Below are 55,485 nucleotides of genomic sequence, written 5' to 3' on the forward strand. Positions count from 1 at the left end.
CCCGGGGGGGGGCGGCCCCCTTCCGTGTGGTCGGCAGCTCAGGGCTTGAGCACCAGGGTGTCGCTGGTGCTGTCGTCGACTGCCTTCTTCGAGAAGGACCAGTCGAGCAGTTCACCGTTGGCCCACTTGCTCGTCTGGTCGGTGTAGTGAGCGCTGAAGGCGTGTCCCGAGGCTCCGGTGAGGTTGATCCACTTCGACTTGTCGAGGTCGTCGAGGTTGACGACCATCCGCATCGACGGCACCCATACGACGCCGTAGCCGCCTGCCGCGTTCCAGCCGGTCGCGTTGACCGTCGCCTCGCCACCACCGAGCTTCCACGGGCCGCGGTTGAGGATGTACTGGAGGAAACCGGGACCGCTGGTGCCCAGGGTCTGGTTCTTCAGGAACAGGCGGTGCAGCCGGCCCCAGCTCCAGGTGTCGATGTCCTTGCCGAGCTTGGCGGTGAGCTCCCAGCGCGCGTCGATCATGGCGCGCTCGAACAGCTTGTCGCGGTTGTGGTCGGCGCCGGGGCGGGTGCCCGATTCGGGCGTCGTCCACCAGTCGCTGCCCGTCTTCGTCATGAGGTTGCGCACCACCTCGAACCAGCGGTCGCCGCCGTCCGGCTGCGCCTGGTCGGCGTCGCGCTGGCCGCACTCGCGGACCTTCTCGATGTCGTCGACCGGGCCGGTGGTGTTGACCGGGTCGACCCACAGGCACTGGTCCTCGACGCGCAGCTCCTTGGGCAGCTTGTTGCCGAAGGCCAGCTTGAGGATGTTGCGCCAGACCGCGTTGAAGTAGGCGGCCGCGGCCGAGTCGGCGTCCTGGGTGAAGTCCCAGTTCTCCAGCAGTTTCTGCGCCTCGCGGACGTCCGGGTCGTCGAAGTTGAGCTTCTTCAGCACGGGCACGAGCAGCTTCGCGATCTCGCTGTCGTCGTCCAGCTGCATCTGACGCATGTCGTCGGTGGAGATCTTGCCGCCGCCCTTGATCTTGCCCTTGATCAGGTCGGTGATCCGCTGGCTGCGCGCGCCGTAGCCCCAGTCCGTGGTGAGCGTGTAGGGGTACTTGTCCTTGTCGACCACGGCCTGGTTGGCGGTGACGATGTAGCCGCGGGCGGGGTCGTACTCGTAGGGCAGCTCATCGAAGTCGATGTAGCCCTTCCACTTGTACTTGGAGTCCCAGCCCGGTGCAGGGATCGAGCCGTCGACGCCCTTCGCGCGCGTGGGGATCTTTCCGGGCAGCTGGTAGCCGATGTGATTCGAGGTGTCGGCGTAGACGAGGTTCTGCGAGGGCACGTCGAAAGACTCGGCCGCCTTGCGGAAGCTGTCCCAGTCCTTCGCCTTGTCTATGTCGAAGACGGCGTCCATGGAGGTGCCCGCTTCCAGCGCGGTCCACCTCAGGGCGACGCCGTAACCGTCACCGCGGTCCGGCGCCGCGGCGTCGACCGTGTCGACGGTGGCCTTCTTGCCGACGTCGATGAGTTCGTCGTCACGGTCGGACAGCAGGGGCATCCCGTCCTCGGTCTGCCGGACGACGATCTTCTTGGACTCGCCGCCGGCGACCTTGATGGTCTCCTCGCGCGTGACGAACGGCTTCACCTTGCCGTCGTACTGGTAGCCGTCGTCCCCGGAGAGCTTCTCCAGGTAGAGGTCGGTGACGTCGACGCCGGAGTTGGTCATGCCCCAGGAGATGGTCTGGTTGTGGCCGATTATCACACCGGGCATGCCCGCGAAGGTGTAGCCGGAGACGTCGTACTGGCATTTGCTGGAGAGGGCCCGGCAGTGCAGGCCCATCTGGTACCAGACGGACGGCAGCGAGGCCGACAGGTGCGGGTCGTTGGCCAGCAGCGGCTTCCCGGTGATCGTGTTGTCGCCGCCGACGACCCAGGAGTTCGAGCCGATGCCGTTGCCGTTAACGCCGACGGCCGTGGGCAGGTCGTCCAGGACGTTGTAGAGGCCCGAGAGCTGGCTCTGGAGGGCCGAGCCGTCCGTACTGCTCGAGGACGAGTCCGAGGACGTGCCCGTGCCGTCGCCCGTGGAGCTGCCGTCGGAGTCGCTCTGGCCGTCACCCTGCTCGAACGTCTTGGTCAGCTCGTCGTACTGACCGTCCTGGACGATCGCCTGGTTACGGTCGTACGGGTACTGCGGGTACAGCTCGGCGATCTGGGCCGGGCCGAGGCGGCTGGTCATCAGGGCGCGGTCGATCTCGTCCTGCATGTTGCCGCGCAGGTCCCAGGCCATCGCCTTCAGCCAGGAGACCGAGTCGACCGGGGTCCACTCGGTGGGCTTGTAGTCGTTGGTGAACCCCAGAGCCGCGTACTCCAGGGAGATGTCGGCGCCGTCCTTGCCCTTGAGGTAGGCGTTGACCCCCTTGGCGTAGGCCTGGAGGTACTTCTTCGTGTCGGCCGACAGCTTGCTGTCGTACTCCTCCTTGGCGACGCGGTCCCAGCCCAGGGTGCGCAGGAACTCGTCGTTGTCGACCTGGCTCTTGCCGAACATCTCCGACAGCCGCCCGGAGGTCATGTGCCGGCGCACGTCCATCTCGTAGAACCGGTCCTGGGCCTGGACGTAGCCCTGCGCCATGAACAGGTCCTCGTCGGAGTCCGCGTAGATCTGCGGAATGCCGTAGCCGTCCCGCTTCACGTCGACGGCCCCGGTCAGGCCCTCGAGCGTGATCGAACCCTTGGTCTGCGGGAAGGACGCGCGGACGGTACTGATGGACCAGTAGGCGCCGTAAGCGATGCCTCCGATAATGGCCAGCACCAGCACAAGCACGATCAAACGGGCTTTGCGCCCCTTTTTCCTGCCGGACTTGCCGGGCTTGTCACCCGATGTGGCGGTGGTGTTGGGGGGCATCGCTGTCCTTGCTGTCCTAACGCGAGCGGCAGGCGGTCCTGGAGTGCTGGAGCAACCATAGGCGCAGGGCCTTGAGCCACTTGACGCGGAGTCGGGTACCGGTACGGAGGGATGTTCGATCTTCCCTCGTCGAGCGTCAAGAAATCGTCAAGAGTTAGGTAAGGTAACGAAGTAGTTGGACGCGAAGCTCACGGCTTCGTGTCCGATGTATCCGAAGCACATGTGCGCCCGCGCGCAAGCCGCGCGCGCCGGTGAAGGGAACCGCCGCTGACTGTCCACCACCTCAACCAGCTCCTGCTCGTCTGCTCGCTCGTCCTGCTCGTCGCCGTCGCAGCGGTCCGGATCTCCTCGCGCAGCGGGCTCCCAAGCCTGCTCGTCTACGTGGGCATCGGCGTCCTCATGGGCCAGGACGGCATCGGCAACATCCACTTCGACAACGCCGAGATGACCCAGGTCATCGGCTACGCAGCCCTGGTCGTGATCCTCGCCGAGGGCGGCCTGGGCACGAAGTGGAAGGAGATCGAACCGGCCCTGCCGTCCGCCACGGCACTGGCACTGGCCGGCGTCGCGGTCAGCGTCGGCGTCACCGCCACAGCCGCACACTTCGTGACCGGGCTGGAGTGGAGACAGGCTCTGATCATCGGCGCGGTGGTGTCCTCGACCGACGCGGCGGCGGTCTTCTCCGTCCTGCGCAAGATCCCCCTCCCCTCGCGCGTGACGGGCACGCTGGAGGCCGAGTCCGGCTTCAACGACGCCCCGGTGGTCATCCTGGTGGTCGCCTTCTCCACGGCGGGCCCCGTCGAGCACTGGTACGTGCTGCTGGGCGAGATAGCGCTGGAACTGGCCATCGGCGCCGCCATCGGCCTCGCGGTCGGCTGGCTGGGCTCCTGGGGCCTCAGGCACGTCGCGCTGCCCGCCTCCGGCCTCTACCCGATCGCCGTCATGGCGATCGCGGTCACCGCGTACGCGGCCGGCTCCCTGGCGCACGGCAGCGGCTTCCTGGGCGTCTATCTCGCCTCGATGGTCATGGGCAACGCGAAACTGCCGCACTGGCCCGCCACCCGCGGGTTCGCCGACGGCCTCGGCTGGATCGCCCAGATCGGCATGTTCGTGCTGCTCGGTCTCCTGGTGACCCCGCACGAGCTGGGCGACGACGTGCTGCCGGCGCTCGTCATCGGCCTGGTGCTGACCATGGTGGCCCGACCGCTCAGCATCGTGCTGTGCCTGACGCCCTTCCGGGTGCCCTGGCAGGAGCAGACGCTGATGTCCTGGGCCGGGCTGCGCGGCGCCGTCCCCATCATCCTGGCGACGATCCCCATGGTGAACGGCGTCGACGGCAGCCGTCGCATCTTCAACATCGTCTTCGTCCTGGTCGTCGTCTACACCCTGATCCAGGGGCCGACGCTGCCCTGGCTGGCGCGCAAGCTGCGCCTGGGCGGTGATCCCGAGGCCGCCGACCTCGGCGTCGAGTCGGCGCCCCTGGAGCGGCTGCGCGGGCACCTGCTGTCCGTCGCGATCCCCGAGGGGTCGAAGATGCACGGCGTCGAAGTCAATGAGCTAAGGCTGCCGGCCGGGGCCGCCGTCACCCTCGTCGTGCGCGAGGGGACATCGTTCGTGCCGCTGCCGACGACCGTGCTGCGACACGGCGACGAACTCCTCGTCGTCGCCACCGACCCGGTCCGCGACGCGGCGGAACGGCGACTGCGCGCCGTCGGGCACGGCGGCAAGCTCGCGGGATGGCTGGGCACGGGCGACCGTGCGCGTTAAGTGCATGTTTCGCACCGTTCACACCCCCTTCATTCGGAGGCGGCCGACCGTATGGTGCTCATTTTCACAGGGATGACGCGTCTTGATCCCTGTACGATGAAGGCACACCTTGATCGAACCAACTCTGCCTGACGCAGAGCTGGCGCGACCGTATGGCGGCCGGGACACCTCGTGCGGCGAGCACCGGCATCTACCGCAGCACGCGCAAGAGGACAGCTCTCGGCGCCCCCGCCCACCGGACGGGGTCGCGCTACCAGGCGGCAGAAAGGCACGGGCCGTGGCATCCACGGTCACCACCGAGCCGTCGAAGGATTCGTCGGCCTCCTCCCGCCCGGGATACGGGCAGCTGCTGCGCACCCGCGGCGCCTGGACGTTCCTGCTGCCCGGCTTCGCGGCCCGCCAGCCGTTCGCGATGCTCACCATCTCCATCGTGCTGCTCGTGCAGCACACCACCGGCTCGTACGGCGCGGCCGGTGCCGCCGCGGCCGTCACCGGTGTCTCCATGGCGCTGTGCGCGCCCTACAGCGGGCGGCTCGCCGACCGCTACGGGCAGCGCGCGGTGCTGATCCCCGGCGTGCTCCTGCACACGCTGTCGGGCGTCACCCTCACCGTGCTCGCCCTGAGCCACGCACCCCTGTGGACGGTGTTCGCGGCGGCCGTGCCCACGGGCGCCTCGGTACCGCAGGTCGGGCCCATGGTGCGGGCCCGCTGGGGCGCGCGGCTGAAGGGCTCACCCCTGATGCCCACCGCGGCGGCCTTCGAGTCCGTCACCGACGAGCTCACCTTCGTCTTCGGCCCACTGCTGGCGACTGCCCTGTGCACCGCCGTGAACCCGGCCGCCGGCCTGGTCACCGAGGCCGCGCTGACCCTGCTCGGCGGTCTGCTGTTCGCCGCGCGCAAGAGCACGCAACCCCAGGTCGCCGTCGCCGGGCACGCGCGCGTGGAGCACGCCTCGGCTCTGCGCGTCCCCGGTGTGCGCGTGCTGATCGTGGCCTTCCTGGGCATCGGCACCGTCTTCGGCGGCATGCAGGTCTCGCTGGCCGCGTTCACCGAGTCCATCGGCGAGCCCGGCCTGAACGGCGTCCTGTACGGCACCTTCGCCGCGGGCAACATGCTGTCCGGCCTGGTCTGCGGCGCCGTCGCCTGGAAGGTCGCCCCGCGGCGGCGCCTGGTCGTCGCCTACGCCGCGCTGGCGCTCGTCGCCTCCGGCCTGTGGGCGGCGCACTCGGTGCTCGTCCTGGCGGGCCTGGGCCTCCTGGTCGGGATGTGCATCGCGCCCGCGCTGATCACCGGCTACACGCTGGTCGAGGATCTGGTCGCGGCCGGCGCCCGCACCGAGGCGTTCACCTGGCTGACGGGCGCGGTCGCGCTCGGGCAGGCGGCCGCCGTCACGATCGCCGGACAGTTGGAGGACCACTTCTGGGGCGGCGCCGGTTTCCTGGTCCCCATGGGGGGCACTGTGCTGGCCCTGGTGACCCTGCTGGCGCTGCGTTCACGGCTGGAGACGCGCTCTCGCGCGCGTACCGTCGCACGTGGCGTCGGTCACCGCGTGCCGGTGACAGTGGACTGATCCTCCGGAATACGTCAAGATAGACCGTCGTTAGCACTCACTGAGTGAGAGTGCCAGGAGGAAGACAGTGCCGACCTACCAGTACCAGTGCACCGAGTGCGGCGAGGGCCTCGAGGCGGTGCAGAAGTTCACCGACGATGCCCTGACCGAGTGCCCCAACTGCGGTGGCCGCCTCAAGAAGGTGTTCTCCGCCGTCGGTATCGTCTTCAAGGGCGCCGGCTTCTACCGCAACGACAGCCGCGGCTCCTCGTCGAGCAGCTCGCCGGCGTCGTCCTCGAAGTCGTCGACGTCCGGATCCGACTCGAAGTCGTCGACGTCGTCGTCCTCGGCCTCGGACTCGAAGTCGTCGAGCACCGGCACCTCGACCGGCAGCAGCTCAGCCGCGTAAGGCTCGCTCAACAGGACCCTGTCGTCGTACGACGACGGGGTCTTCGGCGTTTCCCGGGCCGGTTAGGGTGCGGCGCATGGCGAACAAGGCGAACGCAGAGATCGGTGTGATCGGCGGATCCGGCTTCTACTCGTTCCTCGACCAGGTGACAGAGCTCCAGGTCGACACCCCCTACGGACCGCCCAGCGACTCCCTCTTCCTCGGCGAGATCGCCGGCCGGCGAGTCGCCTTCCTGCCCCGGCACGGACGCGGACACCATCTGCCGCCCCACCGGATCAACTACCGGGCCAACCTGTGGGCGCTGCGTTCGGTCGGGGTGCGCCAGGTCCTCGGTCCGTGCGCGGTGGGCGGCCTGCGCCCGGAGTACGGGCCCGGCACGCTGCTCGTGCCGGATCAGCTGGTCGACCGCACGAAGTCACGGATCGGAACGTACTTCGACGGGCTGCCCCTCCCCGACGACACGGTGCCCAACGTGGTTCACGTGTCCCTGGCGGACCCCTACTGTCCCGCTGGCCGCTCGGCGGCCCTGAAGGCGGCGCGCGGCCAGGAGTGGAAACCGGTGAACGGCGGGACGCTGGTCGTGATCGATGGGCCACGGTTCTCGACCCGTGCCGAATCGTTGTGGCACCAGGCGCAGGGCTGGTCGGTGGTGGGCATGACGGGCCATCCGGAGGCCGCTCTCGCCCGTGAACTCGAGCTCTGCTACACCTCGTTGAACCTGGTCACCGATCTGGACGCGGGCGCCGAAAGCGGTGGGGGCGTGTCGCACGGGGAGGTGCTGCGGGTGTTCGCGGCGAACGTGGACCGGCTGCGGGGCGTGCTGTTCGACGCGGTGGCCGCACTGCCCTCCGACGGGGAGCGGGACTGTCTGTGCGCCAACGCGCTGGGCGGCCTGGATCCGGGGTTCGAGCTGCCGTAGCGGGCGTAGGGGAAGAGGCCGAAGAGGGGCCTCGGGTGCGGAAGTCCTCCTTCGGGTGAGGAAGTTGTCCACAACCGGGCGGTGGTCCACCGGCTCGGGCGAGCGGCGGCGCGAAGGCTCATCGTGGCTTCGCAAACCCGTTCCTCCTCGCAGGTGGTGATCCCGTGTCCGACTCCCTCGCCCCTCCCCCTTCTCCCGCTTCTCCCCCTCCGCTCCCTCCGCCCGCTCCGTCCCCTCTTCCCTTCACGGCGCGCCCACCCGGCGCGGATGCTCCGGCCACCTGCGAGGTGCCGCCCTTCGCTCCCGTGCGGGTCCGCGGCGGGCGGTACCGGCTGGGGCGGTTCGTACGGAGCCGGCGGCGGGCCCTCGCCCTGGGCCTCGCCATCACCGCCGCCGCGCTCGTGGCGTCCGGCCCCCGGTACGAGGATCCGGCCCACGGACATCCCGGCGGAACTGCGCGCACGGACGCGCGCGGGAGCTCGCACCCCCGCGCTCATGTGCCGCTACGCGCCCCTGCGCACGGCCCTCGCGCCGGGGAGAAGGTGACGGTGCCGGTACGGATCTCCGACGCGGCCACGGTCCGGCTGCTGCGCCCTGGTGACCGTGTCGATGTCATCGCCGCCGAGCCGACGATGCTGGGCGGCGTGGACGGCGCGGGCCGCGACGCCCAAGTGGTCGCGCGCGGGGCACTGGTGACGAAGGTGCCGGAGCCGCTGGACACCGCTGCCGGCACGGCTGAGGAGGGGGCGCTGGTCGTCCTGTCGGTGTCCCGGTCCACCGCCGCGCGCCTGGCGGGGGCCAGTGCGACGGCTCGGCTGGCGGTGACCCTGTGGTGAGGTCAGGTCCCTCGTCCGAGGGGCCGAATTGGACACGCCCGCATGGCGTTGACGTAGGTTGCGGAGCTGATTGTTCCACAACCTGTACATGCGAGGAGTGTCCCCGAGGTGAGCGAAAAGAAGGCAAGCGTCCTGCAGGGCTTCAAGGCCTTCCTGATGCGTGGCAACGTCGTCGATCTGGCAGTCGCGGTGGTGATCGGCGCGGCCTTCACGAACATCGTCAACTCGGTGGTGAAGGGAATCATCAACCCGCTCATCGGAGCGGTCGGCACCAAAAACCTGGACAGCTACAGCTCCTGCCTGAAGGGCCCCTGCACCAATACGGGGGACAGCGCGACGGGCGTCTGGATCCTGTGGGGGTCCGTCCTCGGCGCGACCCTCACCTTCGTGATCACCGCTGCTGTCGTGTACTTCCTGATGGTCCTGCCCATGTCGAAGTACCTGGCGAAGGTGGAGGCCCGCAGGAAGGCCAAGGAGGGCACGCAGGAGATCATCGAGGTGACCGAGCTGGAGGTGCTCAAGGAGATCCGCGACGCGCTGGTCGCCCAGCGGGGCATGGGGCACAGCCAGCGGTAGCAGCGCTCGACGGGGCCCTGCGGGCGGTGTTCCGTCAGGGCTCCCGGGCCTGCCGGACCGTACCGGCCCGTCGGGTTCAGACGTGGTGGGGCGGCTTCTCGTCGAGGAAGCGCTTCAGGTCGGCGGCGCTGTCGCCCTCGGGTGACGGCCGCTCGCCCCAACCGCGGTCGGTGTCGTCCGAGGACTGCCGGTCCAGCGGGTCGTCGAAGATCAGCGCGGCCTTCGGGTCGCGCGGCTCGGAGGCGGAGGGGGTGCTCATCCCTCCAGAGTACGGCCCCGGCACCCGCTCGGGTCAGGGTCGGACCGCCGACCTCGCACCCCGTGGGCCCGCGGATTCCGCACAAGATTTTCCGCCGATTGTCTGTTGTGCTGGTACCCATGACGTCCAGTACGCCCCCATCGGCCTCTCCCCCTCCCCCCGGGACCCTCATCTCCCCGGCGCCCACCCGCTTGAAGCCGCTGCGCAGTCTGACTGCGCGCGGACGGGGCGAGACGCACCGGGTCGCCTCGCCGCTCGAGCTCTTCTTCGACCTGTGCTTCGTCGTGGCCATCGCCCAGGCGGGCATCCAACTGGTGCACGCCGTGGCGGATTCTCACGCGGGCGAGGGAATCCTCAACTACGCGATGGTCTTCTTCGCCATCTGGTGGGCGTGGATGAACTTCACCTGGTTCGCGTCGGCGTACGACAACGACGACGTCCTGTACCGGATCGTCACGCTGGTGCAGATCGCCGGGGTCCTGGTGCTGGCGGCAGGCATCTCGCGGGCGTTCGAGGACCACGAGTTCGTGGCCGTCTGGTTGGGCTACGCGATCATGAGGTTCGCGTTGAGCTCGCAGTGGCTGCGCGTCGCGTGGTCCGCCGAGGGCGCGGAGCGGACGATGGCGCTGCGGTACGCGGCGGGCGTGCTGATCTGCCAGGTCGGCTGGCTGGGGCTGCTGATCCTGCCCGAGGGCGGCAGGGCGTGGCTGTTCCTGGTGATGGCGCCGCTGGAGATGTGCGTGCCGATCTACGCGGAGAAGGACCATCCGACGTCCTGGCATCCGCATCACATCGCCGAGCGCTACGGCCTGTTCACGATCATCGTGCTGGGCGAGACGATCGCGGCGGCGACGGTCGCCGTGAAGTCCGGCATCGACGAGAACGACGCGCTGGGCGAGCTGCTGCCGATCGCGGTGGGTGGGCTGCTGATCGTCTTCGCCGCCTGGTGGATCTACTTCGTGGTGCCCATCCATGGGCATCTGCGCTCCAGCAGGCAGGCGTTTCTGTGGGGCTACGGGCACTACGTCGTCTTCGCCTCGGCCGCCGCGATCGGAGCGGGTCTGGAGGTGGCGGTCGAGCAGGCGGTCGGCGAGGCCCATATCTCGACGCTCGCCGCGTCGGCCGCCGTCACCCTGCCGACGGCGCTGTACCTGCTGACGGTCTGGGTCCTGCACGCACGCCACTTCAAGGTGGGCCTGGCCCAGCAACTGGTGCTGCCCGTCGCCGCTCTGCTGGTGATCTGCGGCACCTTCCTCGGCGAGTGGGCGGTCCTCACGGCCGGCCTGGTGTCGGCGCTGGCGGTGGCGACCGGGACGACCCTGACGGCACGCAGGGTCGCGCAGGAGTCACGGGAGAGCCCCGCGCGAGCTTCGAGCGCGGTGATGTGACGGGGCGTGACAGCGCCGCGCACGACGCCGGCCGGGCGAGACTGATCCCCATGACAGTTGACGCTCTGACGGACGTCGCCGGCGTACGCGTGGGACACGCCACGCGGACCGGCGACGGTTGGCTCACCGGCACCACGGTCGTCCTCGCACCGGAGGGTGGTGCCGTGGCCGCCGTGGACGTGCGCGGTGGTGGTCCCGGCACGAAGGAGACCGACGCCCTCGATCCGCGCAATGTGGTGCAGCGGGTCGAGGCGATCGTACTGACCGGCGGCAGCGCCTACGGGCTCGACGCGGCGTCCGGCGTGATGGCGTGGCTGGAGGAGCAGGGGCGCGGGATTCTCGTCGGCACGGACCCGACGCACGTCGTGCCGGTGGTGCCCGCCGCCTGCGTCTTCGACCTGGCGCGGGGTGGTGACTTCCGGGCCCGTCCGGACGCTGCCACCGGCCGGGCCGCCGTGCAGGAGGCCGCGGCGAGCGCTTCGGGGGCCCGGGTGCGGGAGGGGTGCGTGGGCGCGGGGACGGGCGCCGCTGTCGGGCCGATGAAGGGCGGGGTCGGCAGCGCGAGCGTGCTCCTCGGCTCGGGGGTCACGGTGGCCGCGCTGGTGGTGGCCAACGCGGCGGGGTCGGTGACGGATCCGGAGACGGGCGTGCTGTACGGGGAGTTGTTCCAGGGGCGTGCGGAGTACCCGGAGGCTCGCGTGCACGCCACCGCGCGCCGGCGTCTCGCCGAGATCACGGCGAAGAACGCGTCTCCCCTGCTCAACACCACGCTCGCGGTGGTCGCCACCGACGCGGACCTGACGAAGGCACAGGCGCAGAAGCTGGCGGGCACGGCGCACGACGGAATCGCGCGGGCCGTGCGTCCGGTGCATCTGCTCAACGACGGGGACACCGTCTTCACGCTGGCGACGGGCGCGCGCCCGCTCGACCCCGACCACCCGCTCGCGCTGAACGACATCCTCGCGGCGGGCGCGGACGTGGTGACGCGCGCGATCGTACGGGCCGTGCGCGCCGCCGAGTCGGTGGCCGGGCCGGGCGGATCGTGGCCGTCGTACGAGGAGTTGTACGGGAGCCGGTGACCCCGCGGGCCGGGACGGCGATTGTCCCGGTTCCGTCACGTGATGGTGCCAACGGCGACCGGACGGAACCTCACCGGCCGCCGGATCCCTCCTTCTCCACGTAGCTGAGCGGATCACTCACATCACACGAAGCTGGAGCAGCCCGTGACAACGGCGGACATAGCAGTGCGGCGCGCGGTCGGAGCCTGTGCCGTCCTGGTGGTCGGTGCCCTGACCCTGACCGCCTGCGGGGGCAGCGCCAATGCCAAGGACAAGGACGGGGACGCCAAGGGCGGCAAGAGCAGCGTCAAGACGTCCACGGCGAAGATCGTCATCTCGGCGAAGGACGGCTCGACGAGCGCGTCGATCAACGCGACCGGTGTGAAGGTGAGCGACGGCCGGCTCACCGAGGTGAAGATGACGGTGGCCGGCTCGGGGCAGGCCGTCGAGGGCTCCTTGTCCGCCGACGGCAGCACCTGGAAGCCGAAGGAGCAGCTGGAGCGCGGGACGAAGTACCAGATATCGGCGACCGCGAAGGACGCGAGCGGCAAGACGGCCGCCGCCAACTCCATCTTCACCACCGTCTCTTCGGCCAACAGCTTCATAGGGACCTACACGCCGGACAACGGCACCACGGTCGGCGTCGGAATGCCGGTGTCGTTCACCTTCGACAAGGCCATCAGCGACACGAAGGCCGTGCAGTCGCACATCACGGTCAGCTCCAGCAGCGGCCAGCAGGTGGTCGGGCACTGGTTCGGGGCACAGCGGCTCGACTTCCGTCCCGAGGAGTACTGGAAGGCCGGCTCCAAGGTGACGATGAAGATCGACCTGGACGGGGTCGAGGGCGCCAACGGCGCCTTCGGGGTCCAGAAGAAGACGGTCACCTTCACCATCGGGCGGTCGCAGGTCTCCACGGTCGACGTGAACACGCAGACCATGACGGTGGTGCGGGACGGACAGACCCTGAAGTCGGTCCCGATCTCGTCGGGCAGCCCGGAGCACACCACGTACAACGGACAGATGGTGATCTCCGAGAAGTTCACGCAGACGCGCATGAACAGCCAGACGGTGGGCCTGGGCGGCGAGTACGACATCCCGGACGTGCCGCACGCGATGCGCCTGACGCAGTCCGGCACCTTCATCCACGGCAACTACTGGTACAGCAGGGGCAATCCGCCCTTCGGCCGTACCGGCACCAGTCACGGCTGCGTGGGGCTCGCGGACGCGCAGGGCGCGCAGGGTGACACGCCCGCCAAGTGGTTCTACGACAACTCGCTGATCGGCGATGTGGTGATCGTCAAGAACTCCCCCGACAAGACGGTGTCGCCGGACAACGGACTCAACGGGTGGAACATGTCCTGGGCCGAGTGGACCGCGGGGAGCACCGCGTGATCGCCGGAGACGCCCTCTGACCGGCGATTTCTGATGGACCGTCGGGCCGTGCGGGAATTTTCCGCGCGGCCCCGGCGTTTTCACGGCGTACGTTTTCTCGGTTCCCGGACATGATGTCCGGCCGAGGGGCTACGGTATGCACCCACAAGGTGACATGCAGCAACGCCGGGAGAAACCTTGAGCGTTCCGTACGAGACAACAGCGTACGAACCAGCCGAGTCGCCCGAGTCTCCGGAGGAGCACCTCGCGCGACTGCTCGGTCGCGCCCTGAACTCGTTCGAGCTGCCAGACGAAGCGCTGCGGCGGCTCGACTGCGCGCTCGCGCACGACAGCTCCCTGCACTCCGCGCACCACAGCGCGGGCCTGCACCGGGAGACGTACCGGCACACCTGGTTGCTGGCCGACGGCTGCGCGCTCACGCTGTGGGAGCTCGTGCACAACACCGCGCCGGGCAGCGAGCCGCAGCACGAGGTGTACGTCGACGAGGAGGAGCTGCGCGCCGCCACGGCCCGGCTGCCCCTGCCGTCGGACACCCCGGACTTCGAACTGCCGGTGCTGGTACAGCTGTCGCCGGTCCCGGGGCCCCGGCACGTGTACGTGCCGGACGACTCGGCGGACCACGCGCGCAGACTGCTGCGTCGTGCCGAGAACCCCGACCGGCCGGACGCGGACACGGCCGCGCTGCTGAAGTCGGCGTTCGCGCACCAGATCACCCAGGCCTTCGGGCGCCCCTGTCGCGCGGGCCGGATCGGACTGGGCTACTCGCTCTACGAGCACGCGTTCCTGCTGCGGGACGGCCGGGAGATCTCCCTGTGGGAGGTCGAGCACACGGCGACGCCCGACGGGCGGCACATGTGCGAGGTGTACGTCTCCGAGGCCGCGGCCCGGGACGCGATGGAACGCCGGGCGGCGCAGGTCTCCTGAGCCGTCGGGGGTGCCTGCCGAGCCATCGGTCAGCGGCCCTCGCCGAGCTGTCGTACGAGGCCGGCGAAGGTGTCCCTCTCCGCCGGGGTCAATTCGACGGCCTCCCGGCCGGGACCGGACTGCCGCTGGCACGGAAGGGCGGGGAGCACCGGCGGGGCGGGGAGCACTGCGTGGGCCCCGCTGCCCGAGCGGCTGCGCCGCAGGATGCGGGACACGAAGACCAGCCAGGCGATGGAGGCCACGGCGAGGACCGTCAGGGCCGCCAGCTGAGGGAACGTGAGATGCACGGGCATACCGCCCAGTAGACACCACGGTCCGGGACCTATGTCCCGGACCGTGACGTATCTCGCAGGCCACACAGATCACGCAGATCGCTCAGACCGCGCGATAGGGCTGTTCGGTGCGGAGATCCATGAATCACCGCAGATGGTCACCAGTAGCCACGACCTGTGGCAGACAGCCGCGGCAAGAGCCGCCCGCGGCTGTCGCGCAGGCTATGCGGCCACCGGCTGCTTCGCCTCCGCCGCCGCGGCGGCCGTGGACTCCTCCGTCGTCCCGGGCTCGACGGCGCCGGGGACCGGCTTGCGCAGGCCCTTGAGGACGATGACCAGGGCCGTCGTCACGCCCACGCCCGCCGCGATGGCGACCAGGTACAGGAACGGGTTGCCGATCAGCGGGACCACGAAGATGCCTCCGTGCGGGGCGCGGAGCGTGGCGCCGAAGGCCATCGACAGGGCGCCGGTGACCGCGCCGCCCGCCATCGAGGCCGGGATGACGCGCAGCGGGTCGGCCGCGGCGAACGGGATCGCGCCCTCGGAGATGAAGGAGGCGCCCAGGACCCAGGCGGCCTTGCCGTTCTCGCGCTCGGTCGGGGTGAAGAGCTTCTTGCGGACGGTGGTCGCGAGCGCCATGCCCAGCGGCGGGACCATGCCCGCGGCCATCACGGCGGCCATGACCTTCATCGCGGAGTCGCTGGGGTCCTGGACGGCGATGCCGGCCGTGGCGAAGGCGTACGCGACCTTGTTGACGGGGCCGCCGAGGTCGAAGCACATCATCAGGCCGAGCAGCACGCCCAGCAGGACGGCGTTGGTGCCGGAGAGACCGGCCAGCCAGTCCGTCATGCCCTTCTGGGCCTCGGCGATGGGCTTGCCGATCACGACGAACATCAGGAAGCCGACGATCAGCGAGGAGATCAGCGGGATCACCACCACCGGCATGATGCCGCGCAGCACCGGCGGAATCTTGATCCGCTGGATCGCGAGGACGATGCCACCCGCCAGCAGACCGGCGACCAGGCCGCCGAGGAAGCCGGCCGCGATGTTGGAGGCGATCATGCCGCCGACGAAGCCGGGCACGAGACCGGGCCGGTCCGCCATGCCGTACGCGATGTAGCCGGCCAGGACCGGGATGAGGAAGCCGAAGGCGACCCCGCCGATCTGGAACAGCAGGGCGCCCCAGCTGTCGACCTGGGTCCAGGAGAAGTGCTCCATGACCGAGGGCGCCTTGTTGATCTCCCAGCCGCCGATCGCGAACCCGAGAGCGATCAGCAGACCGCCCGCGGCGACGAACGGGACCATGTAGCTGACGCCCGTCATCAGCCACTTGCGCAGTTTGGTGCCGTAGCTGTCACCGGACTCGCCGGTCCGCTCGACCGGCGTCCCGCCCTTGGCCGAGGCGCTCACCTCGCCGCGCGCCGCTTTCCCGCGCACCTCGGTGATGAGTGCGGCGGGCCGGTTGATGCCCGCCTTCACGCCGACGTCCACGGTGGGCTTGCCCGCGAAGCGGTCCTTGTCGCGTACGGGGACGTCGTGGGCGAAGATCACGCCGTCCGCCGCGGCGATGGCGGCCGGGTCGAGCCGGGTGAAGCCGGCCGAGCCCTGCGTCTCGACGACCAGTTCGACGCCCGCCTCGCGGCCCGCGTTCTCCAGGGACTCGGCCGCCATGTAGGTGTGGGCGATGCCGGTCGGGCAGGAGGTGACGGCGACGATCCGGAAGGGGCGCGCGGCCTCGGCGTCCGTGTCGTCGCCGGTGGCCGTGTCGGCGTCGGCGGAGGCCGCCGCCGACGCCGACACGGAGTCTGTGGAAGTGCCCTCGGCCTCGGCGACCGAGGCGTCGGCCGCCGGGACTTCAGCGGCCGGGACTTCAGCGCCCGGGGCGTCGGCGTCCGGGGTCGCGTCGCCGCGGATCAGTGCCGCCGCGGCTGCCGCGTCGCCTGCCGAGCGCAGCGCGTCGGTGAACTCGGCGTTCATCAGCTGCCGGGCGAGCGACGACAGGATCGTCAGATGGGCGTCGTCCGCGCCGGCGGGGGCGGCGATCAGGAAGATCAGGTCGGCGGGGCCGTCGGGGGCGCCGAAGTCGATGCCTGCGGCGCTGCGTCCGAAGGCGAGCGTCGGTTCGGTGACGTGGGCGCTGCGGCAGTGCGGGATGCCGATGCCGCCGTCGAGGCCGGTGGGCATCTGGGCCTCACGGGCGGCCACGTCGGCGAGGAAGCCCTCCAGGTCGGTCACCCGGCCCAGGGCCACCATGCGCTCGGCGAGGGATCGCGCCGCCGCTTCCTTTGTTTCGACGGACAGGTCGAGATCGACCAGGTCCGCGGTGATCATGTCGCTCATCGCGGGCTCCTTCGCACGCGTGTCGCCCGGGACGTGGGGTGGTGGGCGAGGGTGGGGACGGGGACGGGGGTTGCTACGGCGGTGCACTGGGGGGAGGTGAGGGAGGCGGAAGCGGGGCCGGGGAGACCCCGCCTCCCCGGGGTGGCAGGCCGGTTCGGACCATGCCTCCCCTGATCGACGGGGCGGCTCAGGCGGCCCTGCCGACCATGTCGGGCGGCGAGTAATGAGGAACTTCGCCGTTCGATGACCGGTTCGCCGGGGGACACGGAGAACGCGGGAGTCGTCGTCGGCACAGGAGACGCCGCACTCGTCGTCGCCACGGACGGCGCGGGAGTCGTCGTCGCCACGGACGGCGCGGGAGTCGTCGTCGGCACGGACTGTGCAGGGGCCGTCGTCGGTACGGACTGTGCAGGGGCCGTCGTCGGCACGGACTGTGCAGGGGCCGTCGTCGGTACGGACACCGTGGGGATTGTCGTCATGACACCGGCTCCTTCAGTTCACGGTCCACCGGCACCTGCGCCGTGACCGTCACCGCCGCCGGGTCCAGGTCGCCGGGGGTAGGCATCACGCTGCCGGGCAGCTGGACCGCCGCCGCTCCGTGCGCGACGGCGGAGGCGAGCGCCGCGGGGCCGCTGCCTCCCGCGACGAGGAAACCGGCGAGGGAGGAGTCGCCCGCTCCCACATTGCTGCGTACGACGTCGACGCGGGCGCTCGCGAACCAGGTACCCGTGTCCTCCACGAGCAGCTGTCCGTCGGCGCCCAGGCTCGCGAGCACGGCACCGGCGCCCATGCCGCGCAGTTCCTCGGCCGCCTTGACCGCGTCACCCACGGTGGCCAGGGGGCGCCCGACGGCCTCCGCGAGCTCCTCGGCGTTCGGCTTCACCACGTCGGGCCGCTCCCGCAGCGCCTCCAGGAGCGCACGCCCCGAGGTGTCCAGGGCGATACGTGCGCCCCCGGCGTGCGCCCGCGCGACCACGTCGGCGTACCAGGAGGGCGAGAGCCCCCGGGGCAGGCTTCCGCAGCAGGCGATCCAGTCGGCGTCGCGGGACTGCTCGCGGACCGTCTCCAGGAGCAGCTCCTGTTCCTCCGGGGACAGCTCGGGGCCGGGTGCGTTGATCTTCGTCAGGACGCCGTCCGACTCCGCGAGCGCGATGTTCGAGCGGGTGGCTCCGGCGACCGGGACCGGCGCGACCTCGATGCCCTGCGCGTCGAGCAGGTCGGCGACGAGTGCGCCCGGCGCACCACCCAGGGGCAGGACGGCGACCGTGCGCCGTCCGGCGGCAGCGACGGCGCGCGAGACGTTCACGCCCTTGCCGCCCGGGTCCATCCGCTCGCCGGTGGCGCGGATGACCTCGCCACGGTCGAGGGACGGGACCTCGTAGGTGCGGTCCAGGGAGGGGTTGGGGGTGACGGTGAGGATCATGCGCGTACTACTTCCGTGCCGCCGCGCTCGATGGCGGCCGCGTCGTCGGGGCTCAGCCCGCTGTCGGTGATCAGCAGGTCCACGTCGCTCAGGTCGCCGAAGCGGGCGAAGTGCTCCTGACCGTGTTTGGCGGAGTCGGCGAGCAGCACCACGCGGCGTGCGGCGGCGACGGCCGCCCGCTTCACCGCGGCCTCGGCGAGGTCGGGGGTGGTCAGCCCGTGCTCGGCGGAGAACCCGTTGGCGGCGACGAACAGGACGTCGGCGCGGATCTCGCCGTACGCGCGCAGCGCCCACGCGTCCACGGCGGCGCGCGTACGGTGCCGTACGCGCCCCCCGACGAGGTGCAGTTGCATGCCCGGGTGGTCCGCGAGGCGGGCCGCGATGGGCAGGCTGTGCGTGACGACGGTGAGCGAGGCCTCCAGCGGGAGGGCGGCGGCCAGGCGGGCGACCGTGGTGCCGGCGTCGAGGATCATCGTGCCCTCGGTGGGCAGTTCCGTGAGGGCCGCCTTGGCGATGCGGTCCTTCTCGTCGGCGGAGGTGCCTTCGCGTTCGGCGAGGTCCGGTTCGAAGTCGAGGCGTCCGGCCGGAATGGCGCCGCCGTGCACGCGGCGCACCAGGCCGGCCCGGTCGAGGGCCTTCAGATCGCGGCGGATCGTCTCTGCCGTGACCTGGAACTCCTCGGCCAGCGACAGGACGTCCACCCGGCCGCCGTCACGGGCGAGCCGCAGGATCTCCTGCTGCCGCTCCGGTGCGTACATGTCCGTTCTCCTCCGACCGCTACCAGGTTTATGCCCGAACTTGTGGTTTCGCCTCGGAGGCTACGCCCGGATTTCGGGAAAGTAAACAGGTTCGGACGTGATCCGGGCATGAACGGACTTTCACCCTCCTTGCCCCCCTCCCTCCCCACCCCCCTCTACCTCCCTACCTCCCTTGCGCCCTTGCGCCCTTGCGCCCTTGCGCCCTTGCGCCCTTGCGCCCTTGCGCCCTTGCGCCCTTGCGCCCTTGCGCCAGGGCATACGCGAGGGGCCCGTCACCGATCAGGTGACGGGCCCCTCGCGCGGGAACGCCGGCTCAGGCGGCGAGCTCGCGCTCCCGGTCGTCCCCGGAGGGGGCCGCCTCCGGGGCGTCCTCGGCTGCGCCCTCCAGGTGCTGCGCCGGCCGCTTCGGCAGGGCGAACATCAGCAGGAAGATCGCGAACATCACCAGGGCCACCCAACCCAGGGCGTGCTCGAAGGCGTTCACGAAGGCGGGGCCCACCTCGGCCGGGGTCAGCCGGTCGCCGATCCGACCGAAGAAGACGACCGCGACCAGACCGAGCCCGAGCGCGTTGCCCATCTGCTGGACCGTGTTGATCAGCCCGGACGCCGAACCCGCGTGCTCGCGCGGCACGTCCGACAGCACCGCGTCCGTCAGCGGGGCGACGATCAGCCCCATGCCGACGCCCATCACGACCAGCGGAAGCGCCATCTGCCACGGGGCGATGCCGAGGCCGTACCGCGCGGACTCCCAGATGTAGAGGAGTACGCCGATGGCCATGGTCAGGGCGCCCGTCTGCAGCACCTTGCGCCCGAAGCGGGGGACCAGCTTCTGCACGGACAGCCCGGCGGCCGTCGAGACGGCGAGCGAGAACGGCACCCCGGTCAGACCCGCCCGCAGCGGGCTCCACCCCAGGCCGGTCTGCATGTACAGCGTCCAGACCAGGAAGAACACGCCGAGGCCGACCCCGAAGACGGTCTGCACGGCGACGCCCGCCGCGAAGCTGCGCACCCGGAAGAGGGAGAGCTCGATCAGCGGCGAGCCGTCCCGCGCGCCTTTGCGCCGCTCGTACGCGACGAGCGCCCCGAAGACACCGATCGAGCCGGCCATCGACACGTACCCCCACACCGGCCAGTCCAGCTCGCGGCCACGGGTGAGCGGGTAGAGCAGCATGAGCAGGCCGAGGGTGACCAGGAGGACGCCGACGACGTCCAGCTTCAGCGCCTTCGGCGCCTTGGACTCCGTGATGAAGCGGCTGCCGAGGATCAGTCCCGCGATGCCGACCGGCAGGTTGATGAGGAAGATCGGCCGCCACTCCAGACCGAACAGGTTCCACTCCGTCAGCAGCGCGCCGAGCAGCGGCCCGGAGACGGCGCCCAGCCCCACGATCGCACCGAAGAGCCCGAAGACCTTCCCCCGCTCGTGCGCCGGGAAGGTGGCGTGCACGATCGACAGCACCTGCGGCACCATCATCGCCGCCATGGCGCCCTGGAGGATGCGGGAGGCGACCAGCATCTCCGGGTTCGCGGCGAAGCCGCACAGCGCGGAGGCGAGGGTGAAGCCACCGATGCCGAGGAGGAACAGCCGCTTGCGGCCGTGGATGTCGCCGAGCCGGCCGCCGGTGATGAGCCCGGCGGCGAAGGCGAGCGCGTAACCGGCGGTGATCCACTGGATCTGGCTCCAGGAGGCGCCCGCGTCCTCCTGGATGGAGGGGATGGCGATGTTGACGATCGTGACGTCGACGAGGTCCATGAAGGCCGCGGTCATCACGATGGCGAGCGCCAACCAGCGGCGACGGTCACCCGGCGCCGCCTGGGCCGTTCGAGGGTCGGGCGAGGACTCGGGCGAGGTCTCGAGGGAGGTCTCCGTGGAGGTCATGGTAGGACAGTAGGACTGAACTAGGTCAGATCGTGTCCTAGTTCTGCGGCATCCTCGGATGCATGACGACGGACACTCCGGCTCGGCTGCTCCAGCTCCTCTCGCTCCTCCAGACGCCCCGCGAATGGCCCGGCGGCGAGCTCGCCGACCGGCTCGGGGTCTCCCGCCGCACGGTCCGACGGGACATCGACCGACTGCGTGAGCTGGGATATCCCGTGCAGGCGACCCTGGGTTCGGACGGTGGGTACCGGCTGGTCGCGGGCAAGGCCATGCCGCCGCTGGTGCTCGACGACGAGGAGGCGGTGGCGATCGCCGTCGGGCTGCGGGCGGGGGCGGGACACGCGCTGGAGGGCGTCGACGAGGCGTCCGTCCGGGCCCTGGCCAAGCTGGAGCAGGTGCTGCCGGCCCGGCTGCGCCACCGCGTCTCCACCCTCCAGGCCGCGACCACACCACTGACCAGCGGGGACGGCGCGAGCATCACACCTGAGACGCTGACCGTCATCGCCTCGACGGTGGCCGGGCAGGAGCGGCTGCGGTTCGCCTACCGCGCGAAGGACGGCACCGAGTCGCGCCGCCTGACCGAGCCCTACCGGCTCGTGTCCACGGACCGGCGGTGGTACCTCGTGGCGTACGACCTCGACCGCGAGGACTGGCGGACCTTCCGGGTGGACCGGGTCGAGGACCCGTTCGCGACCGGGGCCCGCTTCACGCCACGCGAGCTGCCGACGGGGAGCGCGGCGGAATACCTCCGGCGGTCCATCCAACTGCGCCCGGACGCCTACGAGTACGAACTCGACGTCATGCTCGAGGCGCCGACGGAGTTCGTGACGGCCCGCCTGCCGACATGGCTGGGCACGCCGGTCACGAACCCGACGGCGGGCACCGACGGCGAGGGCGGGTGCCGGCTACGGGGGACGACCAGCAACCCGGTGGAGTGGGTGGCGATGCGGCTGGCGACGCTGGGCTGCGAGTTCTCGGTCCAGGGGCCGCCGGAACTGGTTGATTGCGTACGTGAGTTGGGTGGGCGACTGAGTCGAGCGGCAAGTACGGGGAGTACGTCCGGGAGAGGCGGGCGCGGAAGGGGCTAGCCCGGAAGGAACGAACACGAGGGGGGTGAGGCGAGCGCGGAAGGGGCAGCGCGGAAGGGACGAACGCGCGAGGGGCAACGCGGAAGGGACGAACACCGGAGGGGCAGTGCGGAAGGGACGAACACGGGAGGGCTGAGCGTGGGAGGGGTGAGCGTGGGTGTGGGAGGGCGCGGGTCAGGGCTCCTCCGCCGGGCTCTCTTCCCACGCGAACCCGTGCAGGGCCCGCAGATTGCGCAACGCCAGCTCTGCCGGGCCCTGGCGGCCGGTGGGCGGGGAGTCGGTCGCCGCCCAGCTTTCGACCGCGACCCTGACCGCGGCCCCGGCCACCGCCGCGGTGAAGCGCTGATAGGGGGAGGCAACGTTGTCGGACGCGGGAGCGGGCTCGGATGTGAGGGCGGACGCCGGGGTCGGAGCAGGAGCCGGAGCGGGCTCGGATGTGAGGGCGGACGCCGGGGTCGGAGCAGGAGCCGGAGCGGGAGCCGAGGAGGTCTCTGGGGCGGAAGTGACGTCGGAACCGTCCTCGAAACCCTCCTCGGAAACGGCGTCGGAACCGTCCTCGGAAACGGCGTCGGAAACGGCTGCGGAACCGGTGTCGGAGACAGTGTCGGAGCCGGCGTCGGAACCAGGCCTATGGGGCGATGTCGCCGTCCGCTCCGCCAGTACCTCCGTGAGCGTCGTCTCCGAGGTGTGGCAGACCTCCGCCCAGACCTTGCCGAGGGCGGGGCTGGTTCCGGCCAGTCGGATCAGGGTGCGGACCCATTCCCAGGACGCCGCCGACACCCCGCGGCCCGGGACGAGGGTGTGCCGTACCGCGTGTTCCAGGGCCTCCGGCACGGTCAGTTCGGCCGGGGCCTCGCGTACCGCCTCCGCCCAGCGCTGCGCGCCCGCCGCGTAGAGCGGGGCGACGGCCTCTTCCTTGGTCGCGAAATACCGGTAGAAGGTGCGCGGGGCGACGCCCGCGGCCTGGGCGATGTCCTCGGCGCGGGTGGCCTTCAGACCCCGGCTGACGAAGAGGCCTGCCGCCGCACGGGCGATCTCCATACGGGTCGCCGCTTTGCGCCGCTCGGTCAGCGAAGCCGAGGCGGATGGGGAGGTCGAGCTGATCACGTCGGCAGGCTATGCCCATGTGGCACAATCTGCCATTCGGGCGGGCCACCCCGTGGTTCAGGTACGGGGTGCCCCGCCCTCTCAGCGTGCCCGTCCGCCGTGTCATATGCCCGGCGGGCGTGTGCGCCCGCAATTTCCGCCCGGGACCGGAGGTCAGGCCGCCCGGGTGCGAAGAGGAGCCGGGCTCCGGCGCCTGGGGGGAGAGGCACCGAAGCCCGGCTCGGGGAAAGTCCCGGCGCCGGGGGGATGTGCGTCGGGACTTGGCTCATGTGCGGCAGAGGTCTATGGAAGGGCTGCAGGGTCGGGTCGGCCCGAACTCCTGCTGCCGACTCGGACTCCCGTGCCCAGAAGTCTTGTTCCCGCGCTCCTCCTCATTGAAGCGGCGTTCCTCCGCCATGTTTGCGCGGCGCTCCACCACCCGGCGCACGCGGGCGGGAACCCGACACCGCAGGGCGCCTGAAGCCGACTCGCCGCAGCTCCGGCCGTAGCGCAGGCGCCCGTTCGGCCGCGAACCCCGCGGAACGACTCCGCGCAGCCCCTGCGTCAACCCGGCGAAAAAGCCGGCTCCAGCCGCCAGGCACTTCACACGCCCCAGGCACTGGAGACACGTCAGGCACGTCAGGCACGTCAGGCACGTCAGGCACGTCAGGCACGTCAGGCACGTCAGGTGAATGACTCACGCGGCGTGCCCCCGGCCAACACGCGGTCCCCGAAGGGGTGATGGCCTGATGACCACCGGCGCAGCCCCGCCGCGGACTGCCACCGACTCCGACGGCACCCCGATCCCGAAGCCCCCACGACTCGGCCGTATCCGAACGACGTCCTGCCTCGCCTCGCCCGAGCCCTGATCGGCCACCGGCCAGTGGGAGTTATGGACCGCTCATCGACCGACGCCGCCCGGCGGAGCGTCAAGCTCCGGCCGTCCGCCGGAGGTTCAAGCGCCTTACGCCGCTGCCTCGAAGCCCGTGTCGCGGGCCAGCTTCTTCAGTTCCAGCAGGGCGTGCTTCTCGATCTGGCGGATGCGTTCCCTCGTCAGACCGTGCTCCTTGCCGACCTCGGTCAGGGTGCGCTCACGGCCGTCGTCGATGCCGTACCGCATCTTGATGATGGAGGCCGTGCGCGGCTCGAGGCGGTCGATCAGGCCGTCCAGTTCCTCACTGCGCAGGAGGGTCATGACGGACTGCTCCGGCGAGACCGCGGACGTGTCCTCCAGCAGGTCGCCGAACTGGGTCTCGCCCTGGTCGTCGACCGCCATGTTCAGCGAGACCGGGTCGCGGGCCCAGTCCAGGACGTCCGTGACGCGCGCCGGCGTCGAACCCAGCTCGGTCGCGATCTCGGCGGGCTCCGGGTCGCGGCCGTTCTCGCGGTTGAACTCGCGCTGCACACGACGGATCCGGCCGAGCTCCTCCACCAGGTGGACGGGCAGGCGGATCGTGCGCGACTGGTCCGCTATCGAGCGGGTGATGGCCTGACGGATCCACCAGGTCGCGTACGTCGAGAACTTGAAGCCCTTGCGGTAGTCGAACTTCTCGACCGCGCGGACCAGACCGGCGTTGCCCTCCTGGATGAGGTCGAGGAGCGGGAGACCGCTGCGCGGGTAGCGGCGGGCCACCGCGACGACCAGCCGGAGGTTGGAACGGATGAAGACGTCCTTGGCCCGCTCGCTCGCGACGACCAGGGCCTCGAGTTCCTCGCGCGAGGCGTCCGCCCTGGACTCCTCGTCGCCGTCGAGGACCTGCTGCGCGAACACACCCGCTTCGATGATCTGTGACAACTCGACTTCCTTGGCGGCGTCGAGCAGAGGTGTGCGCGCGATCTCGTCGAGGTACATGCCGACCAGGTCGCGGTCGGCGATCTCGCCGCCATGGGCGCGAACACTGCGGGCCGCGTCGGTCGTCTCGCCGTTGGCGGACTTGCGACGGGCGACGGCACGGGTTGCCATGCGTGCTCCCTTGCGATGGAGGTTCGGCGGGTGGCCCTTCAGACACCAGGCGCCCTCGGACTCGGACTCTCCTCGGGTGCCCTGCATCTGATGGAAACAACGACTGGAATCAGGACAGAATTCCCAACCCGCACCCCGATTTTTATGATCTTGCAGTACCCTGTCCGACCACGCGAGGAGGCGCGATGGTGTCGGAACGTACAGAGGTGCAGGTCAGGCCAGGAGTCGAGGGTGACCTCGAAGCCCTCACGAGCCTCTACAACCACTACGTACGCGAGACGCCCATCACATTCGACACCGTGGCCTTCAGTCCGGAAGAACGACGTCCTTGGCTGCTCTCCCACCCTGAAGACGGGCCGCACCGCCTGATGGTTGCCACGGAAGCGGACTCACAGGGCACCCGGCGGATCTCACAGGAAATCCTGGGTTACGCCACATCCAGCGCTTACCGGCCGAAGGCGGCCTACTCCACCTCGGTGGAGGTGACGGTCTACGTCGCCCCGCACGCCGGCCGGCGCGGCATCGGCACGCTCCTCTACAAGGCGCTCTTCGAGGCGCTGGCAGGCGAGGACCTGCACCGCGCCTACGCGGGCATCGCGCAACCGAACGAAGCGTCCGCGCGGCTGCACGAACGCTTCGGTTTCCGGCACGTCGGCACGTACCGCGAGGTGGGCCGCAAGTTCGACCGCTACTGGGACGTGGCCTGGTACGAGAAGGAGCTCTGACCTCAGAGGGAACCTTGACCCCGGAGGGGGGCCAGGGAACCTTGACCCCGGAGGGGGCCAGGGAGCCTTGAGCCCAGGAGGAGCCCCGGCGCCAGCCCCGGAAGGAGCCCCGGCCCCGGAGGGAGCGTCAGCCGAACTGCACGGACCGCTTCGCCATCCCCATCCAGAATCCGTCGATCACGGACTTCTGCGCGTCCAGCTCGCCGGACATCTCCGCCGCGCCCATGGTCACGAAGAGCGGGGCGAAGTGCTCGGTGCGCGGGTGGGCGTACCGGCCGGCCGGGGCCTTGTGGAGGAAGTCCAGCAGGCCGTCCCAGTCGCGGGCCTCCAGCGCGTGCCGGCCCCAGTCGTCGAACTCCGAGGACCAGGTCGGCACTCCCCCGCCGGTGTGCCGCAGCGCGGCCAGGTTGTGGGTGAAGAAGCCGGAGCCGACGATCAGGACGCCCTCGTCGCGCAGCGGCGCGAGCTTGCGGCCGATCTCCATCAGCTTCACGGGGTCGAGGGTCGGCATGGAGATCTGGAGGACCGGGATGTCGGCGGCCGGGAACATCTCGACGAGCGGCACGTAGGCGCCGTGGTCGAGGCCGCGGTCGGGTATGTCCTGCACGGGTATACCGGGGGCGCGCAGCAGTTTCCGTACGCTCTCGGCGAGCTCGGGCGCGCCCGGGGCGTCGTACTTCACCTGGTAGTAGTGCTCGGGGAAGCCCCAGAAGTCGTAGACGAGGGGGACCGGGTCGACGGCGCCGAGGGCGAGGGGGGCCTCCTCCCAGTGGGCGGAGACCATCAGGATCGCCTTGGGGCGGGGCAGGTCGGCGGACCAGGCGGCGAGTTCGCCGGGCCAGATCGGGTCGTCCGCGAGGGGCGGGGCGCCATGACTGAGGTAGAGCGCGGGCATGCGTTCCTGGGGGAGGGCACGTTCCTGGGGTGCGGCGGACATGGCGGCTGCTCCTTCCGGGACCTCGGCCCCTGACTCAGGACTCATCCGGCTTCGGATGCTTCCGACTCCGAACACCGTCGGTTCCGAACACTGCCGGTTCCGAACACCGTCGGCTCCGAATGCTTCGTGACGCTTGATTGAAATCTAAAACGTCAACGTCGCACAGCATATTCCCGATTGGTTTAAATTTCAAGGAGAAGGCGTTTACAGTGGAGCACATGACGAAGGCACCCGCATCCGCTGACGAGCCCCAGTGGCTCACCGCCGAGGAGCAGCGCATCTGGCGCTCCTACGTGCACGCCACGACCCTCCTCGAAGATCACATGGACCGCCAGCTCCAGCGTGAAGCGGGTATGCCGCACATCTACTACGGCCTTCTCGTCAAGCTCGCCGAGTCCACCCACCGGCGCCTGCGGATGACCGAGCTGGCCAAGTACGCGAAGATCACCCGCTCCCGTCTCTCCCACGCCATCGCCCGGCTGGAGAAGAACGGCTGGGTGCGCCGCGAGGAGTGCGACTCCGACAAGCGTGGCCAGTTCGCCGTACTGACCGACCAGGGCCTGGAGGTGCTGAAGCGCGCCGCGCCGGGCCATGTCGCCGTCGTACGCCACGCGGTGTTCGACCGGCTCACCCCGGAACAGCAGAAGTCCCTCGGCGAGATCATGCAGATCGTCGCCGAGGGACTTCAGCCCGAGGAAGCGGGTGCGGACCTGCCCTGGCTCCGCTAGATACCCAGCCGGGTCAGTGGACCATCACCGGCACCGCGTCCTCGGCGTCCTTCGCCCCCGAGCCCGCGACCGCGCCCATGTCGGGCTTGCCGGCGTTGATGAGGGTCAGGGCGATCGTGGCGGCGGCGACCAGGATGCCGACGGCGAACCAGATGGCGCTGGTGTAGCCGTGCACCATGCCCTCCAGCTGCACCAGCTGCTGCTGGGGCTTGGAGGCGGCGCCGGCGACGTGGTCCTTGATGTACGACGTCGTCGCGGACGCGGCGATCGTGTTCAGGAGGGCGGTGCCGATCGCGCCGCCCACCTGCTGCGAGGTGTTGACCATCGCGGAGGCGACACCGGCGTCCCGCGGCTCGACGCCCAGCGTGGCCATGGACATGGCCGGCATGAACGCCGTACCCATACCGAGGCCGAGCAGCAGCATCCCCGGCAGCAGCACGGCCGCGTACGACGTGTCGATCTCCAGCTGGGTCAGCAGCAGCATGCCGAGTGCGGCGACCAGGAAGCCGGGGCCCATGAGCAGGCGCGGGGCGACCCGGGTCATCAGGCGGGTGCCGATCTGGGTGGAGCCGGTGATCATGCCCGCGATCATCGGGAGGAAGGCGAAGCCGGTCTTGACCGGCGAGTAGCCCTTCACGATCTGGAGGTAGTAGGTCAGGAAGAGGAACAGGCCGAACATCGCGATGATCGCGAGGCCGAGGGAGAGGTAGACACCGCCGCGGTTGCGCTCGGTGATCACGCGCAGCGGCAGCAGCGGGGCCTTGACCTTCGACTCGACGATCACGAAGGTGGCCAGCAGAACCGCGGACGCGACGAACATGCCGACGGTCACGGAGTCGCTCCAGCCCTCGGACTCGGCGCGGGTGAAGCCGTAGACCAGGGTGACCAGACCGAGGGTGGAGAGGATGACGCCCGGGATGTCGAGCGGGGACCGGTTGCGGCCGCCCTCGGGCTCACGGATGACGAAGTAGGCGCCGGCCGCGGCGACGATCGCGAACGGGATGTTCACGAAGAACGTCCAGCGCCAGTCCAGGTACTCGGTGAGGAAGCCGCCGAGAATCAGGCCGACGGCGCCGCCACCACCGGCGATCGCGCCGTAGATGCCGAAGGCCTTGGCGCGCTCCTTCGCGTCCGTGAACATCACGGCGAGCAGGGAGAGCGCGGCGGGCGCGAGCAGGGCGCCGAACGCGCCCTGCAGGGCGCGGGCACCGAACATCATCGCCTCGTTGGCGGCCGCGCCGCCGAGCGCGGAGGCCACGGCGAAGCCGCCCAGACCGACGACGAAGGCGCGCTTGCGGCCCCACAGGTCGGCGATGCGGCCGCCGAAGAGCAGCAGACCGCCGAAGGCGAGGGCATAGGCGGTGACGATCCACTGCCGGTTGCCGTCGGAGATGCCCAGGTCCTGCTGGGCGGAGGGCATCGCGATGTTCACGATGGTGGCGTCGAGGACGACCATCAGCTGGGCGAGGGCGATGAAGGCCAGCGCTTTCCAGCGGTTGGCGTCCGGACCGCCCGTCTTACCGGGGGCCTTCAGGGCTGTTTCAGACATGGGGATACCCGCTTCGGGACTTCGTGACGGAAAAAGGTGAAGTAAAGGGCGACGCGTCGACGTTGACGTTCCGTTGCTCGATGGACGTGACGACCCGTCAAGGTCGTGATGACTCACGAGGGCCTGATGACTCACGAGGGCCTGATGACTCACGAGGGTCGGCGACGGCCGCCGAGGCAAGGTGAGGGCGACTGAGGACCACCAGGGTCACCGAGGACCGGTGACCACCCGTGAGGGTGATGACGACTGCTGCTGCGGTTCCACGAACCGATCGTTCAGGCCTGGCGCAGATCCTCCAGGGTCACGGGCGAACCGGGCAGGACCGAAGGGGCCGGGGCCCGCAGTCCGTCCAGGAACAGTTGCAGATGGCGGTGGACGAAGCGGTCGGCGTTCAGGCAGCCGGTACCGGCCGGGGGCCGGCTGAGCTGGGCCACCGCGATCATCACGTCCCCCACGCCGACGTCGGGCCTGAGCTGCCCCGCCGCCTTCGCACGGTCCATGACTTCCCCGATGATCCGCTCGACCCGTTCACGCGCGGCTTCGAGGTCGGGGTGGTGCTCGTCGAAGGTGCTGGAGATCATCGGGCACAGCGCGCTGAGCCGCTCCTCCGCGGAGGCGTGCACGAACCGCTCCAGCGCCCCGAACGCGTCGCTCTCGGCGAGGGCGATCTGTCCGGCCTGGACCATGCGGTCCAGCACCGAGCAGACGACCTCACGCACCAGGGCGTCCCGGTCGGGGAAGTTGCGGTACACCGTGGCATTCCCGACGCCGGCCCGGCGGGCGATCTCGTCGAGCGGCACATCGGCACCGAACTCGACGAACATCTCGCGGGCGGCGGCGACGATCCGCTCCCGGTTGCGCTGAGCGTCGGCACGGGGCCGGGTCACCTTGCGCACGGTGGGGGTAGCGGTCGCGGTCTGCACGGCGCACTCCTTCTGACGTTTCGAGAAGTTCCAGGACGTTTCGGTACTGGTGGCGATCCGGGGATCGGCTCCCCGTTTCGCTCGGACACATGGCTAAACGGGGATGGCGTCCCCGGTTATTTCCCAAACCCAGAAGTTTCTCGATGTGACCTGAGTCACGCCCGAGATGAGGGCGGGCCGGGGCGGGACGGGGAGGGCGTGAGCGCAGACGGGACGGCCGGGGCGGGACAGGCAGGAGTGGGCGGCACAACCAGAGATGGAGCGGACAGGGGTGGGTGGCACAGCCGGAGCGGACAGGGGTGGACGGCACAGCCGGAGCCGGAGCGGACAGAGGCGGACGGCACAACCAGAGCCGGAGCAGGCAGAGGCGGACGGCACAACCGGAGCCGGGACGTCCAGGAACGGGCGGCACCGCCGAAGACGGGACGCCCAAGAACGGGTGTGACCTGGGGATGCGGGGCGGCCAGGAACGGGTGTGACCAGGAGATGCGGGGCGGCCAGGAACGGGTGTGACCAGGGGATGCGGGCGCCCGAACGGGACCGTCACAGCCGTACCGGTCGGTAATCCACGATCGGTCTCCCCCAGCGCGCGCCCGCATGCACCCCGTCGGAGGGTGATCGAAAGGATGCAGCCGGTGACCGGTGGCTGCCTGGAGCGAAAGGCCCCTGCATGCAGCCGCAGCCCCTGCGCACCGCCACGGCCCGCGCAGGCGAGCCACTCCGCCGTCGGATACGCCCGCGCCGCCTCGCCGCGCTCGCCTCCGTCTCCGTGCTGACGCTCGCGGTCAGCACGTCGGCCGGGTCCGGACACCTCGCGCCGGCCCCCGGTGCGACGACGGCCGGCGCGGGTCCCGCCTCCCTGGCCCGCTCCTCCGCCCTCGCCCCCTGCGTGATCAACGGCCGTGCCACCGTCCAGATGTCCGAGGGCCTGCCCACGCCGGGCGGCTACTCCCGCTCCACCGGCACCGTCCGCGCCCTCACCCTGATGATCGACTTCTCGGACGCGCCCGGCCGGGGCAGCGCGCTGAGCCGCTACCGCGAGTTCTTCCCGCAGACCGAGGAATGGTTCCGCACGGCGTCCTACGGCCGCCTCGACTACCGCGGCGAGATTCCGATCCGGCGCTGGCTGCGCATGCCCAAGACGTTCCGCGAGTACGGCATAGAGCGCGGCGCGCCCTTCGACCCCGGCTACCGCGAACTCGTCCAGGACATCGTGGCCGCCGCCGACCCGACGGTGGACTTCCGCTCGTACGACCTCCTGAACGTGCTGGTCACGCCGAACGCGGGCCCCTCCGCCCTCGACACGGTCCTTTCGGTGACGTTCGCCGGCAACGCGGAGGCGCCGGTCGCCGACGGGGTGACCGTGGCGAACGCGTCCTTCGTCTACTCCCGCCAGGACGACGGCTCAGGCTCCTACGACCGCACCGGCTACCGCGTTCTCCCCCACGAGAACGGCCATGTCTTCGGCCTGCCCGACCTCTACACCCAGGAAGGCGGAGGCGCGGTCGGCCACTGGGACATCATGAGCGAGGACTGGGGTGCCAACAACGATCTGCTCGGCTGGCACAAGTGGAAACTGGGCTGGCTGGACGCCACCCAGATCGCCTGCGCGGCGGCACCGGGGTCGACGGAGTACCCCCTGACCCCCCTCTCCCGCACGGCCGGCCCGAAGCTGATCTTCGTCCCGATGAGCGACCGCACCGGCTACGCCGTCGAACTGCGCGCCCGCGGCGGCAACGACGAGACCGTGTGCCGCTCGGGCGTACTCATCTACAAGGTGGACGCGGACGTCGACACCGGCATGGGCCCGGTCACGGTCTACGACTCCCACACCGACAGCGGCGGCTGCACCCGCAGCCCCAACGTCCACGCGGAACTCTCCGACGCCCCCTTCGCGCCGGGCGAGACGTTCAAGGACCCCAAGAGGGGCATCCGCATCTCGGTGGTGGGGGCGGACCTGAAGGGTGACTACCGCGTACGGGTGAGCCGGGGGTAGCCGCCGCCGTCGGTGCACGTCGGTGCACGTCGGTGCGTACGGGCGGGCGGACGTACAGCCGGACGTACGGGCGGACGGACGGGCGGACGGACGGGCGGACTGGGCGGACGTACGGGCGGACGGACGGGAACGTGCGGTCCGCTGGCCGACCGGGGCTACCGTAGGCCTGCCGCACGAAGCCGTACGACGACACACGCACACGCACGCACGCACACGCGCGTACGCGTACGTACACGCACGCGGCCGGTGCACACCGTCACCGGACACGGCCGCTGCACGCTGCCACTGTCACTGCACACACCGCCACTTCCGCCGCCGTATCGGAGAGCAGAGCAGCAATGTCCGCGAAGACGACCGCATCCGCCCCGGTCCCGGATCCGGTGCCGACCCCGGAGGCAGGGCAGGCGCCGGCGGAGGCCGTCTCGCCGCTGATCCGCGGGGTCGCCGTGTTGCGACAGCTGACCGAGGCGGGCGGCACGATGAGCCTGAGCGGACTGGAACGGGCCACCGGCCTCGCCCGCTCCACGGTCGACCGCATCACCGCGACCCTCACCCGCATGGGATACGTCCGTCTCGACGGCCGGGACGTGATCCTGACCCCGCATGTCATGGAACTGGGCAACGCCTACCTGGCGGCGCTGCGCCTGCCCGCGCTGCTGTCCGCGCGTGCGGACCGCCTGGCCGACGAACTGGACGAGTCCGTGTCGTTGGCGGTCGCCGACCGCGACGGCATCCGCTTCATCCACCAGGCGACCCGCCGCCGCGCGATGTCCCTGAGCTTCCGCATCGGCGACCTGCTCCCGGCCGAACGCACCGCGCCGGGCCAGCTGTTCGCGACGGAGTGGACCGACGAGGAGTGGCAGGCCTGGCGCGCCCGCAGGACGAGGGACCCGCAGAACCGCGACTTCCCGACCGTGCCGCCATCGCCCGCACAGAGCGCGGGGACCGACGGCGACTTCACCCGCAGGACCGCGCGGGCGGCGGAGGAGAACTGCGCCCTGGACGACCAGTTGATCGAACCGGGCCTGGTGGCGGTCTCCGTCCCCGTACGGGATCCGCGCACCGCCCGGATCGCGTGCGTGGCGAACGTCGTCAGCCATACGAGCCGGCACACGTCGGCCGACCTGCGCGACACGCTCCTCCCCCGCCTCCGTCTGGCCGTGGCGGCGATGGAGGAGGACCTGCGCCGGGCACCACACCCCGAGCCGGGCCGGTCCCCTGCGGGCCTGGCGACCTGGACGGGCGCGTCGAAGCAGGAACTGGGCCGCGAGTTCATCGAGTCCCTCGCCCGGGGCCTGACCGTCCTGGCGGCGTTCGACGAGGGCCGGGCGGAGCTGACCCTCACGGAGGTCGCGAAGGCGACCGGCCTGGCGAGGGCGACAGCCCGCCGGGCCCTGATCACCTACGAACACCTGGGCCTGGTGAGCCCCACCCCCCACCGCACGTTCGCCCTCACCCCCCGGGTCCTCTCCCTCGGCTTCCCGCCCCTCTCCCGCACGTCCCTCCCCCGGATCGCGACCCCCCACCTGACGACACTCACGGACGCCGTCCAGGAGACGACCTCCCTGGCGGTCCTGACCGAACGCGGCGACGAGATCCAGTACACGGCCCGGGCGACCGCGAACCACGTCATGAGCGTGGACATCGCAGTGGGCACACGAATCCCGGCCCCCTCCACATCAATGGGCCGCCTACTCCTGTCCGAACCCACAGGGGCGGGGACCTACGCCCTGGTCGACGAGGAACCGGAACAGGGCGTAAGGGCGATCGCCGTCCCGATCCGCGACCGTGACGGCCGGGTGGTCGCCGCCCTGAACGCCGCGACCCACGTCGCCCGCCGCACGGCCGAGGAGTGCGTCCACGACATCCTCCCGGCCCTGCTCTCCACCGCCTCCCACATCGAGACAGACCTCCACACAGCCGCCCGCTTCACCCACGTCCCCCTGACCTGACCCCCACACCCCCCAACCCGAATCCGGTACGCTGACGCCAGTGACCCACAGGGCCACCACCCCGCCTTCGTAGCTCAGGGGATAGAGCACCGCTCTCCTAAAGCGGGTGTCGCAGGTTCGAATCCTGCCGGGGGCACAGAGAGGTTCGTGCAGGTCACGGGCCAGATCATGAGACTGGCCCCCAGGGTGATCCTGGGGGCCAGTACACATTCTGTACACCTCAGATCGGCTACCCGATCGCCGTGACTGGCGCTCTCAGCTTCAGCAGAGCGGAAGTACGGCCCGCGTCGAGGACGTCCGCCACCTCGTCCAGCCGGTCCGGCCACAGGTGCCCGTACACGTCGAGCGTCATCGCCGCGGACTTGTGCCCCAACATCGTCTGGACCACCTTCACGTCGGCGCCGGCCGCGATGGCGAGCGAAGCGGCAGTGTGGCGCAGCTTGTGCGGCGTGAGGTTGAAGTCCTCCAGCCCGGCCGCCTTCACCGCCTTGTCCCAGTCCCGGCGACGGAAGTTCGGGTACCGCATCGGCCCGCCCTCCGGCGCCGTGAAGACGAGGGCGTCACGTGATCGGCCGATGACCAGTGGGCGCAACTCTTCAGCGAACGATCGCGGCAGAGGCACCGACCGCTTCTCGTGATTCTTCACCGGCCCCAGCTCGAGGTGACCGTCGATATCGGAGTAGGCCTGCAAGATGCGGATCCGGCGGTCACTGAGCTGAGTACGTCCCACCTTGATAGCGATGGCCTCGCCCCACCGGATACCGGTGTACCCGAGCGTCCTCACGAACGTCTGGTAGCGGCCAGCGTGTTCGGCGAGCGTCTCCAGTTGCTCGTGCGTGAGGTAGACGTGGTCGTCCTGGTCGTCGTTTCGCGGCAGGTCGTGGTCGTGGCACGGACTGGCCGCGATCCGGTGCGTCTTCACTGCATGCTTCATGACGCTGCTGAGCACGTAGTACGTCTTTTTGATGCGGTCCGGCCCGAGCGGTACCCCGCGCTTCCCAGGGGTGTTGCAGAGCTCGGTGACCCACTGGTCGATGTCGGACCACTGGACGGCGCCGGTCTGCCAGTCACCCCACTTCGGGATGACGTACAGGTCGAGCAGTTCCCGGTAGTCGTCCTTCGTTCGCCGGCCCTGCTTCCGCAGCGACCCATGCCACTCGTTGGCGACCAGGCGCACGGCCGCCTTCGCCGACTGAGGGTCCCGGTACGAGCCCTTGTCTAGGCGTGCCGTGATCGCGTCCTTCTCTGCCTCGGCCTGCGGCAGCTTGGCGAACGTCTTCGCCTTCGGCTTGTTGTCCGGGCCGTACCATCGCACCCGCCACCGGCCTGGAGGCTGCCGCTTGCTGCCCTCACGTTTCGCCGCCTGCCACTTCTCCACAGCCTGTTGGTAGTCGGCGTGGTTGGCGCGATCCTCGATCCACACTCGGGCCACTAGTCGCCCTCTTCCTGACCGATGGACTCGTCACGCAGCAGGGCCGGGTTGACCACCCAACCAGAGCGCCCGTCCTTGGCCAGCTCTTGGATGAGTTGAGACACCTCCGGGCGTCCGACCAGACGGGGATCCAGGGTGCGCGCGCGGCGACGTCGTGACGGCCTGGAGTTCAGGTCGTACTCCAGCATCTGCGTATCGGTGTCGCCGTCGCTGAACCTGAGTGGGCGCAGGCCGTCCGCCCAGTCCCAGGCGTCTTCCCCCGACACCTCGCCGGCGCCAGTCACTTCAACTACGTCCGTGGGTGCGTCCTTGAGCGGCAGCAGCAGAGCCGACGGCGAGACCTTGAAGATCACGGCCAGCGTCGACAGGTCGTCGACCGTCACCTGTCGCTGCTGCCGTTCGATCTTGCCGACGGCCGCCGGGGTGATCGGACGACCAGCCTTTCGCAGCAGAGCCGACAGCTGGTAGATCGAGAGGTCGTGGCGCTTTCGCAGCCGCTGGACGTTCTCCGCAACCGTTGCTGCGGTCGGTCCGTATTGGGCTGCCGGCCTGGCCCGGCGCTGCTCATCGCTCATGCCCAACAGCGTAGGCCGTAGGTGTGTCCATTTCGGTCCCTGGGGTGCTACGGTCGTCTCCGTCATGTGCTCACTATAGGCACATTGGTATTCGAGTTGAATACCAAAGGGAGGAAAGTGATGTCCGACCAACTGCTCACGCCGAAGCAGGTACAGGCGGAGTACGGGTTCAGCCCGCAGACGCTGGCCAACTGGCGCTGGACCGGCATCGGGCCCGACTACATCAAGCAGACGCCCGGCAAGGGTGGGCGCATCAAGTACAAGCGCAGCCGCATCGAATCCTGGCTGGACGCTCAAACCGTGAAGGTCGGAGGTCAGCGCGCAGCATGACCACGAACGCAGAAACGCCCCGGCTGCAATCCGGGGCGTTTCAGAAGAACCTCGCGGGCGGCGAAGCTGTCGCCAGCGTAGACCAGGTCCGCCGTCGGCGCGACGCTGCATCCCGCTGCGAGCCGCTCGACTGCAACCACCGAGACCCCCTCGACTGCGAGGCCGCGGGTTCCATCCGTGGCACGGACGGAACCGTCGGAGAAACCGACGGAACTGAGCCGGCCGACGTCGACCCGGACGCCATCACCGAACTGTGGGCCAACGCGAAAGCGGCCTGGTCCGTCCGCGACTTCCCCAAGTACGGGTCCACCGCCTGGATCGCCCTCACGCCCGACGACCCCCGGCGGCTCGCCGGCGCGCTCGAGGCCGCCGAGATGTGGCGCAAGTACGGCGACGAGGAAGAACTCATCGCCTGGCTCAAGAACCTCGGCCGCAGGCCCAACCTCGCCGACACCCGCAGCCGGGCCCAGCTCGACGAACTCGGCAAGCCCGGACCGCCCCACCAGCTGCGGGCCACGGCCGGGTGGCCGCCCATCCGCGTACCGGGGCAGCCCGGCCGGTACCTGACCTGCAACGACGAGCACAGGGAGGCTGCATGACCTCCGCAGCCGACGTCGGATATCCGCCCGACGAAGACATGTGGGGGCCGGATGACTGGGAGGAGGTAACCCCGAAACTCCGCCCCGTCGCCGCCTTCCCGCCCCCGCCGCAGCAGACCAAGACCATGCGGACGCGCGACGACATCGGCAACGCCCAGCGCCTCATCGACCGATACGGGCCGATCATCCGCTGGGTGCTCATCAAGAAGGGCGGCGAGTGGGCCGTCTACGACGGGCGCCGCTGGGCGTTCCGCGGCGGCGACACCCTCGTCCGGACCCTCACCCGACTCGCCGTCGAGGACCTGCCCAAGACCGAGGCACTGGCCTACAGCGACGAGCACCCGGTGGACGAGAAGGGCAAGCAGCTGCCCAGCGACCGGGACGTGTTCCTCGGCTACGTCTCCAAGCTGCGCGACCACCGGGTGATGGGCCGCGCCATCTCGGCCGCCCTGTCGTTCCCCGAACTGCACGCGCAGAGCGAAGACTTCGACGCCAACCGACGCTGGCTGAACCTGCCCAACGGCATCCTCGACACCGACACCGTCCAGCTTCGATCGCACGACCCCGATCTGATGCTGTCGAAGATGTTCGGCGTGCCCTACAACCCCCAGGCGAAGGCACCCGTCTGGGAGCGGTTCCTGTCGATGAACATCCCTGAGGAAGCGACCCGCCTGTACCTACAGAAGGCTGCTGGCTACACCCTCTCGGGGCTGTCCAACGAGAAGACGCTGCTGTACCTGTACGGGCCGTCCGACACCGGCAAGAGCATCTTCACCGGCGTCATGTCCCGGCTGTTCGGCGAGTACGGGCAGGTGGCTTCCGACGGCGCGCTCCGGCCGCGCCGCGAGGGGACCGTCAACAACGACGTCGACGGTATGGCGGGCAAGCGGTTCGTCACGACGTCGGAATCCCGGCCCGGCGAAGAGATGGACGAGGCCCTCGTTAAGCGGCTCACCGGCCGCGACGAGCAGACCACCCGCGCCCTGTACGAGAACAACCGCACCTGGGTGCCCGAGTGCGTGATCTGGGTGTGCTCCAACCAGTACCCCAAGATCACCGGCGACGACGATGCGATCTGGACCCGCATCCGCGTCGTGCCGTTCCTTCGCCAGTTCCTCGCCGGGGACCCCGACCGGGACGAGCGGCTCGAAGAGAAGCTGCACGCCGAGATGGAAGGGATCTTCGCCTGGGCGGCACGCGGCCTTCAGCTGTACCTCCGTGAAGGTCTCCTGCCGCCTCCCGAGGTCGTCCAGGCCGGCGAAGCCTTCCGCTCCACAGCCGACGGCGTCACCGCCTTCATCGCCGAGTACGCCGAAGACGACTACCTCACCATCAAGGAAGGCGGATGGGCCCCCCGGAGCGACCTGTACGAGCTGTACAAGCGCTGGTGCGAGGAATCCGCCCTTCGGCAGCCCCTGCGGCCGTCGCGGTTCTACACCCGCCTCGACGTCTCCTTCCGCGCCGCCAAGGTCAACGGGACCCGCGGGTACGGCGGGATCACCATCGGACCCAAGCAGTTGCCCCCGTCCGGCTGGGGGCGCTGATGCACCTGCCCCCTGCTGCCCCCGCCAGCAAGCTGCCCCTACCTGCCCCCGCCAGCTGCCCCCAGCCCCACACCATCCCCTTGCTGCTGCGTCTTTTCACCACCTCTGACCTGCGCTTTCAGGGATCCGAGGCCGGTGGGCCCCAGGGGGCAGCTAGGGGGCAGGTAAGGGCAGGCAGCAGGGGGCAGGTGGGGGCAGCTAGGGGGCAGGTAAAAGACCGTACCTGCCCCCACTCAAAACCGACTCTGACCTGCGCTTATCTCTCCCAGGGGGCAGTAAGGGCAGGTAATTCCAGGAACTTTTCCCTATGGGGTCTTCGGGAAATGGGACATCACTGCACATACCTCGCAGTAATTCACGCTGCGCTCTCTACAGCAAAAAGTTTGCGGCCAGAGCTGCCCCTTCTGCCCCCTGGCCTCTCCTTCGAGCACCACAGACCAGGAGCAGACGACATGACGACCACGACCATCCCCCTGCACGACGACCGCGAGACGACGTACATCGTGCAGACCATCCGTGTCAGTACCGGCCAGTGCACCGCGGAACACGGCAGCTGCGGCAAGCCCGGCGTCATCGCCGTCCGCAACACCATCGACCAGCAGCGGCCCACCGAGAACAGCACCATGCGGATCACCCTGTGCGCCGAGCACCAGGACGGCGCCCACCGCATGCACGCCGCATGGGTCGCCTCGGCCCGCGAAATGCAGGACCCCGCCAAGCGCGCAGAGTTCCTCGCCGACGCCGGGGTGAAGCCGTGACATCCCACGTCGAGCAGGCCGTCGCCGCGCGGATAGCCGCGGCCAGGGCAAAGGCGCAGCAGCGGCAGGAGCAGCGTGCCGAGCTGGGCGCCGCGCGCGCCCGCGGCCTCGACTCGCGCAAGGTCACCAAGCTGCGCCGGCTGTTCTGCGCGACCTGCGCCAGGCTCCAGGGCCGCGGCACCTACTACCGGTGCCCCCTCGGCTGCGGCGCCGCCGTGTGCAAGAAGCGCGCCGGCTGCGGCAACACCCACCTCCGCCAGTGCACCAACCGGCCCGCGCCCCGAGAGGACGCCTCATGACCCAACAGCCCACCGACCGGGACACGCTCGTCCTGGCCGCCCTGGTCGACAACCTCGCCAGCGCGGCGGCCATCGAGGACGCCTTCCGCACCGAGCCCTTGAGCCGCCAGGAGCAGATCAACGAAGTGGTCATGCGGCAGATCCGTGAGACCGGAGACGCCAAGGCCATCGCTACTGCCGACGTCCTCATGGACATGTACAAGACCGGCCTGTTCGGGAGTGATGCGTGATGGCGACCCGTTCCGTCAACGTTCGCCTGGTCGCGGACGTCAGTAGCTACACCCGCTCGATGCGGACAGCCGCGCGCAGCACCTCTCAGGTGGCAAACGCCGGGGCGATCGTCGGCACCGCGCTCGTCGCCGGCTTCGCCGTGGCAGCGGCCAGCGCCGCCAAGTTCGACAAGGAGCTGTCCAACGTCCGAGCGGTGACCGGGGCTTCCGCGAAGGACATGCAGAAGCTGCGCGCCGCCGCACTGGAGGCGGGCAAGACGACGTCCTTCACGGCGACCGAGGCAGCCCGCGCCGAGGCCGAGCTGGCGCGCGCCGGTATCAGCACCGCCGACATCGTGGGCGGTGCCCTGAAGGGTGCGCTGGCGCTGGCTGCGTCCGGGCAGGTCGACCTCACCGAGGCCGCCGTCGTCAGCGCCCAGGCGATGAACACCTTCGGGCTGGCGGGCAAGGACGTCACGCACATCGCCGACCTGCTCGCCGCCGGAGCGAACAAGTCGGCGGCCGACGTGCACGGCCTGGCCATGTCGCTGCGGATGGGCGGCCTGCTCGCCCACCAGACCGGCCTGTCCATCGAGGACACCGTGGGCGTCCTCGCGGCTTTCGCCGACCACGCGCTCATCGGATCGGACGCCGGTACCTCACTGAAGGTCATGCTCCAGCGCCTGGTCCCGCAGTCGAACGAAGCCAAGGCGGCGATGAGCGCGATCGGCTTCAGCGCCTACGACAGCCAGGGCAAGTTCATCGGCCTGGAGAAGATGGCCGGCAACCTGAAGACGTCGTTCTCGAAGCTGACGCCCGAGGCCCGCAACTCGGCGATGGCGACGATCTTCGGAGCCGACGCTGTCCGCTCGGCGACGATCCTTTACGAGCTGGGCTCCGAGGGCATCGCCAAGTACGTCAACTCGGTCAACGACCAGGGCGCCGCGTCACGCATGGCCGCGATCCAGACGGACAACCTGATCGGCGACTTCGAGCGGCTGCGCGGCGCTCTCGAGGTCGCGCTGATCGAGGGAGGGTCCGCGGCCAACGGGGCGCTCCGAGATATGACGCAGTGGGTCACCCGCCTGGTCAACGCCTACAACAATCTGCCGCCCGAACTTCAGCACGCGGTCACTGGATTCACCGGGGTGGCCGGTGCCGCCCTCCTCGCCGGGTCCGCCCTCCTGCTCATGCTGCCGCGGATCGCCGCGACCCGGGCCGCCCTGGTCGCCATGGGACTCACGGCCGCCCGCACGCGGTATGCGCTCGCGAGCATGGGCCGGCTTGGCATCGTCGCCGTCGGTATCGGACTTGTCACCTCCGCCATCAACAGCTTGATGGATCAGTTCCAGGCCGCCCCGCCCAGCGTCGCGAAACTCAAGGCGGCCATGGTCGACTTTGCTCAGCAAGGCAAGGTGACCGGCGAACTGGCCCGCAACTTCGGCAAGGATCTGGACGGCGTCGGCGATGCAGCGGCCCGCATCGCCCACCCCAGCGTGCTGAAGCGGACCAAGGACTTCTTCTCCACGTTCGACCCGTTCGGCGACACCGACCTTGACCGCTCCCGGGCGAAGATCAAGGGCATCGACGAGTCCCTCAAGCAGCTGGTCGAGTCCGGCAACGCGGACATTGCTGCCGAGAACTTCAAGGCGTATGCGGCTGCCGCCGAGAAGGGCGGCACGTCGACCGAGAAGTTCCAGACCCTGCTGCCCGGCTACAGCAGCGCCCTCCTCGAGTCCGGAACCAACAGCAAACTGGCCGCCACGTCGCAGGCCGAGCTGGCCCAGCAGCTCGGCATTACCGCGGACGAACTCCAGGACCAGCGCACCGAGGCCGAGAAGCTGGTCGACGCCCTCAACGCCCTGAACGGCGTCAACATCAGCTCAGCCGAGAAGGAGATCGGCTTCCGCCAGTCCCTCGCCGACCTGACGGAGGCCGTCAAGGACAACGGCCGCTCGCTGGACATCACCTCCGACAAGGGCCGCAAGGTCAAGGGCGCGTTCCTGGAAGCGGCGCAGGCCGCCATGGACCACGCCCAGGCGGTGGCCCAGCAGAAGAACAGCCAGCAGGCCGGACAGGCCGTTCTGGAGAAGGACATCAGCCTGCTGCGCGAGCAGATGTCGGCGGCAGGCTTCTCGGCGGCTGCGATCGACAAGCTGGTCGGGTCCTATCTCCAGCTGCCCGTTTCGGTCACGACGGACGTGAAGGCCGAGACGGCGACGGCGATCTCTGATCTGCAGGGCGTCCAGAAGCAGATCAAGGGCACCAAGGGCAAGACTGTCACGGTATCGACACTGACCGCCTCGGCCCGCAAGAACCTGGAAGCCCTCGGCTTCAAGATCAAGAACACGAAGGGCAAACAGGTCAGCATCACGGTGCCGACCGGCAGCCAGCAGTCCGCTGTGAACGCGCTCGCCGCCGCGATCGCCGCCCTGCGCGACAAGTCGGTGACGGTCACCACCTCCTACGTCATCAAGGGCAGCAAGACGGTCCCCGACGGCACCTACAACGGATCCACTGCAGGCCGCAGCGCTAACGGCAACCTCTACGGGCCCGCCCAGCGGTTCGCCGCCGGCGGGATGCGGGAGAACCATGTTGCCCAGATCGCCCAGCCGACGTTCCGCATCTGGTCGGAGCCGGAGACGGGCGGCGAGGGCTACATCCCCATGTCGCCCGCCAAGCGGGTCCGGTCCACGCAGATCCTCGGCGAGATCGCCGGGCGCTTCGGATACCGGCTGGAGAAGTACGCCACGGGCGGCATGTCCGGATTCACCTACACACCTACCGGGGCCCCGGTGCTCGGCGGGCCGTCGGACGCGAAGAGCCGCTACGACGACCTGATCGGCCGTCTGAAGGATGCCTGGAAGGAGTATCAGGAGGCGATCGCCGAGCGGAACAAGGTCCTCAAGGACAAGAAGTCCACGAAGGCCGAGAAGTCCGCCGCGCAGAAGGCGGTCGCGAAGCAGTTTGCCGAGGTCAAGGCCCTCGATGCGGCCCTCGGTTTCAAGGCCGGGGCGCCCGCTCCGAAGGGGTTCAGTTTGGCCGCCTACCAGAAGCAGCTGGGGAACTCGCTGAAGGCGACGATGACGTGGCGGACCAACCTCTCAAAGATCGCCAAGCGGGGCGGGGAGGACGTCCGCGCCATGCTGGAGTCGATGGGCGAGGACGGTGCCTCCCTCGTCAGCGCCCTTGCCGGCGCGAGCGACAAGCAGTTCAAGGACATCACCAGCAAGCTGATGCAGACCGGGGAGATCGCCAAGGCGACCTTGGCGGATTTCACCAAGCAGCTGGGGGCCAGCACGACGGAGAGCAAGGCCTTCGCGGCAGACCTGCAGAAGCTTGCCGCATCAGGCTTTGGCGATCTCGCCCAGGCGCTCGCTGCCCAGGGCGACTCGGCGGCCATGACGCTCGCCCACGAAGCTGCCGGGAACGCAAAGTCGGCGGCGGCAGCGAACAAGGCTGTCGGCGCCGCCGAAGGCACGCTGTCCGGCGAGGACCTGACCAATGCCCTCACTCTCCTGTCCACACTGCGGGGCGGCACCGGGAAGGGATTCGCCGACCTCATCGCGGCGGGCCTGGACGTGGCCACCATCCGCGCCCTGGTCCCGAAGATGACCGCCCAGATCAAGGCCTTGCCCGCGGCCAACCGGGACACCTTCGTGCGGCAGTGGGTGCAGCAAGGCGGCAAGGCGATGGCGGCCGGCGGAATCCTCAACAGGCCGACGATGGTGCTGGGCGGTGAGGCCGGCGTCTCAGAGGCCTGGATCCCACTCAACCACTCAGGGCGCTCGAGGGGCCTGCTCGCCAAGTCGGCCTCGGCCATGGGCTACCAGCTGGTCCCGGCGGCCCGGTACGGAGGCGGCGGTTCCTCGACAGCGGCCGTCGCCCGCGAGGTGACCAAGCAGCTCACCGTGAACCTCTACGGCTCCAAGCAGACCGTGAGCGAGCAGGCCCACGACATCGCCCGCGTCATCAACTTCGTCGGCTGAACAGGAGAACCCCATGCCCGACAAGCCCGAGACCAACGGCCAGCTGATGAGCCGGCTCATCCGCGAGACGCCCATCAAGAACCAGCGCCAGGCCATGACTGACCGCATCCGGCGCGACTGGAAGAACCCCGCCCCCAAACCCCAGAAGGAGAACGACCGTGGCTGAACACCTCCCCTGCCCGCCCCTCTTCGACGGCTGCGACGCCGGGCACTACACGCTCCCCGACGACGTCCTCAAGGCCCGCGACACCCACGTCAAGGCCGACGCCATGCCCTACCCCAAGCCGCCCCGCAACAGCTGGGAGACCGTCGCCGACACCGCCCAGGCCACCGCCGACGCGCTGCGCGACGGCACCGAACTCCCCGACGTCGACCGCATTGAGCAGGCCCGCCGCGACGAGCGCATCTACCAGGACGCCCTCGACATGATGGCCGCCGTACTGGACACCACCAGCAGGCGAGTCCGGGAAGCACTCAGCGCCCACGCCCTCGACATCCTCACCGGGCACCTGCGGCCCGTCCTCGACGAGACCTGGAAGACGTACCAGGACGCGTACCGCGTACTGACCGAGCACGGCGAGCACGAGCCGCGGCGCCTGCTCAACGCGCCCGCCAAGGTGCGCAAGGCCTCCGACACCTGCGACCTCATGGCCGGCCGCTACGAGGCGCTCGTCGCCGCACGCTTGAGCCTGTGGGTGGCGCTGCACATCCGGTGCGAGGACGACCCCAGCGGCAAGTACACGTTCATCCGCAACTACCACGAGCTGCACCCGACGCGCTGGCTCACCGCCCGCACGCCATGGCACGGGCTGACCACGCGCCAGTTCCTCGACTACATGGCCTCGCACGCGGGACGCCTGTGGATGCCGACGCCCGAAGAGCAGGCGAAGGCGGTGCAGGCCGAGGCCGACCTCGGCAACCCGATGAAGCGAGCAGCCGGCTTCTGACCCCCAGACCGGCGTCAAAGCCACCCGAGGCGGGCGCAGTAGGCCTACCTGCCGAAGGAGCCATGGCCGGAGAGCGAGTCTTCTCCTTTCCCTCGCAGCGACCCGGCCAGCGCCACAGCCGGCCCGCACGCTCACCGAGCGGCGCGGGCCGGCTTCACCCAGCGTCACCACGACCGATGATCACCCAGGGGGGTGCCTCCGATCCAAGATCCGCCAGGGACCGCCGGGGAGGTGGCTCCGGCCACGAGCATTGCTCGACTGATCGTTTTTGACCTTGATAGGCACAGAGAGTGAGGTAGCCATGGAGGCACTGGAGCCCCCTGAGGGCCTGGCCGACGCTGGCCGCGCCCTGTGGCTGGAGGTGGTCGGCGAGTACGAGCTGGCCCCCGCCGAGCTGGCCCTGTTCGCGCAGGCCTGCCGGACGATGGACGAGGTGGAGGCCATCAGCGCGGCCATCGCCGCGGGTCCGGTGGTCGTGCCGGGGAGCACCGGGCAGCCGAGGGTGTCGGGCCTGTTCGCCGAGGCGCGCGCCCACCGCCTGGTGCTGGGCAAGCTGCTCGAGCAGCTGGCGCTTCCGGCCGAGGGCGAGGACGTGGGGAAGACGCCGAACCAGCTGCGGGCCTCGAAGGCCGCGGAGGTGCGCTGGTCGATGGAGAGGCAGCGCCGTGGCACGGCGTAGGCGGCCGGCGGCGCCGCCGACGGTGATGGAGCCCCCTGAGTGGCTGTGGGCGTTCCCCACACGGCGCTGGGTGGCGGAGCACGACGGCCAGGCGGAGGGGCGGTACGAGGCGGCCATGCAGTGGCATGAGCGCTGCCGGAAGTGGCTCGACGAGCGCGGCCTGGTGATGTGGGGTCATTCCTCGGTGGCGTGGCACGAGTTCCAGCGCATCCGCCGCGAGGAGCCGCACCGCATCCTGCGCCACCCGGAGGGTTGAGGGAGGGACGCAAAAGAGGGGACCCCGAAGGCCCGGATGCAGGCCTTCGAGGTCCCCTCGTCTTGTGCCTCCCTCGCCTCCCTCGATCCCTGTTTGTGCAGGTGGGAGCGAGGGAGGCGGTACAGGGAGTTGATCAGGGAGAAGTCCCTCAGATCTCGCCGTCTCCCTCCTCGTCGACGTCCTCGGCCAGCCGCTCGAGGATGGCGTCCCGGACGCGGTCGCCGGCGACGACCATGCGGCCGTCGGACTTGTACTGCTGCGCCCCATAGGGCTCGAGCGCCTTCTTCAGGTCGGCCGGCCCCCACGTGCGGTAGGCGTCCGGCTTGAGCTCGGCGAGACGGTGCAGCACTTCCTGCACTCCGACGCGCGGCTGGTCGCCGAGGACCGTGCAGGTGTCGGCCAGCGGGTCCGGCGGCTCGAACGTGGGCACCTCGAATACGCCCGCGTCGTTCTTGTAGGCCTTCATGGCCCGCTCGACGACCGGGGTGACCTCGTCGATGCCCTTCTCGGGGTCGCGCTCGATGTAGTGCGCCCGGATCACCTCGAACGGCTTGTTGGTGAACCCGTAGGTGACCGCGGTGCCGACGTCCTGGCCGGGCACCAGCTCGGTCGCCCGGATGCCGGCCTTGTACTTGCCCGAGCCGAGCAGTCCGTCGTTGGCGACCTGGTCGCCGACCGCGAACGCCACCCGGTGGGAGGTGTTGCGGGTGACGTCCCGCGGGATGCTGTCCGCGGTCGGGGAGACGGTGACCCAGATGAGGGTGATGCCCACCTTGCGGGCCTTCTTCATCACGCGGATGGCCAGCTCGGCGGCCTCCTTGCCGTACTCCTTGTTCATGAACAGCTCGTGGCACTCGTCGAAGACGACGACCTTGGGACGCATCCGCGCGTCCTTCAGGGCCAGTTCGCGGGTGAGCTTGGTCGACTCGCCGCCGAGCTCCTCGAGCAGCTTGCCGCGCTCGGTGACCTCGGCGGCCAGGCCGCGCAGCGCGTCGAGGGCGGCGCGCAGCTGCTCGGGGTCGTCGCCCTTGACCAGCGTGCGCAGGCGCGGGCGCAGCGGGTCGTAGTCGACGTTCGCGGCCATGACGTACACCTCGGCGATGACCAGCGGGTCGAGGATCGCGCCGAGCAGCAGGGCGACGACGATGGACGTCTTGCCCGAGCCCATGATCCCGCCGACGATCCAGTTCGCCGCCATGAGCTTGCCGATGATCTGGTCCCCGCGCTGCGACACGGCGACGGGCACGCCCTTGAAGTAGTCGGTGGTGCCCTCGGTGAGCAGCGGCCACGGCGGCACCACACCGTTCAGGGAGCCCTGGTCGGCGACCCAAAGGTCGAGGATGCCGGGCTGGTTGGGCGGCTCCGTCGGCCACGTCTCGACCGGCTTGCGCATGAGGTTGTGCGCGAGGACGTTCTTCTTGGCGTTGACCATCTCGACGGTGACGCCGAGCGGCAGCTGAACCTGTGTGTGGTAGCCGTTGCCGAGCCTGGTCGTGGGCTGCACCCAACGGGGCTGCCAGCCTGCCTTGATGGCCTTGTTCAGCGGGGCGATGCCGAGGTTGCCGAGCGCCCGCAGGATGGCGCCCTCATCGGGGATCACCCCGCCCTCGTCGCCGCCGGCGGGCAGTGCCCACGTCGGCGCCGTGCGCTGGCTGCGGCCGACCGCCCACACGGTGCCCAGCGCGAGCCAGGGCAGGGCGAACAGCAGCGGATCCCAGATGACGGAGGCGATCCATGCGACCCATGCGATGAAGCCGACGACCGCCTGCGCCGGGACGAGGACGTCGTGCACGTCGTGGCTGTTCCAGGCGAGGAGAAGGCCGAGGAGGAGGAACAGGGCCGAGCCGCCCGCCGCGCCCGCGGCGACCGCCTTCGGGGCGTTCAGTGCCATCTGTAGCAGCTCCATGCGCCGCTTCTGGCGGGCCTGGCGGTAGGCGTGGCCGCGCTGCTCCCACTCGCGCACGAGTTCCTCGTTCCCGCCGGCCTCGGCGATGCGCATCATCCGCTCGTACCGGGCCGCGGTCCGCGAGTCCCAGGCCCGCTTGGTGAGGATGCGGGTGCCGCCCCACAGGTAGGAGCCGTGCCGGACGACGACCCGGTAGCCGTTGTGCTCGCGGGCCTCGACGACGACCCGGCGCAGCGAGTCGATACGTACCCGGCGGCGGGCGCGCGGCTCGGCCGGCGGGGTTTTTCGCGGCGCCGCGACTTCGGGGGCGAACTTCAGGAGCGAGACCTTCGGCTTGACGTGCCCGTTGACCCGCTCGGGGATCGTGTCCGTCATGCTGGTGCCTCCGGATTTCGTTTCGTATTTCGTTGCGGGATCGGGCCCGGGGCGGCCGTCTGCTGCCAGGCGATCCGGCCGCCCCGGGGTGGAGCTACTTGCCCTTGGCGATGCGCTTGCGGGCCTGGTTCTCGATTCGCTCGATGCGCGCCTTGAGGTCGCTGGTGTCGACGCGGTCCGTGCCGTCGTCGGCGAGGCCGCGCTTCGCCATCCGGACTGTGAGGGCGGCGATGCGGACCTTCTCGCCGGCCGTGAAGTCGCTGAACGCGAGGTCGTTGTTCCTGGCCATGGCGGTGTCCTCTCGGGTTGGGTGCGTCGGCCGGGGCTAGATCTCGCCGCGGCGCTGCAGCTCGCGGGCGATGTCGTTCTGGTCTGCGATGGCCCCTACGGAATTCGCTCCGAGGTCTCGCTCCCGGCTGATCAGCCTGTACTCGTTCCGAAGGTCGTCGCTGGTGCGGTTCTTGGTCTCGGCGGCGGCGGGGGAAGGGCTCGTGCGGATTCGCATGTTGTTCTCCTCTGGGTGACGGGCCGGGCTGTCCGGCCCCACCGCGCCCCTACGGTCAACGTCGCTTTTACCGAGGTTGGCCGCAGGAGACGGAAGGGCTGTCAGCGGCCTTTCTGGTAGTCGGCGAGCATGGACTTGAGGACGAGCAGGCAGACCGTCGCGCAGACGGCGCCGACCGCGACGGCGACCGCGAGGACCGCGGCGGCCATAGCGAGGAAAGACAGAGCGACCGCCCCGCCGATGCCGGCCGCGACGTACAGGCCGACGGGCCTCTGTGTTGCCTGCCGAGCAACCGGGGTCTGCGGCTGCGGGGTGACCACCTGCTGCGCGGCGAGGACGGCGACGATCTGCTTGACCATCTCCGTGTTGTCTGCGGCCTCGACGGCGTCGCGGGCTGCCTTGTCGATGGCGTCGCTCATGACCGCTCCCCCACCACTTCGCGGCGCAGGTCGGTCGCATCGCGGCGCGACAGCCCGAGCTCGTCCTGAAGCGTCTTGATGGTCACCGGCCTCGACGTTGAGGTGACCGCCTGCCGGTGCAGGCTGCGCGCCTTCCTGCGCAGCTCGGACGGCGTGAGCGTGACGACCTCGGTGACCACCTGGCGGTGCTGCTCAGCAGGTACCGCGGCGGTCACCTCGCCGGGCGTCCAGTCGTGCCACAGCGGCGACCTCGCGGGCACCTCGATGACCGGCTCACTGACCACCGGGGCGAGCTCGGCAACCGTGGCGAGCTCGCAACGGTTAGCGGTCACCTCGGCGTGCCCGGTGAGGGCCTGGTGGACCTGCCGCATGAGCGCGCCGAAGGCGAGCAGGGCGGCCGTCGGCGGCACCGCGGCCACCACGTAGTCGAGGAGCTCGGCCTGCCCGCCGACGCCGGCCACGTTCAGGGCGATCGAACCGCCCGAACCGGCGGCCGTCAGGCAGATCGCCCACCAGTCGACGCGGTGCAGCATCGCAGCCCGCAGCCACATCAGCTCGCCCGCCATGATGAACAGATCCAGGCAGGCCGGCCACGCCCACGCCCGGACCTCCTTGCCGCGCATCCCGTGCGCCAGGGCGACCTCGGCGAGATGCGCATACGACAGCCAGAACGCGGCGGCCGTCAGCGCGATGATGACCAGCCCGGCAGCGATGGCCAGGGCACGAGTCGGGTTCAGGTTCACCGCTCCCCCTCCGGGTCGAGCATGTCCAGCAGGTCTTCCAGAGCTGCTTCCATGCGGCCCATCGCGCGGGCCATCGCCATCGAGTCGGCCATGTCCGTCTCGCGCGAGACGACCAGCGCCTCGCGGCCGTACTTGATGCCGATCCGGTCCGAGTTGGTCAGTTCGCAGCGGGCCATCACTCGCCCACCTCCTTCGGGGCGGCGGCGCGCACGACACGGTGCGCGGCCAAGCAGATGCCCTCACGGTCACGGCGCTCGCTCGCGTCCAGCAGCGCGGCCATCAGGGCGGGGACGGAAGGGAGGGGCCGGGCCGACCGGCACACCGCACGCAAGGCGGCATGCTCGGTCGGCCGGCGGATCGGCCAGCGGGAACTCACGTGATCTCACCCCGCAGGCGGATCGCCTCGGTGGCGACCTGGTCCAGGCGCTTGATGCAGTCGGCGAGGCCCTGGATGACGTGCGGCACGTCCTCGGCGGCGAAGTCATGCTCGACGTCCAGGACGACGGAGACGATCGGCACGAGCTCACGGAACGGCGCCCACGAGATACGGGCCGCCATCATCGGAAGCCAGCCGTGCCGGTCGGTGTCCGCGCCGGCCTTCACCCGCACGCTGTTGTGCGTGATGTCGTCGCGGAACGTCAGCCCGCCCAGCTCGGCACCGTGGCCGATGCACCAGGACGGCTCGGGGAGCTCGACGGCCCCGTGGTCGATCGTGTCGAGCGTGATGGTCCGGGTCACCGGGCCACCTCCGGGTAGGCGCGCTCGATGGCGGCCTCGATGTCCTGCATGCGCTGGCGGGCGGCCGGCGCGAACGAGGTCGGCCAGCCTTCGGAGATCAGCGTGTCGATCTCGACGATCCCGCAGGTCGCGAAGTACGCCTCGACCTCCTGGCGCACCTCCTCGACCGACAGCTGCGCCGGGTCGACGGTCCCCAGGTTCGTGACGCCGATCGTCAGGGCCGTGACGAGCTGCTCGCGGGACATGGCGATCGCCACGCGCACGACCACGTGCGCGGTGATCCCCTCGTCCTCGAACACCTCCGACGGCCCGTAGGCGGGCAACTGCGCCGTGGCCGACTCCTCGCCGCGCTCGGCGGCCAGGAAGGCGGTCACCTCCGGGAAGTGGCGCTCGACGAAGCGGCGCGCCCTCTGCTCCTCGTTGTCGTCGCTCATGCGGCACGCCCCTTACGACGGGCCTGGCGGTTGAGGCGGCGCACCGTCTGCGCGGTGAGAGCGTCCAGCAGGCCCGGCCGGCGGTCGGCGGGCACGTTGCGGTTACGGCGCGGCATCAGAGCGCACCACCCGTCGACACGTTGGCCTGGCGGGCACGCTGCGCGAGGTGCCGCAGCTGCGCGGCCATCGCGATGAGGTCGTCGGCCGTCTTGTCGGCCATCTCCGGGGTGAGGAACACCTGCGTCGTCTCGTCGTCCATCAGGACGTGCGCGGCCCGCAGTCGCGGGTCGGCGGCCACCGGGTCCGAGTGCAGGCGGGCGTCCAGCGCGAGCATGCGCTCACCGGGCCGGGTGATGCAGTCGCTGTCCCAGTTGGCGGAGTCGTCGCCCCAGTGGTCGATGTCCTCGGCGTGCTGCACCCAGTCCTTGATGTGGTCCTGCGTGCACCACAGCGGGCACTCGACGTAGACGATGACCTGCCCGTCGGCCGGCTTGCCCAGCGCGGCCGGTACGAAGCGGGAACCCGGTCGGGGCGTCGGCAGCGGGTAGGCGCGGCCAGCGGCCGGCTGCTGCGGGATCGCGGGGAGGCTGCCGGACAGAGCGGCGGTGTGCTGGCTGATGGCAGACTGTGCCATAGCGGTCTCCTGGTGAGTCAGGTGATCCGTCAGGCCCCTTCACGGTGTTAGCGCACCGGGTTGGGGCCGCTCTGCGTTCTGCTGAGCTGTCACCGACACTAGCACTCAAGTATCCATAATGAATACCCCTCGAAGGAAAGTAACTATGAGGTTGAGGAAGCTCCCGTACACATGCCGTACACATGGGCACGGGATAGTCCGGGACAGCATGGGATAGTCCGAGACCTCAAACGCGCAGGTCAGAAGGACGTCGATCTATCTACGCTGACCAGGGGAGTTCCCGTAACGGACTCCTAAAGCGGGTGTCGCAGGTTCGAATCCTGCCGGGGGCACAGAAAAAGGGCCAGCTCAGGAGGGTTTCCTCCCAGGCTGGCCCTTCGTCTTGTTCGGGGTCGTGCCACACGCGTGCCACTCATGCCACACAGATGCCACATCCCCTGGGTAGAGGGTCGGTGTCCCTCACTGTTGGATATGGACATGTCGAAGAGCGATGACTACGCGAGAACCAGTTGGCGACTGACCATATGGGGCTGCCTTGCCGGGTTGGCCGTGGCGTTGGCCATCCCGATGTACATGGTGGTGGTCGTGTTCCTGGCCGTGATGCGGACCCCCTGAAGCTATTGGCCGCCCAGTTGCCCATCCCGGCGGATCATGGCCCCGAGACGATCCGCGATGGCCCGGTCACGGTCGCTGGTCATGCGCTGATAGATCAGGGCGGCGCGCGAGCTGCTGTGGCCCATGCGGGTCATCAGCTCACGAGTGCTGGCGCCGGCGGTCGAGGCCAGGGTGTTGCCGGTGTGGCGGAGATCGTGAAAGTGAAGTTCCGACGTGACTCCCGCGGCCTTCCTGGCCGACACCCAGTCGTCGCGGAAGTTGCTCCGCCGGAGCTGACCGCCCTGGGGACCGACGAAGACATGCCCGTCGCGGCCGGGGGCGGCGAACTGTTCCAGGTGGCGCGTCACGTCGTCGAGCAGCTCGGCGGGGAACGAGATGGCACGTACCCCAGCAGCGGACTTCGGCGCTTTGTCGAAGAGACGGCCGTCCTGCAACTCGGCCTGAGAACGATGGACACTGACGGTCAGTCCCTCCAAGTCGATGTCCCGGCGACGGAGGGCGGCAAGTTCACCGAAGCGCAGAGTGGTGAACGCGGCCAAGGGGACGAGCAGCCGGTAGCGCGGCGCAATGGCGACGGCGAAGACCTCGGCGACCGACAGGACCGGCCGCTCGGGCACGTCATAGCGATCGGCGCCCTTGATGCGGCACGGGTTGCGCCGGATCAGTTCGTCGTCCACGGCCGTGTTCATCAGAGCCCGCAGCAGTTGGTACGCCTTGACCACCGTCGGCTCACCGACGCCGGCCGCGAGGAGCTTTCCCCGCCAGCTCCGCACACGAGCCGTCGTCACGTCAGCCATGGTCCCGGCACCGAAGGTGGGAAGGATGTGCAGCCGCATGACGGACTCAGACCGCTCACGGGTGCGGTCGGCAAGATTCCGGTCCCGCAGCCATGCCGTGGCGTACTCCGCGAAGTTCACCGAGGCGGCGTCCGGGTCCGATCACTGGCCGCGCGTGATGTCGGCCTCGATCTGGGCGAGGGCGACTTGGGCGTCGCTCTTGGTGGGATAAGTCTTCTCGGCCGGGCGAAGTAGCCCCGTCTCGGGATCGCGGTAGCGGACTTGCCAGCGACCGGACTTGAGCTGTCGGACCGACCCGAAGCTTCTGCGCTGCCCCTTCTTGTTGGCCATCAGGCAGCCCTCCGCAGCGAGCCTCGCCGGTGGCCGATCGGCTGCACCGTGTGGGCGTCGATGAAGGCACTCAGCTCACGCTCCGGGATGCGGACGTGACGGCCGACCTTGACGAACGTGATGCGCCGCTCGGCGATCAGGCGACGCGGGAAGCGCTCCGTGGTGCCGAGGAGTTCGGCGACCTGCGCCACGGTGAGATAGCGGTCAGCCACGGGTGGGTTCTCCTTCCGTTCCGGGGGCGGGTTCGAGGGATGCGGCGAGCCAGGCTTCGGCGTCGGAGAGGCCGGTACCGGCGAAGACCCAGTGCGCGAGGACGTAGGTCGTCTCGGGTCCCGTGTCGGGGGCGTTGGCTGCGGCTTGTGCGCGTCGCCACTCGGCGCGGGCGTCGCGGAGTGCGCCGAGGGTGGTGGAGTAGCGGCGGGACTTGGTGGAGAAGTGGCCGCGGAAGCCGAGCATGTGGGCCCAGGCCCGCAGGCGGAGGTCTTCCAGGTCCTTGCGTGCGCCGAGGGCCCAGGCGGTTCGGATCAGGCGGCGGGCGTGCTCGCTGATGTCGAGCTGGGCGAGTTCGGCGACGAACTTGAGCGGTCGGTCGAGAGCTCCCGTTGCGGTCTCCGCGCCCTTGGTGGCGTACTTGGCGATGTAGGCGGCGACGGCGCGTTCGGTGAGCTCCTGGCCGTCGTTGAAGTCGGCGGATCGGATGGTGCGGACGTCGAGTTGGCGGCCGAAGGCGAACTCGTGGGCGCGGCCGTCGATGGTCGGGCCGTCGACACGGACCTTGGACGCGGCAGCCCCGATGGCATCGGTCAGCAGCTCGGCGGTGGCCCACGTCGGAGGCGGAGTCTCGCCGCCGCCGGGGCCGTCGATGCGTATGACCGCGTGGAAGTGGACTGCGCCGCGCTTCTGGTACTCGGCGACCTTGGCGAAGGAGACGCGTGCATGGTCGCGGAGCTCCCGCTGTGACAGGCCAGCGCGCTTGCCGACCTCCCGGCGCAGGTACGTCGAGAAGCGGCGCCAGAGGGGACCGGCGTGAGCGTTCCAGAGGACGGCGGCTTCGTAGTCGTAGGTGTCCAGGTTGAGCGGGGTGCCGAGTTGCTCGTCCTCCTGGCCGTGCTGGGTGCCGCAGCGGCAGGGGCGGCCGTCGGTGCGGCGGTGGTAGACCGGGCCGAAGCCGGGGGCGGTGAAGGTGGCGAAGACGCGGGGGTGGGTGGCGACGTGTTCGGGGGTGCCCTTGCCGCCGCGTAGTCCGGCGGTGATCAGTTGGAAGGTGTCGCGGCGGTAGACCTCGGAGCAGGCCGGGCAGCGGGTCGTGCGGCGGTTGTTGCAGCGGACGAGGAGTTGGCCGGCCGGGAGGCCGCCCGAGTCGAGGTGGTGGAGGATGCGGCCGATCTCGCCGGTGGAGGTGTCGACGTCGTATTCGGTGCGGTGGCCGTCGAGGCGGATCGGGTGGGTGCAGCCGCCGAGGCCGGAGAGCTGGCGGAGGATACCGGGCAGGGTGCCGCCTGCGGCGAGGTTGCTGAGTTCCGGGAGAGGGGGCGGGGTGGAGCGGGCGAAGATGACGGTTCTCCTTCTGACGGGCACTTCGGGAGGGGTGGGCCGCCGGGGCGGCGGGTACGTGGCTGTGTCACGCCGCCCCGGAGGTCTGGCCGCAGGTCAGCGGCGGTGGTGGTCGCGGAGCAGGGAGCGCAGGACCACGGCGGCGACGGCGACCGAGATGGCCGTGACGGCGATGGCGGCCAGGAGCGCGGTGAGGACGACTCCGCCGACGAGGACGACCGCGACGGTCTTCTGATCGATGGAGACCGACGGGAGCGAGCGCCGGACCGTGACAGGGGCCAGGTCGGTCGGTGCGTGGCTGTGCGCGGGCGGCGGGGTGGGGTTGTCCGGGTACTTGGGCAGGAACACGGCGAAACCCTCCTTATCTACTCGTCTAGTCATGTAGGCCGTTTACGACGTCCACGCCGGACCGCGTGCCGGACTCGATGGCGGGGGCGAGGAAGGTGCGCGAGAGCCAGAAGCCGAAGAGGGTGATCAGGACGACGATCCAGACGCGGACGCCGAGGAACTTGACCGCCGCCCAGGCGAAGAAGCCGAGGACGACGACGAGCGGCAGGCTGACGGTCACGGGGTACGGGGTCCTTTCAGCGGACGGGGCAGCGGTGGGTGCGGGCGGCCAGCTCGGCGGCGGCGCGGCTGTCGTAGTCGGCGGAGAAGTTGCAGCGCGGGGTGGTGCAGGCGGCGGTGTGCTTCTCGCGGCCGCGGTGGTCGTAGGCGGTTCCGACCTGTACGAGGCCGATGCGGGTGACGTTGCGGAAGCGGCGGTTGGCGGTCATCAGAGCTCCCTTTAGGGGTGGGCGGCGATGGCTTCGGCCATGGGCGCCGGGACGCCGAGCCGGGCGCGCAGGGTCGTCACGTCCATGGGGATGCCGGTCCGGGTGTGGTGCTCGGCGGCGACCTTGCGGGCGTGGTCGATGAGGGCAGCCGGGACCGGGACGGCCGGGCGGTCCGGCGGGGCCTCGATGGCGGGTGGTGCCGGGGTAGGCGGCTCGGGGGCCGTTTCGGGCTCGCCCTCCTGGTCCTCGATCAGCTCGACGTCGTCGGCCAACTCGGGGCCGGAGTGGGCGAGGAGCGTTCCGCCGAGGAAGGCGACGGCGGGCCAGCCCGCGACGAGGATGCGCAGCCAGGCCGGGACGTTGCCGAGGTCGAGCAGGCCGGCCGTGGCGACGTTCACGCCCAGGGACGCGGCGAGCGCGATGACGAACCAGCACCAGGCCGCCCCCTTTGCGGAGCCGGAGCGCAGTCGACGCCAGGCGGCGACGAGCAGCAGGTCGACGGAGACGGGATAGGCCCA

General features: G+C 70.0%; 56 protein-coding genes, 1 tRNA gene and 1 pseudogene (1 of these 58 only partly in view). 27 read left to right on the top strand and 31 right to left on the bottom strand.

Annotated elements, in window-relative coordinates:
* Positions 1–38: 38 nt before the first annotated feature.
* On the bottom strand, positions 39–2,831 hold the full coding sequence (locus ACFWBD_RS05275; RefSeq protein ID WP_385662913.1) for a penicillin acylase family protein: 2,793 nt from the start codon (positions 2,829–2,831) through the stop codon (positions 39–41).
* A gap of 267 nt (positions 2,832–3,098) precedes the next feature.
* On the opposite strand from ACFWBD_RS05275, the gene ACFWBD_RS05280 reads away from it, so the two are divergent.
* The 6 genes from ACFWBD_RS05280 (at position 3,099) to mscL (ending at position 8,887) form a co-directional block, all read left to right on the top strand.
* Positions 3,099–4,598 carry a potassium/proton antiporter gene (locus ACFWBD_RS05280; protein ID WP_385663570.1) on the top strand — a complete coding sequence of 500 codons (1,500 nt, stop codon included), beginning with the start codon at positions 3,099–3,101 and terminating at the stop codon, positions 4,596–4,598.
* A 277-nt stretch (positions 4,599–4,875) separates the two neighbouring features.
* Positions 4,876–6,168: an MFS transporter gene (locus tag ACFWBD_RS05285; RefSeq protein WP_385662915.1), complete on the top strand. Its 1,293-nt coding sequence runs from the start codon at positions 4,876–4,878 to the stop codon at positions 6,166–6,168.
* A 67-nt stretch (positions 6,169–6,235) separates the two neighbouring features.
* The gene (locus ACFWBD_RS05290; protein WP_385662918.1) at positions 6,236–6,556 is read left to right on the top strand and encodes an FmdB family zinc ribbon protein; all 321 of its coding nucleotides are present in this window, start codon (positions 6,236–6,238) and stop codon (positions 6,554–6,556) included.
* Between the two features lie 76 nt (positions 6,557–6,632).
* Complete coding sequence (locus ACFWBD_RS05295) at positions 6,633–7,475, top strand: S-methyl-5'-thioadenosine phosphorylase (protein ID WP_385662921.1); 843 nt, start codon at positions 6,633–6,635, stop codon at positions 7,473–7,475.
* 305 nt (positions 7,476–7,780) lie between these two features.
* Positions 7,781–8,311, top strand: coding sequence for an RcpC/CpaB family pilus assembly protein (locus tag ACFWBD_RS05300; protein ID WP_385662924.1), 531 nt, complete (start codon positions 7,781–7,783; stop codon positions 8,309–8,311).
* A 108-nt stretch (positions 8,312–8,419) separates the two neighbouring features.
* Entirely contained in the window at positions 8,420–8,887 is a 468-nt protein-coding gene (gene mscL / locus ACFWBD_RS05305) for a large conductance mechanosensitive channel protein MscL (protein WP_385662927.1), read from the top strand.
* Positions 8,888–8,963: 76 nt separating this feature from the next.
* On the opposite strand, the gene ACFWBD_RS05310 is transcribed toward mscL, so the two are convergent.
* The gene (locus tag ACFWBD_RS05310; RefSeq protein WP_385662930.1) at positions 8,964–9,146 is read right to left on the bottom strand and encodes a hypothetical protein; all 183 of its coding nucleotides are present in this window, start codon (positions 9,144–9,146) and stop codon (positions 8,964–8,966) included.
* 119 nt (positions 9,147–9,265) lie between these two features.
* Here ACFWBD_RS05310 and ACFWBD_RS05315 point away from each other — a divergent pair, with 119 nt between their 5' ends.
* From ACFWBD_RS05315 to ACFWBD_RS05330, 4 genes are all read left to right on the top strand, one after another.
* Positions 9,266–10,534, top strand: a complete 1,269-nt coding sequence (locus tag ACFWBD_RS05315; RefSeq protein ID WP_385662933.1) for a low temperature requirement protein A — start codon at positions 9,266–9,268, stop codon at positions 10,532–10,534.
* Between the two features lie 50 nt (positions 10,535–10,584).
* Positions 10,585–11,613, top strand: coding sequence for a P1 family peptidase (locus tag ACFWBD_RS05320; protein ID WP_385662935.1), 1,029 nt, complete (start codon positions 10,585–10,587; stop codon positions 11,611–11,613).
* A gap of 144 nt (positions 11,614–11,757) precedes the next feature.
* Positions 11,758–12,984: an Ig-like domain-containing protein gene (locus ACFWBD_RS05325; protein ID WP_385662938.1), complete on the top strand. Its 1,227-nt coding sequence runs from the start codon at positions 11,758–11,760 to the stop codon at positions 12,982–12,984.
* A gap of 177 nt (positions 12,985–13,161) precedes the next feature.
* Positions 13,162–13,908 carry a DUF6227 family protein gene (locus ACFWBD_RS05330; protein WP_351763334.1) on the top strand — a complete coding sequence of 249 codons (747 nt, stop codon included), beginning with the start codon at positions 13,162–13,164 and terminating at the stop codon, positions 13,906–13,908.
* Positions 13,909–13,937: 29 nt separating this feature from the next.
* Here the strand turns inward: ACFWBD_RS05330 and ACFWBD_RS05335 are convergent, their stop codons facing one another.
* From ACFWBD_RS05335 to ACFWBD_RS05355, 5 genes are all read right to left on the bottom strand, one after another.
* Entirely contained in the window at positions 13,938–14,201 is a 264-nt protein-coding gene (locus ACFWBD_RS05335; protein WP_385662940.1) for a hypothetical protein, read from the bottom strand.
* 201 nt (positions 14,202–14,402) lie between these two features.
* Positions 14,403–16,520, bottom strand: coding sequence for a fructose-specific PTS transporter subunit EIIC (locus ACFWBD_RS05340; protein ID WP_385662942.1), 2,118 nt, complete (start codon positions 16,518–16,520; stop codon positions 14,403–14,405).
* A gap of 475 nt (positions 16,521–16,995) precedes the next feature.
* The gene (gene pfkB / locus ACFWBD_RS05345; protein ID WP_385662944.1) at positions 16,996–17,943 is read right to left on the bottom strand and encodes a 1-phosphofructokinase; all 948 of its coding nucleotides are present in this window, start codon (positions 17,941–17,943) and stop codon (positions 16,996–16,998) included.
* Entirely contained in the window at positions 17,940–18,701 is a 762-nt protein-coding gene (locus ACFWBD_RS05350) for a DeoR/GlpR family DNA-binding transcription regulator (RefSeq protein ID WP_351763326.1), read from the bottom strand. Before ACFWBD_RS05350 ends, pfkB begins: the two co-directional genes overlap by 4 nt.
* A gap of 313 nt (positions 18,702–19,014) precedes the next feature.
* Positions 19,015–20,577, bottom strand: a complete 1,563-nt coding sequence (locus ACFWBD_RS05355; protein WP_385662947.1) for an MFS transporter — start codon at positions 20,575–20,577, stop codon at positions 19,015–19,017.
* 62 nt (positions 20,578–20,639) lie between these two features.
* On the opposite strand from ACFWBD_RS05355, the gene ACFWBD_RS05360 reads away from it, so the two are divergent.
* The gene (locus ACFWBD_RS05360) at positions 20,640–21,665 is read left to right on the top strand and encodes a helix-turn-helix transcriptional regulator (protein ID WP_385662950.1); all 1,026 of its coding nucleotides are present in this window, start codon (positions 20,640–20,642) and stop codon (positions 21,663–21,665) included.
* Positions 21,666–21,839: 174 nt separating this feature from the next.
* On the opposite strand, the gene ACFWBD_RS05365 is transcribed toward ACFWBD_RS05360, so the two are convergent.
* Entirely contained in the window at positions 21,840–22,706 is an 867-nt protein-coding gene (locus ACFWBD_RS05365) for a TetR family transcriptional regulator (protein ID WP_385663573.1), read from the bottom strand.
* Between the two features lie 1,009 nt (positions 22,707–23,715).
* Positions 23,716–24,714: an RNA polymerase sigma factor RpoD/SigA gene (locus ACFWBD_RS05370; RefSeq protein WP_385662952.1), complete on the bottom strand. Its 999-nt coding sequence runs from the start codon at positions 24,712–24,714 to the stop codon at positions 23,716–23,718.
* 185 nt (positions 24,715–24,899) lie between these two features.
* On the opposite strand from ACFWBD_RS05370, the gene ACFWBD_RS05375 reads away from it, so the two are divergent.
* The gene (locus ACFWBD_RS05375; protein WP_385662955.1) at positions 24,900–25,439 is read left to right on the top strand and encodes a GNAT family N-acetyltransferase; all 540 of its coding nucleotides are present in this window, start codon (positions 24,900–24,902) and stop codon (positions 25,437–25,439) included.
* Positions 25,440–25,566: 127 nt separating this feature from the next.
* Here the strand turns inward: ACFWBD_RS05375 and ACFWBD_RS05380 are convergent, their stop codons facing one another.
* Positions 25,567–26,376, bottom strand: a complete 810-nt coding sequence (locus ACFWBD_RS05380) for a dioxygenase (RefSeq protein WP_385662959.1) — start codon at positions 26,374–26,376, stop codon at positions 25,567–25,569.
* 218 nt (positions 26,377–26,594) lie between these two features.
* Between ACFWBD_RS05380 and ACFWBD_RS05385 the strand changes: the two genes are divergently transcribed.
* Complete coding sequence (locus tag ACFWBD_RS05385) at positions 26,595–27,104, top strand: MarR family winged helix-turn-helix transcriptional regulator (RefSeq protein WP_385662962.1); 510 nt, start codon at positions 26,595–26,597, stop codon at positions 27,102–27,104.
* A gap of 13 nt (positions 27,105–27,117) precedes the next feature.
* On the opposite strand, the gene ACFWBD_RS05390 is transcribed toward ACFWBD_RS05385, so the two are convergent.
* Both ACFWBD_RS05390 and ACFWBD_RS05395 read right to left on the bottom strand, forming a co-directional pair.
* Positions 27,118–28,653 (bottom strand): MFS transporter, encoded by a 1,536-nt coding sequence (locus ACFWBD_RS05390; protein WP_385662964.1) that lies wholly within the window; start codon positions 28,651–28,653, stop codon positions 27,118–27,120.
* A 275-nt stretch (positions 28,654–28,928) separates the two neighbouring features.
* Complete coding sequence (locus ACFWBD_RS05395; protein WP_385662966.1) at positions 28,929–29,576, bottom strand: TetR/AcrR family transcriptional regulator; 648 nt, start codon at positions 29,574–29,576, stop codon at positions 28,929–28,931.
* 670 nt (positions 29,577–30,246) lie between these two features.
* Here ACFWBD_RS05395 and ACFWBD_RS05400 point away from each other — a divergent pair.
* The 3 genes from ACFWBD_RS05400 (at position 30,247) to ACFWBD_RS05410 (ending at position 33,660) form a co-directional block, all read left to right on the top strand.
* Complete coding sequence (locus ACFWBD_RS05400) at positions 30,247–31,572, top strand: M6 family metalloprotease domain-containing protein (RefSeq protein ID WP_385662969.1); 1,326 nt, start codon at positions 30,247–30,249, stop codon at positions 31,570–31,572.
* A 338-nt stretch (positions 31,573–31,910) separates the two neighbouring features.
* Positions 31,911–33,524 carry a helix-turn-helix domain-containing protein gene (locus tag ACFWBD_RS05405; protein WP_385662971.1) on the top strand — a complete coding sequence of 538 codons (1,614 nt, stop codon included), beginning with the start codon at positions 31,911–31,913 and terminating at the stop codon, positions 33,522–33,524.
* A 63-nt stretch (positions 33,525–33,587) separates the two neighbouring features.
* A tRNA-Arg gene (locus ACFWBD_RS05410) sits at positions 33,588–33,660 on the top strand.
* Between the two features lie 93 nt (positions 33,661–33,753).
* Here the strand turns inward: ACFWBD_RS05410 and ACFWBD_RS05415 are convergent.
* A complete protein-coding gene (locus ACFWBD_RS05415) occupies positions 33,754–34,956 on the bottom strand; it encodes a tyrosine-type recombinase/integrase (protein WP_385662973.1) in 1,203 nt (400 codons plus the stop codon).
* On the bottom strand, positions 34,956–35,531 hold the full coding sequence (locus ACFWBD_RS05420) for a helix-turn-helix domain-containing protein (protein WP_385662976.1): 576 nt from the start codon (positions 35,529–35,531) through the stop codon (positions 34,956–34,958). Before ACFWBD_RS05420 ends, ACFWBD_RS05415 begins: the two co-directional genes overlap by 1 nt.
* 120 nt (positions 35,532–35,651) lie before the next feature.
* Here ACFWBD_RS05420 and ACFWBD_RS05425 point away from each other — a divergent pair, with 120 nt between their 5' ends.
* The 11 genes from ACFWBD_RS05425 (at position 35,652) to ACFWBD_RS05475 (ending at position 45,141) form a co-directional block, all read left to right on the top strand.
* Complete coding sequence (locus ACFWBD_RS05425; RefSeq protein WP_385662979.1) at positions 35,652–35,861, top strand: helix-turn-helix transcriptional regulator; 210 nt, start codon at positions 35,652–35,654, stop codon at positions 35,859–35,861.
* Positions 35,858–36,460 carry a hypothetical protein gene (locus ACFWBD_RS05430; protein ID WP_385662982.1) on the top strand — a complete coding sequence of 201 codons (603 nt, stop codon included), beginning with the start codon at positions 35,858–35,860 and terminating at the stop codon, positions 36,458–36,460. Before ACFWBD_RS05425 ends, ACFWBD_RS05430 begins: the two co-directional genes overlap by 4 nt.
* On the top strand, positions 36,457–38,004 hold the full coding sequence (locus tag ACFWBD_RS05435; RefSeq protein ID WP_385662985.1) for a phage/plasmid primase, P4 family: 1,548 nt from the start codon (positions 36,457–36,459) through the stop codon (positions 38,002–38,004). The genes ACFWBD_RS05430 and ACFWBD_RS05435 overlap by 4 nt, the downstream gene beginning before the upstream one ends.
* A gap of 452 nt (positions 38,005–38,456) precedes the next feature.
* A complete protein-coding gene (locus ACFWBD_RS05440) occupies positions 38,457–38,762 on the top strand; it encodes a hypothetical protein (protein ID WP_385662988.1) in 306 nt (101 codons plus the stop codon).
* Positions 38,759–39,061, top strand: coding sequence for a hypothetical protein (locus tag ACFWBD_RS05445; RefSeq protein WP_385662991.1), 303 nt, complete (start codon positions 38,759–38,761; stop codon positions 39,059–39,061). The genes ACFWBD_RS05440 and ACFWBD_RS05445 overlap by 4 nt, the downstream gene beginning before the upstream one ends.
* Entirely contained in the window at positions 39,058–39,291 is a 234-nt protein-coding gene (locus ACFWBD_RS05450; protein WP_385662994.1) for a hypothetical protein, read from the top strand. Before ACFWBD_RS05445 ends, ACFWBD_RS05450 begins: the two co-directional genes overlap by 4 nt.
* Positions 39,291–43,259 (top strand): phage tail tape measure protein, encoded by a 3,969-nt coding sequence (locus tag ACFWBD_RS05455; protein ID WP_385662997.1) that lies wholly within the window; start codon positions 39,291–39,293, stop codon positions 43,257–43,259. Before ACFWBD_RS05450 ends, ACFWBD_RS05455 begins: the two co-directional genes overlap by 1 nt.
* Before the next feature lie 13 nt (positions 43,260–43,272).
* Positions 43,273–43,425, top strand: a complete 153-nt coding sequence (locus ACFWBD_RS05460; protein ID WP_385663000.1) for a hypothetical protein — start codon at positions 43,273–43,275, stop codon at positions 43,423–43,425.
* Positions 43,418–44,206 carry a hypothetical protein gene (locus tag ACFWBD_RS05465; protein ID WP_385663002.1) on the top strand — a complete coding sequence of 263 codons (789 nt, stop codon included), beginning with the start codon at positions 43,418–43,420 and terminating at the stop codon, positions 44,204–44,206. Before ACFWBD_RS05460 ends, ACFWBD_RS05465 begins: the two co-directional genes overlap by 8 nt.
* Positions 44,207–44,507: 301 nt before the next feature.
* Positions 44,508–44,885, top strand: coding sequence for a hypothetical protein (locus tag ACFWBD_RS05470; protein ID WP_385663005.1), 378 nt, complete (start codon positions 44,508–44,510; stop codon positions 44,883–44,885).
* A complete protein-coding gene (locus tag ACFWBD_RS05475; protein WP_385663008.1) occupies positions 44,872–45,141 on the top strand; it encodes a hypothetical protein in 270 nt (89 codons plus the stop codon). Before ACFWBD_RS05470 ends, ACFWBD_RS05475 begins: the two co-directional genes overlap by 14 nt.
* A 148-nt stretch (positions 45,142–45,289) precedes the next feature.
* Here ACFWBD_RS05475 and ACFWBD_RS05480 read toward each other — a convergent pair whose 3' ends face one another.
* The 17 genes and pseudogenes from ACFWBD_RS05480 to ACFWBD_RS05560 form a co-directional block, all read right to left on the bottom strand.
* The gene (locus ACFWBD_RS05480) at positions 45,290–47,422 is read right to left on the bottom strand and encodes a cell division protein FtsK (protein ID WP_385663010.1); all 2,133 of its coding nucleotides are present in this window, start codon (positions 47,420–47,422) and stop codon (positions 45,290–45,292) included.
* A 94-nt stretch (positions 47,423–47,516) separates the two neighbouring features.
* The gene (locus tag ACFWBD_RS05485; RefSeq protein ID WP_385663013.1) at positions 47,517–47,711 is read right to left on the bottom strand and encodes a DUF6257 family protein; all 195 of its coding nucleotides are present in this window, start codon (positions 47,709–47,711) and stop codon (positions 47,517–47,519) included.
* 36 nt (positions 47,712–47,747) lie between these two features.
* The gene (locus ACFWBD_RS05490; RefSeq protein ID WP_385663016.1) at positions 47,748–47,927 is read right to left on the bottom strand and encodes a hypothetical protein; all 180 of its coding nucleotides are present in this window, start codon (positions 47,925–47,927) and stop codon (positions 47,748–47,750) included.
* Between the two features lie 101 nt (positions 47,928–48,028).
* The gene (locus ACFWBD_RS05495; RefSeq protein ID WP_385663019.1) at positions 48,029–48,346 is read right to left on the bottom strand and encodes a hypothetical protein; all 318 of its coding nucleotides are present in this window, start codon (positions 48,344–48,346) and stop codon (positions 48,029–48,031) included.
* Positions 48,343–49,089: a DUF2637 domain-containing protein gene (locus tag ACFWBD_RS05500; RefSeq protein WP_385663022.1), complete on the bottom strand. Its 747-nt coding sequence runs from the start codon at positions 49,087–49,089 to the stop codon at positions 48,343–48,345. Before ACFWBD_RS05500 ends, ACFWBD_RS05495 begins: the two co-directional genes overlap by 4 nt.
* Positions 49,086–49,265, bottom strand: coding sequence for a hypothetical protein (locus ACFWBD_RS05505; RefSeq protein WP_385663025.1), 180 nt, complete (start codon positions 49,263–49,265; stop codon positions 49,086–49,088). Before ACFWBD_RS05505 ends, ACFWBD_RS05500 begins: the two co-directional genes overlap by 4 nt.
* Positions 49,265–49,465: a hypothetical protein gene (locus tag ACFWBD_RS05510; RefSeq protein WP_385663027.1), complete on the bottom strand. Its 201-nt coding sequence runs from the start codon at positions 49,463–49,465 to the stop codon at positions 49,265–49,267. The genes ACFWBD_RS05505 and ACFWBD_RS05510 overlap by 1 nt, the downstream gene beginning before the upstream one ends.
* Positions 49,462–49,827: a DUF6907 domain-containing protein gene (locus ACFWBD_RS05515; RefSeq protein WP_385663030.1), complete on the bottom strand. Its 366-nt coding sequence runs from the start codon at positions 49,825–49,827 to the stop codon at positions 49,462–49,464. The genes ACFWBD_RS05510 and ACFWBD_RS05515 overlap by 4 nt, the downstream gene beginning before the upstream one ends.
* Positions 49,824–50,261, bottom strand: coding sequence for a hypothetical protein (locus ACFWBD_RS05520; protein ID WP_385663032.1), 438 nt, complete (start codon positions 50,259–50,261; stop codon positions 49,824–49,826). The genes ACFWBD_RS05515 and ACFWBD_RS05520 overlap by 4 nt, the downstream gene beginning before the upstream one ends.
* Positions 50,262–50,376: 115 nt before the next feature.
* Entirely contained in the window at positions 50,377–50,895 is a 519-nt protein-coding gene (locus tag ACFWBD_RS05525) for a DUF6907 domain-containing protein (RefSeq protein ID WP_385663034.1), read from the bottom strand.
* 617 nt (positions 50,896–51,512) lie between these two features.
* Positions 51,513–52,637: pseudogene (locus tag ACFWBD_RS05530) on the bottom strand (tyrosine-type recombinase/integrase).
* Positions 52,637–52,849 (bottom strand): excisionase family DNA-binding protein, encoded by a 213-nt coding sequence (locus tag ACFWBD_RS05535; protein WP_385663037.1) that lies wholly within the window; start codon positions 52,847–52,849, stop codon positions 52,637–52,639. Before ACFWBD_RS05535 ends, ACFWBD_RS05530 begins: the two are co-directional and overlap by 1 nt.
* The gene (locus tag ACFWBD_RS05540) at positions 52,842–54,128 is read right to left on the bottom strand and encodes a replication initiator (protein WP_385663580.1); all 1,287 of its coding nucleotides are present in this window, start codon (positions 54,126–54,128) and stop codon (positions 52,842–52,844) included. The genes ACFWBD_RS05535 and ACFWBD_RS05540 overlap by 8 nt, the downstream gene beginning before the upstream one ends.
* Positions 54,129–54,287: 159 nt before the next feature.
* Positions 54,288–54,539: a SpdD protein gene (locus tag ACFWBD_RS05545; protein ID WP_385663040.1), complete on the bottom strand. Its 252-nt coding sequence runs from the start codon at positions 54,537–54,539 to the stop codon at positions 54,288–54,290.
* 25 nt (positions 54,540–54,564) lie between these two features.
* Positions 54,565–54,759 (bottom strand): hypothetical protein, encoded by a 195-nt coding sequence (locus ACFWBD_RS05550; protein WP_385663042.1) that lies wholly within the window; start codon positions 54,757–54,759, stop codon positions 54,565–54,567.
* A gap of 16 nt (positions 54,760–54,775) precedes the next feature.
* Positions 54,776–54,967 (bottom strand): mobile element transfer protein, encoded by a 192-nt coding sequence (locus ACFWBD_RS05555; RefSeq protein WP_385663045.1) that lies wholly within the window; start codon positions 54,965–54,967, stop codon positions 54,776–54,778.
* Between the two features lie 11 nt (positions 54,968–54,978).
* Positions 54,979–55,485: the 3' portion of a DUF2637 domain-containing protein gene (locus ACFWBD_RS05560; protein WP_385663048.1), read on the bottom strand. 120 nt of this gene lie beyond the right edge of the window; 507 of the gene's 627 nt are visible here — the last part of the coding sequence; its start codon lies off the right edge, out of view; its stop codon occupies positions 54,979–54,981.

The organism is Streptomyces sp. NPDC060002, from assembly GCF_042737245.1.
GTDB lineage: Bacteria > Actinomycetota > Actinomycetes > Streptomycetales > Streptomycetaceae > Streptomyces.

Coding starts and splice junctions, on each gene's coding strand:
- ACFWBD_RS05420 (WP_385662976.1), bottom strand. CDS start 35,531: ATGAGCGATGAGCAGCGCCGGGCCAGGCCGGCAGCCCAATACGGACCG.
- ACFWBD_RS05485 (WP_385663013.1), bottom strand. CDS start 47,711: ATGGCCAGGAACAACGACCTCGCGTTCAGCGACTTCACGGCCGGCGAG.
- ACFWBD_RS05350 (WP_351763326.1), bottom strand. CDS start 18,701: ATGTACGCACCGGAGCGGCAGCAGGAGATCCTGCGGCTCGCCCGTGAC.
- ACFWBD_RS05470 (WP_385663005.1), top strand. CDS start 44,508: ATGGAGGCACTGGAGCCCCCTGAGGGCCTGGCCGACGCTGGCCGCGCC.
- ACFWBD_RS05375 (WP_385662955.1), top strand. CDS start 24,900: ATGGTGTCGGAACGTACAGAGGTGCAGGTCAGGCCAGGAGTCGAGGGT.
- ACFWBD_RS05295 (WP_385662921.1), top strand. CDS start 6,633: ATGGCGAACAAGGCGAACGCAGAGATCGGTGTGATCGGCGGATCCGGC.
- pfkB (WP_385662944.1), bottom strand. CDS start 17,943: ATGATCCTCACCGTCACCCCCAACCCCTCCCTGGACCGCACCTACGAG.
- ACFWBD_RS05365 (WP_385663573.1), bottom strand. CDS start 22,706: ATGGAGATCGCCCGTGCGGCGGCAGGCCTCTTCGTCAGCCGGGGTCTG.
- ACFWBD_RS05505 (WP_385663025.1), bottom strand. CDS start 49,265: ATGGCCCGCTGCGAACTGACCAACTCGGACCGGATCGGCATCAAGTAC.
- ACFWBD_RS05440 (WP_385662988.1), top strand. CDS start 38,457: ATGACGACCACGACCATCCCCCTGCACGACGACCGCGAGACGACGTAC.
- ACFWBD_RS05335 (WP_385662940.1), bottom strand. CDS start 14,201: ATGCCCGTGCATCTCACGTTCCCTCAGCTGGCGGCCCTGACGGTCCTC.
- ACFWBD_RS05555 (WP_385663045.1), bottom strand. CDS start 54,967: ATGACCGCCAACCGCCGCTTCCGCAACGTCACCCGCATCGGCCTCGTA.
- ACFWBD_RS05400 (WP_385662969.1), top strand. CDS start 30,247: ATGCAGCCGCAGCCCCTGCGCACCGCCACGGCCCGCGCAGGCGAGCCA.
- ACFWBD_RS05355 (WP_385662947.1), bottom strand. CDS start 20,577: ATGACCTCCACGGAGACCTCCCTCGAGACCTCGCCCGAGTCCTCGCCC.
- ACFWBD_RS05435 (WP_385662985.1), top strand. CDS start 36,457: ATGACCTCCGCAGCCGACGTCGGATATCCGCCCGACGAAGACATGTGG.
- ACFWBD_RS05455 (WP_385662997.1), top strand. CDS start 39,291: ATGGCGACCCGTTCCGTCAACGTTCGCCTGGTCGCGGACGTCAGTAGC.
- ACFWBD_RS05450 (WP_385662994.1), top strand. CDS start 39,058: ATGACCCAACAGCCCACCGACCGGGACACGCTCGTCCTGGCCGCCCTG.
- ACFWBD_RS05370 (WP_385662952.1), bottom strand. CDS start 24,714: ATGGCAACCCGTGCCGTCGCCCGTCGCAAGTCCGCCAACGGCGAGACG.
- ACFWBD_RS05430 (WP_385662982.1), top strand. CDS start 35,858: ATGACCACGAACGCAGAAACGCCCCGGCTGCAATCCGGGGCGTTTCAG.
- ACFWBD_RS05380 (WP_385662959.1), bottom strand. CDS start 26,376: ATGTCCGCCGCACCCCAGGAACGTGCCCTCCCCCAGGAACGCATGCCC.
- ACFWBD_RS05480 (WP_385663010.1), bottom strand. CDS start 47,422: ATGACGGACACGATCCCCGAGCGGGTCAACGGGCACGTCAAGCCGAAG.
- ACFWBD_RS05405 (WP_385662971.1), top strand. CDS start 31,911: ATGTCCGCGAAGACGACCGCATCCGCCCCGGTCCCGGATCCGGTGCCG.
- ACFWBD_RS05525 (WP_385663034.1), bottom strand. CDS start 50,895: ATGGCACAGTCTGCCATCAGCCAGCACACCGCCGCTCTGTCCGGCAGC.
- ACFWBD_RS05390 (WP_385662964.1), bottom strand. CDS start 28,653: ATGTCTGAAACAGCCCTGAAGGCCCCCGGTAAGACGGGCGGTCCGGAC.
- ACFWBD_RS05460 (WP_385663000.1), top strand. CDS start 43,273: ATGCCCGACAAGCCCGAGACCAACGGCCAGCTGATGAGCCGGCTCATC.
- ACFWBD_RS05340 (WP_385662942.1), bottom strand. CDS start 16,520: ATGAGCGACATGATCACCGCGGACCTGGTCGATCTCGACCTGTCCGTC.
- ACFWBD_RS05425 (WP_385662979.1), top strand. CDS start 35,652: ATGTCCGACCAACTGCTCACGCCGAAGCAGGTACAGGCGGAGTACGGG.
- ACFWBD_RS05275 (WP_385662913.1), bottom strand. CDS start 2,831: ATGCCCCCCAACACCACCGCCACATCGGGTGACAAGCCCGGCAAGTCC.
- ACFWBD_RS05490 (WP_385663016.1), bottom strand. CDS start 47,927: ATGCGAATCCGCACGAGCCCTTCCCCCGCCGCCGCCGAGACCAAGAAC.
- ACFWBD_RS05385 (WP_385662962.1), top strand. CDS start 26,595: ATGACGAAGGCACCCGCATCCGCTGACGAGCCCCAGTGGCTCACCGCC.
- ACFWBD_RS05310 (WP_385662930.1), bottom strand. CDS start 9,146: ATGAGCACCCCCTCCGCCTCCGAGCCGCGCGACCCGAAGGCCGCGCTG.
- ACFWBD_RS05320 (WP_385662935.1), top strand. CDS start 10,585: ATGACAGTTGACGCTCTGACGGACGTCGCCGGCGTACGCGTGGGACAC.
- ACFWBD_RS05520 (WP_385663032.1), bottom strand. CDS start 50,261: ATGAGCGACGACAACGAGGAGCAGAGGGCGCGCCGCTTCGTCGAGCGC.
- ACFWBD_RS05360 (WP_385662950.1), top strand. CDS start 20,640: ATGACGACGGACACTCCGGCTCGGCTGCTCCAGCTCCTCTCGCTCCTC.
- ACFWBD_RS05315 (WP_385662933.1), top strand. CDS start 9,266: ATGACGTCCAGTACGCCCCCATCGGCCTCTCCCCCTCCCCCCGGGACC.
- ACFWBD_RS05495 (WP_385663019.1), bottom strand. CDS start 48,346: ATGAGCGACGCCATCGACAAGGCAGCCCGCGACGCCGTCGAGGCCGCA.